The 57,671-nt window shown below is 65.6% G+C and carries 43 protein-coding genes and 1 pseudogene (1 of these 44 running past the window's edge); 15 read left to right on the forward strand and 29 right to left on the reverse strand.

What is annotated here, in order from left to right; translation table 11 throughout:
- Window positions 1-162: 162 nt before the first annotated feature.
- Together AB0K28_RS46270 and AB0K28_RS46275 are read right to left on the reverse strand one after the other, a co-directional pair.
- Complete coding sequence (locus tag AB0K28_RS46270) at window positions 163-528, reverse strand: hypothetical protein (protein ID WP_364383515.1); 366 nt, start codon at window positions 526-528, stop codon at window positions 163-165.
- A 201-nt stretch (window positions 529-729) separates the two neighbouring features.
- Window positions 730-1,388, reverse strand: a pseudogene (locus AB0K28_RS46275) (transposase).
- Window positions 1,389-1,955: 567 nt separating this feature from the next.
- Here AB0K28_RS46275 and AB0K28_RS46280 point away from each other — a divergent pair.
- Complete coding sequence (locus tag AB0K28_RS46280) at window positions 1,956-2,309, forward strand: hypothetical protein (protein ID WP_364383518.1); 354 nt, start codon at window positions 1,956-1,958, stop codon at window positions 2,307-2,309.
- A gap of 2 nt (window positions 2,310-2,311) precedes the next feature.
- On the opposite strand, the gene AB0K28_RS46285 is transcribed toward AB0K28_RS46280, so the two are convergent.
- On the reverse strand, window positions 2,312-2,605 hold the full coding sequence (locus tag AB0K28_RS46285; protein WP_364383521.1) for a hypothetical protein: 294 nt from the start codon (window positions 2,603-2,605) through the stop codon (window positions 2,312-2,314).
- A 2-nt stretch (window positions 2,606-2,607) separates the two neighbouring features.
- Window positions 2,608-4,371 carry a hypothetical protein gene (locus AB0K28_RS46290; protein WP_364383524.1) on the reverse strand — a complete coding sequence of 588 codons (1,764 nt, stop codon included), beginning with the start codon at window positions 4,369-4,371 and terminating at the stop codon, window positions 2,608-2,610.
- Between the two features lie 459 nt (window positions 4,372-4,830).
- Between AB0K28_RS46290 and AB0K28_RS46295 the strand changes: the two genes are divergently transcribed.
- Both AB0K28_RS46295 and AB0K28_RS46300 read left to right on the forward strand, forming a co-directional pair.
- The gene (locus AB0K28_RS46295; protein WP_364383527.1) at window positions 4,831-5,985 is read left to right on the forward strand and encodes an HNH endonuclease; all 1,155 of its coding nucleotides are present in this window, start codon (window positions 4,831-4,833) and stop codon (window positions 5,983-5,985) included.
- A 36-nt stretch (window positions 5,986-6,021) separates the two neighbouring features.
- A complete protein-coding gene (locus AB0K28_RS46300) occupies window positions 6,022-6,960 on the forward strand; it encodes a restriction endonuclease (RefSeq protein WP_364383530.1) in 939 nt (312 codons plus the stop codon).
- A 105-nt stretch (window positions 6,961-7,065) separates the two neighbouring features.
- On the opposite strand, the gene AB0K28_RS46305 is transcribed toward AB0K28_RS46300, so the two are convergent.
- From AB0K28_RS46305 to AB0K28_RS46330, 6 genes are all read right to left on the reverse strand, one after another.
- The gene (locus tag AB0K28_RS46305; protein WP_364383533.1) at window positions 7,066-8,430 is read right to left on the reverse strand and encodes a tyrosine-type recombinase/integrase; all 1,365 of its coding nucleotides are present in this window, start codon (window positions 8,428-8,430) and stop codon (window positions 7,066-7,068) included.
- A complete protein-coding gene (locus AB0K28_RS46310) occupies window positions 8,427-8,618 on the reverse strand; it encodes a helix-turn-helix domain-containing protein (RefSeq protein WP_364383536.1) in 192 nt (63 codons plus the stop codon). Before AB0K28_RS46310 ends, AB0K28_RS46305 begins: the two co-directional genes overlap by 4 nt.
- Window positions 8,619-9,258: 640 nt before the next feature.
- Window positions 9,259-10,101: a DNA methyltransferase gene (locus tag AB0K28_RS46315; protein ID WP_364383539.1), complete on the reverse strand. Its 843-nt coding sequence runs from the start codon at window positions 10,099-10,101 to the stop codon at window positions 9,259-9,261.
- Window positions 10,098-10,967 carry a DNA methyltransferase gene (locus AB0K28_RS46320; RefSeq protein WP_364383542.1) on the reverse strand — a complete coding sequence of 290 codons (870 nt, stop codon included), beginning with the start codon at window positions 10,965-10,967 and terminating at the stop codon, window positions 10,098-10,100. Before AB0K28_RS46320 ends, AB0K28_RS46315 begins: the two co-directional genes overlap by 4 nt.
- Window positions 10,968-11,381: 414 nt before the next feature.
- The gene (locus tag AB0K28_RS46325) at window positions 11,382-12,164 is read right to left on the reverse strand and encodes a transposase family protein (RefSeq protein WP_364383545.1); all 783 of its coding nucleotides are present in this window, start codon (window positions 12,162-12,164) and stop codon (window positions 11,382-11,384) included.
- A gap of 61 nt (window positions 12,165-12,225) precedes the next feature.
- Complete coding sequence (locus AB0K28_RS46330; RefSeq protein WP_364383548.1) at window positions 12,226-12,549, reverse strand: hypothetical protein; 324 nt, start codon at window positions 12,547-12,549, stop codon at window positions 12,226-12,228.
- Window positions 12,550-12,915: 366 nt separating this feature from the next.
- On the opposite strand from AB0K28_RS46330, the gene AB0K28_RS46335 reads away from it, so the two are divergent.
- The 8 genes from AB0K28_RS46335 (at window position 12,916) to AB0K28_RS46370 (ending at window position 22,653) form a co-directional block, all read left to right on the forward strand.
- Window positions 12,916-13,689, forward strand: a complete 774-nt coding sequence (locus tag AB0K28_RS46335) for a hypothetical protein (protein ID WP_364383551.1) — start codon at window positions 12,916-12,918, stop codon at window positions 13,687-13,689.
- 305 nt (window positions 13,690-13,994) lie between these two features.
- Window positions 13,995-14,264 (forward strand): pilin, encoded by a 270-nt coding sequence (locus AB0K28_RS46340; RefSeq protein ID WP_364383554.1) that lies wholly within the window; start codon window positions 13,995-13,997, stop codon window positions 14,262-14,264.
- A 34-nt stretch (window positions 14,265-14,298) separates the two neighbouring features.
- Window positions 14,299-15,789, forward strand: coding sequence for a hypothetical protein (locus tag AB0K28_RS46345; RefSeq protein WP_364383557.1), 1,491 nt, complete (start codon window positions 14,299-14,301; stop codon window positions 15,787-15,789).
- Window positions 15,773-16,753 carry a PrgI family mobile element protein gene (locus AB0K28_RS46350; RefSeq protein ID WP_364383560.1) on the forward strand — a complete coding sequence of 327 codons (981 nt, stop codon included), beginning with the start codon at window positions 15,773-15,775 and terminating at the stop codon, window positions 16,751-16,753. Before AB0K28_RS46345 ends, AB0K28_RS46350 begins: the two co-directional genes overlap by 17 nt.
- Window positions 16,750-18,471, forward strand: coding sequence for an ATP-binding protein (locus tag AB0K28_RS46355; RefSeq protein WP_364383563.1), 1,722 nt, complete (start codon window positions 16,750-16,752; stop codon window positions 18,469-18,471). The genes AB0K28_RS46350 and AB0K28_RS46355 overlap by 4 nt, the downstream gene beginning before the upstream one ends.
- On the forward strand, window positions 18,468-20,813 hold the full coding sequence (locus tag AB0K28_RS46360) for a DUF87 domain-containing protein (protein ID WP_364383566.1): 2,346 nt from the start codon (window positions 18,468-18,470) through the stop codon (window positions 20,811-20,813). Before AB0K28_RS46355 ends, AB0K28_RS46360 begins: the two co-directional genes overlap by 4 nt.
- Window positions 20,810-21,709, forward strand: a complete 900-nt coding sequence (locus tag AB0K28_RS46365; protein WP_364383569.1) for a replication-relaxation family protein — start codon at window positions 20,810-20,812, stop codon at window positions 21,707-21,709. Before AB0K28_RS46360 ends, AB0K28_RS46365 begins: the two co-directional genes overlap by 4 nt.
- The gene (locus tag AB0K28_RS46370; RefSeq protein ID WP_364383572.1) at window positions 21,709-22,653 is read left to right on the forward strand and encodes a bifunctional lytic transglycosylase/C40 family peptidase; all 945 of its coding nucleotides are present in this window, start codon (window positions 21,709-21,711) and stop codon (window positions 22,651-22,653) included. The genes AB0K28_RS46365 and AB0K28_RS46370 overlap by 1 nt, the downstream gene beginning before the upstream one ends.
- A gap of 152 nt (window positions 22,654-22,805) precedes the next feature.
- On the opposite strand, the gene AB0K28_RS46375 is transcribed toward AB0K28_RS46370, so the two are convergent.
- From AB0K28_RS46375 to AB0K28_RS46385, 3 genes are all read right to left on the reverse strand, one after another.
- Window positions 22,806-23,144 carry a hypothetical protein gene (locus AB0K28_RS46375; RefSeq protein ID WP_364383575.1) on the reverse strand — a complete coding sequence of 113 codons (339 nt, stop codon included), beginning with the start codon at window positions 23,142-23,144 and terminating at the stop codon, window positions 22,806-22,808.
- 29 nt (window positions 23,145-23,173) lie between these two features.
- Window positions 23,174-24,088, reverse strand: a complete 915-nt coding sequence (locus AB0K28_RS46380) for a hypothetical protein (RefSeq protein ID WP_364383578.1) — start codon at window positions 24,086-24,088, stop codon at window positions 23,174-23,176.
- An 839-nt stretch (window positions 24,089-24,927) separates the two neighbouring features.
- Window positions 24,928-25,902, reverse strand: coding sequence for a bacterial transcriptional activator domain-containing protein (locus tag AB0K28_RS46385; protein WP_364383581.1), 975 nt, complete (start codon window positions 25,900-25,902; stop codon window positions 24,928-24,930).
- Window positions 25,903-26,168: 266 nt separating this feature from the next.
- On the opposite strand from AB0K28_RS46385, the gene AB0K28_RS46390 reads away from it, so the two are divergent.
- Complete coding sequence (locus tag AB0K28_RS46390) at window positions 26,169-27,170, forward strand: helix-turn-helix transcriptional regulator (protein ID WP_364383585.1); 1,002 nt, start codon at window positions 26,169-26,171, stop codon at window positions 27,168-27,170.
- A gap of 16 nt (window positions 27,171-27,186) precedes the next feature.
- Entirely contained in the window at window positions 27,187-29,019 is a 1,833-nt protein-coding gene (locus AB0K28_RS46395; protein WP_364383588.1) for a prolyl oligopeptidase family serine peptidase, read from the forward strand.
- Window positions 29,020-29,117: 98 nt separating this feature from the next.
- Here AB0K28_RS46395 and AB0K28_RS46400 read toward each other — a convergent pair whose 3' ends face one another.
- The 12 genes from AB0K28_RS46400 to AB0K28_RS46455 all read right to left on the reverse strand — a co-directional run bounded on the left by AB0K28_RS46400 (window position 29,118) and on the right by AB0K28_RS46455 (window position 47,383).
- Window positions 29,118-29,753: a DUF4240 domain-containing protein gene (locus AB0K28_RS46400; protein ID WP_364383591.1), complete on the reverse strand. Its 636-nt coding sequence runs from the start codon at window positions 29,751-29,753 to the stop codon at window positions 29,118-29,120.
- Window positions 29,754-29,790: 37 nt separating this feature from the next.
- Window positions 29,791-37,470 carry an RHS repeat-associated core domain-containing protein gene (locus AB0K28_RS46405; RefSeq protein ID WP_364383594.1) on the reverse strand — a complete coding sequence of 2,560 codons (7,680 nt, stop codon included), beginning with the start codon at window positions 37,468-37,470 and terminating at the stop codon, window positions 29,791-29,793.
- A 482-nt stretch (window positions 37,471-37,952) separates the two neighbouring features.
- On the reverse strand, window positions 37,953-38,165 hold the full coding sequence (locus AB0K28_RS46410; protein ID WP_364383597.1) for a DUF397 domain-containing protein: 213 nt from the start codon (window positions 38,163-38,165) through the stop codon (window positions 37,953-37,955).
- Complete coding sequence (locus AB0K28_RS46415; RefSeq protein ID WP_364383654.1) at window positions 38,156-38,497, reverse strand: Scr1 family TA system antitoxin-like transcriptional regulator; 342 nt, start codon at window positions 38,495-38,497, stop codon at window positions 38,156-38,158. The genes AB0K28_RS46410 and AB0K28_RS46415 overlap by 10 nt, the downstream gene beginning before the upstream one ends.
- A gap of 197 nt (window positions 38,498-38,694) precedes the next feature.
- Window positions 38,695-39,180: an ATP-binding protein gene (locus AB0K28_RS46420; protein ID WP_364383600.1), complete on the reverse strand. Its 486-nt coding sequence runs from the start codon at window positions 39,178-39,180 to the stop codon at window positions 38,695-38,697.
- A 113-nt stretch (window positions 39,181-39,293) separates the two neighbouring features.
- Window positions 39,294-40,328, reverse strand: a complete 1,035-nt coding sequence (locus AB0K28_RS46425) for a hypothetical protein (RefSeq protein WP_364383603.1) — start codon at window positions 40,326-40,328, stop codon at window positions 39,294-39,296.
- 90 nt (window positions 40,329-40,418) lie between these two features.
- Window positions 40,419-41,375, reverse strand: coding sequence for a thiopeptide-type bacteriocin biosynthesis protein (locus tag AB0K28_RS46430; protein WP_364383606.1), 957 nt, complete (start codon window positions 41,373-41,375; stop codon window positions 40,419-40,421).
- Window positions 41,357-42,514 carry a lanthionine synthetase C family protein gene (locus AB0K28_RS46435; RefSeq protein WP_364383609.1) on the reverse strand — a complete coding sequence of 386 codons (1,158 nt, stop codon included), beginning with the start codon at window positions 42,512-42,514 and terminating at the stop codon, window positions 41,357-41,359. The genes AB0K28_RS46430 and AB0K28_RS46435 overlap by 19 nt, the downstream gene beginning before the upstream one ends.
- On the reverse strand, window positions 42,511-45,549 hold the full coding sequence (locus tag AB0K28_RS46440; RefSeq protein ID WP_364383612.1) for a lantibiotic dehydratase: 3,039 nt from the start codon (window positions 45,547-45,549) through the stop codon (window positions 42,511-42,513). Before AB0K28_RS46440 ends, AB0K28_RS46435 begins: the two co-directional genes overlap by 4 nt.
- 79 nt (window positions 45,550-45,628) lie before the next feature.
- Window positions 45,629-45,820 carry an FxLD family lanthipeptide gene (locus AB0K28_RS46445; protein WP_364383615.1) on the reverse strand — a complete coding sequence of 64 codons (192 nt, stop codon included), beginning with the start codon at window positions 45,818-45,820 and terminating at the stop codon, window positions 45,629-45,631.
- Window positions 45,821-45,873: 53 nt separating this feature from the next.
- The gene (gene fxlM / locus AB0K28_RS46450) at window positions 45,874-47,109 is read right to left on the reverse strand and encodes a methyltransferase, FxLD system (protein WP_364383618.1); all 1,236 of its coding nucleotides are present in this window, start codon (window positions 47,107-47,109) and stop codon (window positions 45,874-45,876) included.
- Between the two features lie 133 nt (window positions 47,110-47,242).
- Window positions 47,243-47,383 carry a hypothetical protein gene (locus AB0K28_RS46455; RefSeq protein ID WP_364383621.1) on the reverse strand — a complete coding sequence of 47 codons (141 nt, stop codon included), beginning with the start codon at window positions 47,381-47,383 and terminating at the stop codon, window positions 47,243-47,245.
- Between the two features lie 470 nt (window positions 47,384-47,853).
- Between AB0K28_RS46455 and AB0K28_RS46460 the strand changes: the two genes are divergently transcribed.
- Complete coding sequence (locus AB0K28_RS46460) at window positions 47,854-49,185, forward strand: XRE family transcriptional regulator (protein ID WP_364383624.1); 1,332 nt, start codon at window positions 47,854-47,856, stop codon at window positions 49,183-49,185.
- Window positions 49,186-49,196: 11 nt separating this feature from the next.
- Window positions 49,197-50,102 carry a phosphotransferase gene (locus AB0K28_RS46465; RefSeq protein ID WP_364383627.1) on the forward strand — a complete coding sequence of 302 codons (906 nt, stop codon included), beginning with the start codon at window positions 49,197-49,199 and terminating at the stop codon, window positions 50,100-50,102.
- 94 nt (window positions 50,103-50,196) lie between these two features.
- On the opposite strand, the gene AB0K28_RS46470 is transcribed toward AB0K28_RS46465, so the two are convergent.
- The 4 genes from AB0K28_RS46470 to AB0K28_RS46485 all read right to left on the reverse strand — a co-directional run.
- Window positions 50,197-53,328: a DEAD/DEAH box helicase family protein gene (locus AB0K28_RS46470; RefSeq protein ID WP_364383657.1), complete on the reverse strand. Its 3,132-nt coding sequence runs from the start codon at window positions 53,326-53,328 to the stop codon at window positions 50,197-50,199.
- Window positions 53,328-54,527 (reverse strand): hypothetical protein, encoded by a 1,200-nt coding sequence (locus AB0K28_RS46475; RefSeq protein WP_364383630.1) that lies wholly within the window; start codon window positions 54,525-54,527, stop codon window positions 53,328-53,330. The genes AB0K28_RS46470 and AB0K28_RS46475 overlap by 1 nt, the downstream gene beginning before the upstream one ends.
- Window positions 54,524-56,269, reverse strand: a complete 1,746-nt coding sequence (locus AB0K28_RS46480) for a class I SAM-dependent DNA methyltransferase (RefSeq protein ID WP_364383633.1) — start codon at window positions 56,267-56,269, stop codon at window positions 54,524-54,526. Before AB0K28_RS46480 ends, AB0K28_RS46475 begins: the two co-directional genes overlap by 4 nt.
- 370 nt (window positions 56,270-56,639) lie before the next feature.
- A protein-coding gene (locus tag AB0K28_RS46485) for an N-6 DNA methylase (protein ID WP_364383636.1) crosses the window boundary here: on the reverse strand, window positions 56,640-57,671 show its 3' portion. 1,797 nt of this gene lie beyond the right edge of the window; only the last 1,032 of its 2,829 coding nucleotides appear in the window; its start codon lies off the right edge, out of view — the gene reads right to left on this strand; the stop codon is at window positions 56,640-56,642.

A 57,671-nucleotide genomic window follows, 5' to 3' on the forward strand; every position in this document is an offset into this window, starting at 1 on the left:
GGACGATCGGTCCGGTGATGCGGTGGTGGGCGCTGACGTGCAGGGCGTAGCGGGAGTGGTCGTCGATCCAGGACAGGATCTCGGTGTCGGTGCCGCGCGACGCGCCTCGTCGGGCGCGAGCTCCTAGTACGGCAGTCTCCATTCGTGAGCTGAGCTGTGGGTTTATGCGATAGCCAGGCGGGCGCGTTTATGGAACCAGCGGGCTCGGGCCTGGTGTCGGCGTCGCCAGATCGACCAGTGGGCGGCGTGCAGCAGTGAGGGTGTCGATGTGGTCGTGGCGTTGAACAGGTGTTTGATCTCGGCGATGGTCAGGGGGATCATGCCGGTGTCGGCAGGGGGTTGCTGGTCGGGCCAGGTGGGTGGCGGGGCCTGGGTATCAGTGCGGTGCCGGGCGGCCGCGGCGCTGACCGCGCAGATGGCCAGGGCTGCCATGACGAGCACGAGGTGGCGCAGGAACGCCTCGTAGAGGCGGACCTGGGACTGGTCCAGGCCGAACAGGTCCTTGCTGAACTCGAAGCTTTCTTCCACGGGCCATCTCAGCCCGGCGGCGGCTATCAGTCGGGGCAGGGTGACCGGCTGGCCTTCGGGCACGAAGCAGTAGTGAAAGGCCAGTTCGCCGCTCTTGCGGTGTTTGCGGACGAGCAGGAAGTGGCGTGGGCTGGTGGTGGCGATCCAGGCCCAGGCGTAGGCGCGTTCGCCCTTGGAACCCTGGCCGGCCGAGCGGATGGTTCAGGCGCGTTTGGGTGTGCAGTGCCGGGCGACGGCCTGTTGGCAGGTCAGGCGGGTGCCGCCACCCAGGGTCAGGGTGAAGGAGGAGCGCACCCGCAGCACGTAGGCCTGCTCGTGCTCCTCTAGGAAAGTGCGCAGCTTGGTGCAGGCGCCGTAGACCTCGTCGCCGACGATGAAGTCGACGCCGATGCCGTCGCGCCAGGCGTCGGTGAGCAGGCCGACGGCCAGTTCGCCCTTGGTCGCGAAGGTCAGGTCCAGGGGCAGGCCGGTGGTGATCGCCGTGACCGGGTCGGTGATCTGCTCGGCGGGGATCCACTGGCGGGCGCCGATCAGCGTGTGCCCGGTCCCGGCGCGGATGAAGGCCAGGTAGACGGTGTTGACGCCGTTGTCGAGCCGCCCGCGCAGCCCATGTGCTGGCGCTTGACGCCGGCGGTGGCCTGCCCTTTCTTCTCCTGGCCGGACTCGTCCAGTGCGCCGACGGTCAGGCCGGTGGGGCCGGGGGCGGCGTTCAGTCGTTCGGTGGCGAAGCGGCGGACGACGCTCATCGCGCCGAGGGTGTCCCAGCGGGCGCGGTTCAGCAGGCGCTGGGTGGCGGCGGGAGAGCGATCCCCGGCATGCTCGGCGATCGTCCAGCCGTTGCGTTTGGGCAGGTCGGACATGACGGCGTGGATGTATTTAGCGGCTGTAGGCGAGGCTCGATCCGGGCGAACATCGGGCCCAGCGCGGTGAGCGGGTCGTCGGTGTTCCGTTGCACGCGGCGTGCCTCTAGGATGAGCGCAGCAGCCGCTCTCGATCTTGTACTCGTCACAAAGTCATGATCACGAGCGGCTGCTCTCGTTGTGCCTGCCTCCGGTCACAAGATCACAACGGGCTCTCGCCCATCCTCGCTGGTCAAACCGCGAATGGAGACTGCCGTACTAACGCCTGTCGACGCCGTCGGTACTTACTAAGCTTGTCGAGCCGCCGCCGCAAACCATGCTTGTCAGCGGAGAACGTCGGGCAACCTCCCGCAAACGGCATCGTTCATGACGGCTTGTTATAGCCGCACGGTTCGGATGTACGGGTAGCCGTGAGTCGGATATGGTCCGATCGTGCGCCTTGATCCGTTTTTGAGGGCAGCCGCTGCAATCCTTGCAGGTGCCGCAGCTCTTACAGCCTGCGCAAGCGAAGCAGGACCGTCAACTTTAGACGAGTCGGCTCGGCGGCTGGCGACTGATGGAGACGCGGTGCTCTCGTTGATCGAGTCAGATCTGACGGGGCTGACGAAGGAACGGGCTGAGCAGGACAAGTCGACCTCCTGCGGCACTGGAAAAGCACAGAGATACTTCTCGGCCAAGGGGAACTTCGCCGACCCGGCTCGGCAGGATGCGATCAGCCGCATCGGGCTCCTGAAAGGCAAGCTGGTAACGCTGGGATACAGGGAGCTCGTAGATGAGCTCGACCTGTCCGACGATGACCTTGGCGTCGCTGTGCTGGTCAATGACGAGACCAAACTGACCTTCACGCTCCTCGGCCGATCGTCGACGTCACCTCACATCGTGATCGTCGGGAAGACGGAATGCTTCGCCCGCAGCGGCTGAAGCTACATAGGATCTGGTACGCGCGCGGCCTCTTCCCGGAGTTGTCTTGCGCGACGGCGAAGCTTGTCAGCTGTGGCCATGCAGCCGCTTTCCAAATGGCCTAACTGGCGCTTGAGCTGGCCGGCGTTGGTCAGGTAGCGCTCAGCGGCCGGTCCCTTCCAGAAGGTCTCACCACCGCCTGCCCCTGATGGGATGCCGTCGAACACTTCGGCGAGAGTCTTCGCATAGCGGGTGAAGGTGAGGGCGAGCGCTTCCTTTTCCGCTGCTTCCCGGAGCAACTGATGTTTGACGGGCATGGTCAGCCACCCCGTACCTTCAGAGCCTGGGTCAGCGCGCTCAGGAGCCGGCCTTTGATGGCTTCTTTCATCGTGACCCTGTCCGGCGCACTGAGCGGTGGGAGTCCGTGTTCCTTGAGCGACTGGACGAGGAAGGACATCTGCTGTTCCACCAGCGCGTTGGCGACGGTTTCGGCGTCGTCGGGTGTCTTCTTGTCGAGGTAGTCCGTGATCATGTCCTTCATGACGTCTTTGACGCCGTCGAGCACTTTGCCATGGCCGGTGGCCACGACCGCGCTGTCTATAGGCAGGTACTTGTTGTTGAAGTAGTCGACCGGCATGAGAAGATACCCGGCTATCTTCTCGGCGTACTCGTCGTCGCTCCATTCGGCGTACGTCGAGCCGGCCAGCAGAAGATTCGCCAGCGCGCCGGTTCGTTCGGCGAGGTTCGTATGTGCTTCTCTGCTGTACAAGTCCGAGGCGAACGGATTGAAGCGTCCTGGATCCAGCTCTTTGGTGTACGCCTTGGCCGCTTGCATCAGCGTGTCGGCCGCTGCGGGGTCCTGCATCAACGCGCCCATGAAGCGGGCGCTGACCACGGGGTCGAGCTTGTTCCAAGGTGAGTCAGGGGCCACATAGGGCAGTCCGGGGGCGTTCCGCGCGGCCTGTCCTCGAGCGAGATCATCGAGATGTGGTCTGATGTCCTGCGCTAAGACTCGGCTGATAGGCGAGTTGGCGAACGTACCTAAGCCTCCGCCTATCCAGAAACTGTTGTCGGCCCCCATTCTGTTGATGACGGTGAGCCAGGCCCGGTCCTGCGTAGGGTCATCGCCGGCACCGGGCTTCAGTGCACCGTGCAGAGCCTGTGCCAGCATCTCTTCGTACTCGGCTACGCCGCTGGACCTGATCGTGTGAGCGTCGAGGAGGACGGATGCCTCGTTGGGGTGTTCGGCAAGGAACTTCTGGAAGGCCTCTGGATTCGCCTTGAACGCTTTGGCCAGGTCGTACAGGTTCCAGTTCGGGTCGGTGGGAAAGGCGTCGGAGTTGGGCGGCCGCTGCAGCAGGATGGTGGCCGCTTGATTGAGGAAGGCGCTCGACTGCGGAGCCAAAGCCACCAGGGCCGTCAGGATGTCCGACGGTATCTCCTGTATCGCCTTGGGCCACTCGTTGCCGAGGCGTCCGGAGCTCTCCGCGCTGGCGAACGCTCTGGACAGCAACCCCGGCACGGCGCCCTCAGCGTGCTTGAACGTGTCCGGGGTCATACCTCTGCGGTCGCCTTTGGCCTGGGTATTCAGCCAATCTCGAAACAGCTTTTGGAACGTCTTGGGGCCGAGCGTGGCCAGCAGTGATGCCGCATAGGCGGGATCGTCGACTCGGCTTTTGAGCGCCGCTGCGGCCTTCTCCACCTCGCTCCAGCTCTGTGCGGTGAGATATTCGTCGTGGTGCTTGAGGGCCTCAGTGATAGCGGCCGCGTCCTTGACAGCAGCCTGTGCCGCCTCTGTCTGGCTGGCGAAGGGCATGGTGGCGGTCAGCATGCCCTTTTCTTGCGTCGGCACCATCCGTTTGAGGGTGTCGACGCGCCATCTGAGGTCCTGCTGTGACTCGTGGAAGAACCACCAGGTCCGGTGCATCGCGGTGACACCCTCGTGCCCCACCCACTCTTCACCAGCCTCAGCGATCGCCGCTTCGAGCCCTGGCCGCGCCCTGCCGAGGACGTCCTTCCCTCTGTCCATCTGACGGATCAGCTTGTCCGCAGCGAGGGGATCGATCCCGACGAACTCCCCCATGAACTCTCCTAGAGAGTGTGGCTACATGGTGGAAGTCAAGCACGACGGGCATGTCGGGTAAACGTGGTATGCGTTTTCATTAGGGCATCGAACCAACGCGACACATATAGCCGTATCAGGACACAGCGCGCTTCGCGGCAGCACATACCAGCTCGCCAACGACACGACCCTGGTGGCTGTCCTGCACGTACCCGATCCGATGCGCGGCGATTGATGAATCTATTGAGTCGGTTAACGAGATGTTGTAACCGGACTTCAGTATGGCAACCGAGAAGGCCGCAACGAAATTTTCCGGACCATGGCCGCACTTCCGTTAGCGAGCTAGATTTCCAGAGCGCTACGTATCTCCTACTTCGCACACAACACGTGCGTATCACGGCGGCGCTGGGGTGGATGCAAGGTACGCAACCGCCAGCGCCTGCGCTGACATACCGCCGGATTCCGACATATTGTTAGCGGATGGCCTTATCTGATCTCAACCGTGTCATGGTACTTGCGGCGATCAAGGAGTATGACCAACTGGGTCGTGATGCCTTCCTCGACCGGTACGGCTTCCGCGAGGCGCGCCACTACTTCATCCTCCACAACGGGCACCGCTATGACTCCAAGGCGATCGCCGGTGTGGCCCACCGCGGTGTCGACGGGCGCGTGCTTCGACCGTCCGAGTTCTCCGGCGGGGCTGCAACGGTCGGCAGAGTCCTCGGTCACCTCGGATTCCTCCTCGATACGCGCCAGGACACCTCACCTGCCGCCGCGTTCCTGGAGAAGATCAGAGGTCTCGAAACCGCCGTCTCGAACGGCCGCCCCAAGCGCCATCAGCCCCTTACCCTCCTATGGGCACTCGGCAGAGCCGCACACCGAGCAGAACGCCTTGTGCCCTGGAGCGTCGCACGGGCCGAGATCAGTGCCCTCATCACTGAGTTCGGATTACCGGACGACCGACCCACCCCTGAATATCCGGTCCTCAAGCTCGTGCACTTCGGGTTATGGTCGATGCCCGATCACCCGGAGCCACCACGCCCCAGCGGCAGTCCTCCCCTCGCATGGATGAACCGGAACCAGCCACTCTCCGGCCTACGCGAGTGGGTGTTCGACCTTGTAACGGAAGATCGGGCGGTACGAGCTCAGGCCAGTGCGTACCTCTTGCAGAAGTACTTCCCAAATGATGATCAGAACGCCTTGCTCATGCGCGTCGGGTTGGTCGACATCGACGAGCAGCCGCCCACATCCCCCGACGAACTTCGTACGCCCGGACGCCGCTCGACCACGGTCAGCCGAATCATCAGGGACAACGCACTTTCACAGCTGATCAAAAGCTTGCACGACCACACCTGCCAGATCTGCGGAGTCCGACTGCTCCTCCCAGACGGCCCGTACGCCGAAGGGGCGCACATCCGCCCGCTCGGCGCCCCGAACAACGGCTACGACGTGGCCGGCAACCTCCTGTGCTTGTGCCCCAACGACCATGTCCTCTTCGACCAGGGCGCTATCGTCATCAAGGACGACCTCACCCTGATCAATCGGCTCACGGGCGAGAAGCAAGGTGTCTTGCGGACGATCCCTGGTCACCACGTCGATCCGAAATACTTGGCGTACCACCGCAATCTGTACTGATCTGTAGCGCGGCAGAATATGAGTGCTCCGCCGACGATGGAACCTGTCGGATCTCTCTGCCATCATCCCTTTGTGACGGACCCTGTAGTGCCCACGTATAAGGACCTTTTATGGCCTACCCTCACGGCCATCCGCGATCTCGGAGGCTCTGGTTCGATCGCGGAGATCAGCTCCAAGGTCATTGAGAATGGGCGAATCCCAGAAGAGCAGCAGGCGGTTCTCAATAAGAAGGGGACGAGGAGTCTCCTGGAGGAGCGGATTGGCTGGGCGAGGAGCTACCTTAAAGGTATGGGGCTTCTCGCCAACAGCAAGCGAATCTGGTCCCTCACGGAGTATGGACGCGCGGTACGGCTCGACGAGATTGACGAGCTGCACAAGAACTATCAGCTGTCCGTACGAAAGAAGGATCAGCAGAGGGACTCTTCGCCGGGCGAGCCAACGCAGGAGATGAGCACCCCTCAGGAGGATCAGCTGCCGCTGACAGACGGCAGCGCTGTGCCGGCTGAGCAGGAATCTTGGCGGGAGGTTCTCCGTGAGGCCCTGCACGCGATGTCCGCGGACGCCTTCGAGCGACTGTCGCAGCGGCTCCTTCGTGAGGCCGGCTTCTCAAACACCCACGTCACCAAGCTCTCCGGTGATGGCGGGATCGACGGCTGGGGCAAGTATCGAATCTCGCTGGTCAGCTTTCCAGTTTTCTTCCAGTGCAAGCGCTATCGCGGCGCTGTGGGGGCACCTGAGGTGCAGGCGTTCCGCGGCGCCTTGAGCGGACGTGGCGACCGCGGGTTGATGATCACGACCGGGACGTTCACCGAACCTGCCAAAAAGGAAGCCACTCGCGATGGGGCCACACCCATCGATCTGATCGACGGTGATCAGCTCTGTGACCTGCTCAAGGAGTACGGAATCGGAGTCACCACCACAATCCGCCAGGTGGAGGATGTGACAGTCGACACGGTTTTCCTGCGACGGATATAACGGACGGCCAGGACATCCCGTACAACGGAGCACCGTCCACGTCGGCCATGCACAAAGCGCGACTGCGGCCCCAGCTTGGTTGGGGCCGCAGTCGCTTTCAGCGAGTCAGTCGGTCAGGACATTGGCGATCTTGGAATTGATGTGCTCTTGCTGGCCGTCCATGCACTTGGCGTACACCCGCAGCAGGACCTCCACGCTGTGGCCGGCGCGCTTTGCGACCTCGACAGCGGGTACCCCTGCGTTCAGCCACAGAGAGACGGCCGCGTGACGGAGGTCGTAGGGCCGACCTGCCAGGGAGGAGCTGATCTGCTCAGGAGTGAGGACGAGTTTTCGGGCCTCCTGCCAGACGTAGCTGTGCGCCGAGCTGGAGTAGGTGCCGCCCTTGCCCGTGTGGAAGATCCTGCCGTCCTTTACCGTGCCGTACTCGGCGATGTGCTCGCGGAGGATGGCGACCAGGACGGGCGGGATTGGGATTTCCCGTGTCTCCTTGTCTGCTCGATGCTTGAGGTTTCGGGATTCGTGGGTCTCGCCGGAGTTGGTCCAGCGTTTCGTGCCTTGGGGGCGTGCCTTCTCCAGGACGATTAGGCCCCAGCCGGATTCGGGCAAGGTGCAGTTCCTTTGCCGCAGGTCTGCCGCTTCCTCGGGGCGGAGTGCGGCGTAGTAGATGCAGGCGAAGAGCGCCTTGAGGCGGGAGCCTCGGTTGCGTCCGACCTTCGGGATGGCATCGAGGAGTTGTCTGGCCTGGGCGGGGTTGACCACCGTTCGTGGGTCGATGACTGTGACGGCTTTGGGTGCGGTCCATTTGATGCCGTCCAGCGGGTTGCTGTCGAACACCTTCTGCTCCACCGCGTGCTCAAGCAGATGGTGGAGAACGGCTCGCTTGCGGCGCACCGTGTTCGCCCCGGCCGGGGATCCGGTGAAGGTGACTGAGATGGCCTCCAAGGCTGTGCGCAGGATGTGCGGCTCTCCAAGAGCTGCCAGAGGCAAGGAGGCGCGTTCTAGCCATGTCAGGGTCGCGGCTTGGGACGGGGTCAGTTCCTGCCGCCGGTTCGGCGGGAGGAGTGCGTGATTTCGGAGCACCTCCCGTAGCGCCTCGGGCGTGGGACGGCGAGGGCTCTCCGTCACCAGAGCGGGGAGCAGCGATAGCAGCGCGTACGCGTCCGTTTCTCGTGTCCGGGCCGCCGATGTGTTCCAGCGCCGAAGCACATAGGACTGGGCGAACTCCAGGAACGAGGGACCGGTGGACTCGGGCTGCAGCATCGATAGCGGCAGGCCGGTCGCGACGTCGAACTCCTCCCCTACCTTGACCGCTTGTCGCATGTCGGACATGAAGGCGGTGGCCAGCCCCTTGCTGCGGAAGCTTTTGGATTTCTCCTTGCCGGCGATGCGCCACCGGGCCACGTAGGCGGGCGTGTCCCGGTCGGTACGGTGTTGGATGCCGCCGAGTTTCACGTCGTAGGTCGTTCTCATGCCGCTTCCCGCCGTGACTCGATCCAGGCGTTGAGGTCGCTTCGCCAGACGCGGAGCTCGAGGTTGGGAAGCTGGATGCACACTGGTGCCCTGCCGAGCTGGCGCCAGCGGTAGAAGGTGCGGCGGGAGACGCCTCCCAGTTCCTCCAGGACCTGCGTGACCGTCAGCAGTTCGTCTTTCCTACTCATCGGCTACCGCCCCTGGTCGTAGGGGACGTATGAGCGCGATCAACCTGGCGAAGGCCACTGGGCCACGCGGCCGTGCTGCCGCCGAAGACGGTCTCCCTGGCAGAAGGCGGTGTCGTCGCCGGCTCAGCCCCCGAGGGGTGATGGATGCTGACGGAAGCCGCGCAGATGCTCTGTGCAGAGCAAAGGCCGGTTTCCGGATTGCCGAAGTGATCGGCTGCCGTGAGTACGGCACGCGACCGGGCAAGGTGGTGCAAGATGAAATCATCCTCTCCAGTGAGCTGGGGTGGGATGGCCTCGGCCTGGCGAACGTCTTGGCGGATGTGTGGCCAGGCTGGGGCCTTTAGTACGTCGGTTCCGCATTGCTTGCTGCCGTCGACTATGGGTCGGGGGCTGGTGGCTTTATTGGGCAGTGAACGTCACCCCCTCTGTTCAGTGCTGGGCACGCCCAACGTTTGACGGTGTTTGCGGGGCCGCTAGGAATAGCGGGTGTCTCGGGCTATTGAGCACGTGACATGCACCCTCACCTTTAGGCCTCGCGTCAAGTCGGTTGAATCGGCGGCCGGCTGGTCATCGCGCCGGAAATCAACTCTCGGAATGGCTGCCAGGGCGTTAGTCGCCTATGACTTCAGCGAGCACGAGCTCATGACGCGCGGAAGATTAGTAGGTCCTCGTGAGCCGCAGCACATACTGGCCGCCCTTTTTCCTGGCTCTTCCACGCTTCCAGCATTTGGAAGAACGACGCCCGGTTGATCAGCTGGCCCTCACGCACTCCGCACAGCAATGCGGCCAGGCGGTGCGTCAGCACCAGGCCGACTGCCTCTGCCGTCTCGATGACCTGACCGGGGAGGTCCACGAGTTGCCCGTCGACCCGGATGGGTCGGATCGTGACCGCGATGACTCCACCGGGTAGCAGTAGTTCCATACAGCCGGCGAGGATCTGTCCGAAGCCCTCCATCAGCTGGGGCAGCCGTTGGTGGGCGAGGTTGCCCTTGTCAGTGGAGTACCGGTGGTTCGACTTCTGCACCGGCCCACCGCCTTCCCGGCTTCCGCAGCGGACGTGGCCGTGGGTCCTCATGCCGTACGGCGGAGACGTCAGCACCAGGGCTGCAATGCCCCGTAGATCCCCGAACACCGTTGCGATGTTCCGCGCATCTCCGCAAGCCACCCGAGCGAATCCCTCAGCGCCGTGAGAACGTGCATGCTGAACGTTGGCCGCGGTGAGACCGGCGAAGTCCGCCTCATACTCCATCCCCGCGGCGTGCCGTCCCAGGTGCACCGCCTCCACCAGCGTGGTCCCGATCCCGCACATCGGATCGAGGACCAGCTCCCCCGGCTCGGTGAACGCTGAGATGACTTGCGAAGCGATCGCCGGGAGCATCTTGCCCGGATGCCTCATCGACTCCGGAACGTACCGGCCGCGCCGCTGCATCTTCGCCTGCAACTGCCCCGTGGCCAACACCGACGGCAGAACATGCTCGTTCATCGCGCGCCTCCGCCGGTACGGGTGAACAGACACACATCCGCATGCACCGACACCAGCGGCGGCAGCTCCGCTGACTGGACCTGGCGAAGCTGCGCCAGCTCCGCCGGGTCAGGCTGAACGACGAGCGCATCGCCTTTGATCGGAACCCGCAATGCGATGACGTGCTGAAGGTAGGTGAGTCCGGCCCGTGCCGCCCGCTGGATGATGCCCGGTGCCTGGTCCACCAGCCTGCCGTGCTCATACCGAGCAGTCGTGATCACCGCCAAGTGGCCGTCCGGCGCTAGAACATGCCGCGCATCCGCCAGGAAACGATCCAGGTGCGTCACCCCGGGCACTGGCTGCTCCGCCCGGCACGTAGGACAAGAGCGCTCCATCGAGCCGATCACCCGTCCGACTTCCGGGTATGGGGGAAGAGCCGCAATCAGCAGCTCAACTTGGCCTTCGAGGCCGAGCAGCGCCTCTCGGAGCGCATGCGGCCCATGCGGGCGCAGCCTCACCGCGGCCCGCTGATCCGCCGCGAGATCCTGCCGCAACCGGCTGACAAGGTGCTGTGCGACCGGCATCCGCGGAGCGAGCCCGATGCCCAGCCGCCCCATCTCCGCCGCCGCGACGAGGACCGTCTCACTCGTCGTGAAAACATCCGCGACGACTGAGCCTGGACGAGTGCAGGCACCGATCAGATGCCGCGCCAACTCCCGCCCGACGGCCCGGCGATGCCGCTCGCATACCGCCTCGGCAACGGGCGGCTGGTCCTTCGCCCTGGGCGCCCCGACTCCAGCGTCAGAACACAACCACACTGAGAGCGGCACCAGCCGCCTCTCGGTCGCCCGTGACCGCTTCGACTGCGGTCTGTCGTTCTTACTCATCTACGGTGACCCTTAACGGCCACCCGTTCCCATGCACTGAAACACCGGTTGATCAGTGGTTATTGGAACTGGACTTGCCCAGGCTGGCGAGTACCGCTTCGGCAGGTTATCCACGGCGATGCTGGTCCCACATCGGTTTTAACGTCTAGACGCCATCGAGTCGCCCCTGACCATTGACAACCTCAGGGGTAGCTACCTTCTCCGGCGGCGGTCTCGCTGTCCATCCGCTGATCTATCCGTTTGCCATGGAGCCGTCTGCGCACCACATGGGCAGGCCAGGTGCTCTTTGCGTGAGGTTCGATGTTCTCGGCGACCATGGCCAGCGCATATCCGAGACGGACACGGTCACCAGGCGGAGGCACGGTGCTGTACCGGCTGTAGCCAGTAGCGGGAACGTCCCACACTGAGCGCTTTTCATCCTGAGTGGCGGCCTTCTTCGATGAGCTGCAGGACGAGGATGGCCTGCACGATCGTGGTGGCGCGGTGCGGGCAGCAGCGCAGGCGGGACAAGACCTTCCAGGTCTTCAAGGTGGCCACGGCGCGTTCTCCGCAGGAGCGGATGCGGGCGTGTGCGCGGTTGACCGAGCGCTGGTGGCGCGACAGTGGCGGCCGCAGCCGATGTCCTTTGAACGGCGTACGGATGCTGCCGCCCGCGCCCTGGTAGCCCTTGTCGGCGAAGGTCTTCACCCCTGCGGCGGTGAGCGCGTCAATCAGGCCGGTGGCGCGTGCCGCGGTCAGGTCATGCGTGGCACCGGGCAGCGCGGGTGAGGCCCACACCAGGCGGCCGGATGGGTCGGCCAGGAGCTGCACGTTCACGCCGTGGCGCCGATGCTTACCGGAGTAGTAGGGCCGTTCGTCGGCCAGCCGGTCGATGGGGATCAAGGTGCCGTCCAGGATGGCGTAGGCCAGCCTGCCTGCGCGTAAGACGGCGGCGTGAACGTCGTCGGCGAGCATGGCGAGCAGGTCGACCGCCTCACGGACGTAGCGCCAGGCGGTGCTGGTGCCGATGGCGAAGCCGGCGGCAAGACGCGCGTAGGTGTCACCGTTGCGCAGGTGGGCGAGCACGAGCAGGGCTTGCCGGGATGCATCCAGGCGCCGCCATCGGCAGCGGCGCTCGGCACGCCGGATACGGATGAGCTCGGCCAGGCGGATCAGGGTGTGATTGGACAGCGGAATCGAGGCACGATAAGACAGCAACGAGGCTCTCCGGTAGAGGCATCGGATCTTGGTCGACTGCTGTCTTACCGGGAGCCTCTTCTCATGCCAACCCGTCTCGGCGCCACCCCTGCTGGCCAGCGCGATCAGGTTGGAAAAGCCTCACTAGAATGCGCCACTCAGTGTCGTACTCATCGTCATAAAGGTAGTAGTCGACGGCTTCTGGTGCGGTGGCGATCAGGCGATCCAAGTATGCGTCGAAGGTCGCTCGACCGAAACTGTGCGGGCTTTCTTCAGCGTCATCAACCACCCCACGCCCTACCACCCGGTCGTCGGCGGGCCCATGGTCCATGACCCATGACCAGACCTTGCCGTGCTTGTCTCTCGTCTGGATCACGAAGGCGTACTGGTTGCCAGTCGACTCCATACCTCGAGTGTCGCCGAAGCCGACCACCATCCGAAGGTAACCGTGCGTCTGGTGACAACATCATGGCGCTGGAGTAGAGGTGCGGACGTTCGATGAGAAGCGCAGCAGGTCACCACAGTTGCTTGCTGGAGCTTTGCCAGCCCGCCCGCGGAAGGACATCTTCGCAGGTTAGAAGCCGTTTAGGTGGCTTGGCGAACCTCTGGAGTCGGAGTTCAGGCCCTCCTCTTCCTCCTGGTCAGCAAGCCGATGGCAGCGGCTGCGGCGGTTCGCGGTGTTCGCGCAGTTGCCATCAGCGCCCCTGGTTTCTCCCATCCGATGGCCGAGACCTGGATCGACCAATCCAGCTCGGCCTCACGGGGAGACACCATGGCCATCGATTTGCAGGACACCACGACGAGCTTCAGCGAGAACGCGCTGAGCGCGGCGGACAGATCGTTCAAGCTCCTGATCACTGGTCCGAGTCCGCTCTCAGTAGAAGGCCACTCCATCGGGCATGGAGTGCCTCAACGTCCGATCGATCTCGGCGAGCTGAAGACGCTGCTGCTGGCGCCGCATGCCACCGATGAACTCAAGGACACCGTGTGGGCGCATCTCGTGCGGCGTTCACGGTGTGATGGCCCCGCGTGGGTGATCGGGTGCGTCGGGGTGGCGATGCCGGGGCTGAAGAATCTGGCCGCGCGGACCACACACGGCTGCCCAGCGCACGTGGCTGAGGACATCGTCTCGGAGATGGTGACGTACTTCGTCGCGCAGCTTCGTCGGATCGATATCGATCGGCCGAACATTCTGCCTCGGCTGCTGCTGTGGGCGAAGAAGGGGGCGCTTCGAGTCCGGGCGCGGGAGTGCTCGTCCGTCGAGATCTGCGCCGATGTGCCGGAGCCTGTGGCTCTCGACGGCGAGCCGTTCATGGTGCTCGCGGAAGCCGTGCGGTGCCAAGTCATCAGCTCGGATGAAGCGAAGCTGATCAACGCGACGCGTCTGGAGGGGCAGGCGTTGCGGGCGTACGCGGGGCGGCTCGGGGTGCCGGCTGATCGGCTGTACAAGCGGCGGCGGGCGGCCGAGGCACGCCTGGCGCGGGCGATCGAGGAGGGTCAAGTCTCGGTCAGCTGCGACGGGCCGGCGTCCAATCTCGCCTGCTGAATCGGTGGTTCATCCATGTCAGCCGTGATCACGGCTCGGGGCGGAGCACTGGGGGGCGGTTGCCCGTTCCCATCGAGCCCATCGTCCCTCGTCCTTGAAGGAGGACACCCGTCCCGGCCCGTCTCGGGCCCGTGATCGCGGCTGGCGGCCCAGCTCACAATCCTCACGTCTCGGGGAGCCATGTCATGAAGCCGTTTCGGCCTTGTCCATTGTTCGTTGTCCGGGTTCCAGCAGGTACGAGCTGGGCCCGGCGTGCCGCCGCTTCAGCGCTCTGGACCGCCGGTTGCCTGGTAGCCGCGCTGACCGTGCCCGGTGTCGCCGAGGCGATGACCAGGCTGGCCTCGGCCTCGCTCGATCAGGTCATCACCAACCTGCGCAACGTGGTGATCGGGCTGCTGGTCGGCCTGGCCACGCTGTTCTTCACCATCGGCGGCGTCCGGTACATCCTGGCCGGCGGTGATCCTGGGGAGGTCGAGGCCGCCAAGAAGACGCTGCGGTACGGGGCGCTCGGGTTCGGGGTGGCGATGCTCGCTCCGGTCCTCGTGGGGATTCTGCAGCGGATCGTGGGGGCCTGAGGTGGCGGCCCTGGCCCGCCTCAGAGCGTTCGGGTTGTTCGCTCTGCTGGCGGTCGGTGCGGCGGCGCTCGTCTCGGTACTGCTCAGCGGGGTCGCCGGTGCAGCGCCTGCGACGCCCGTACCGACTCCTACGCCTTCTGCCACGCCCAACTCGTCTCCGGCAGAGCCGGAACTGGACTGCGGGTTCATCGATGTGGCGTGCAAGACGCGACTGGCGATGGACGAGTGGTTCACGCATCTTGTGGAGTCGGCGACCAAGCCGGTGTTCGAGTCTCTCGGCTCGACCGTGCTGGCGACGCCGGAGCTGGACTCTCCCGAGATGGCGCGGGCCAAGCAGTTGTGGGAGCTGTCGCGGACGATCGCGAACACCTGCTTCGTGCTGCTGGTGACGCTCGCGGGCGTGATGCTCATGGTCGGGCAAGCGCTGCCGGGCGGGACCTCGGCGCGGGAACTGCTGCCTCGGCTCGTGTGGGCGTTCCTGGCCGCGAACCTCAGCCTGATCGCCATCAAGTACGCGATCACTTTGGCGAACGGGCTGAGCCAGGCGTTCCTGGTCGATGGGGCCGAACGGATCGATCCGAAGCTGGTGTTCGACGCGATCAAGAAGGCGGTTCTCGCGGGCATCGTGCTCAAGGGCGTGTTCTTCGCCTTCGTAGCGCTCGTGGTGATCGTCCTGGCGGTTGGTGTGCTGTTCACCTACATCGTTCGGATCGCGCTCACCATGGTTGTGATCGTGGCGGCCCCGCTCGCGTTGGTCCTTCATGCGTTGCCCGTCACCGAGGGGATCGCGCGGTTGTGGTGGCGGGCGTTCGCCGGGCTGCTCGCGATTCAGATGTGCCAGTCGCTCGTGCTCGTCACGGCGCTGCAACTGCTGTTCTCCGCCAATCCGGCCGACGACGAGTCGTTCTGGATTCCGAGTACGGCGGACATGACCGACCTGCTCATGGCCATATGCCTGCTGTTCGTCCTGCTCAAGATCCCGGGTTGGGTCGCTCGGACCATCTGGCAGGCGAGCAAGCCTCGGGCCCTGCCACGGCTGGTGAAGTCGCTGATCGTCTATCGCGGGCTGAACATGCTCCTCGGCAAGGGGCTCAATGCCGCCCGCGCTGCGCGCCGGCCCAAGCCGCCGAAGCCGCCCACCTCGCCGAGCGGCAAGGGCGGGCCCAGCGGCCCTCCTGGCGGAGGTCCGAGCGGTGGTTCGGGGCCGAAAGCGGGCGGGCCGCGTCCGGGCATGCCGCGCCATCCGCGTCGTCCACCGGGGACGACCGCCGACAACCGCCGTCCGGGCGGTGGGGACGCGCACGTTCACCGTTCATCCCCACCAGCGCCCACCGATAGAGGGCAGCCCGTCGGCCGTCCGCAGCCCACGCCGCGTCCTCGGCCCGTTGTCCGGCGCGACCGGCCGCCCAATGGGGCCGTGCCGTCTGAGCCTCGTCGTTCGCCGCCGCGCCCGTCACAGGTCGCGTTGCGGCTCCAGATGCCTCGTCTTCCCAGAAGGGTGGCACGTCGTGCGCCACGCAAGTAAAGAACGGCTGGTCGCGAAGATCCCAGCCGATGTCGAGATGCCGGACAAGCTCTTCGCGAACCTGACGGTCCGGCAGGTCGCGATCCTGGGCGGAACCGGGGTGCTGGCTGCCTGGGTGTACCTCATAGCCGGCGACCGGCTGCCTCTCCCGGTGCTCGTCGCGATCCTCCTGCCGTTGATCGCCTGCGGATGCGCGCTGGCGCTCGGCAGGCGGGATGGGCTCAGCCTTGACCGGCTCGTCCTTCACGCCTTCGGCCATCTGCGGCGGGACCGCAAGCTGGTCACCACCGAGGAAGGAGTCCTTGCGCCGCCGGCCTGGTGCCGGGTCCGGGGCCGTCTACCAGGTGCGTTGCGGCTCCCGGTCCGGGCGATCCGTGAGGACGGCGTTATGGAGCTCGCGGAAGGCGGGACTGTTGCTGTCGTCCGTGCCGGGACCGTGGCGTTCGGGTTGCGGACGGGCGAGGAGCAGGCGGCGCTGGTCGGGGTGTTCGCCGGGTGGTTGAACTCGCTGGACGCGCCCGTGCAGATCCTTCTACAGGCGCGGCCGGTTGATCTGTCTGACCTCGCCGACGTGATCGAGGGTGCGGCGGGGCGGCTGGCCGATCCCGCGCTTGAGCAGGCGGCCCGCCAGCATGCCGAGTTCCTCGGCGAGCTGGGCGCCACTCGGGATCTGCTGACCCGAGATGTTCTGGTCGTCGTTCGGCATCAGGACACCGAGCAGCCGCCCGGGTTCGCACGGAGGTCCCGGCATGCAGCTCGGCGGCGGGACAGCTCGGCGGCCATCGTGATGCGTCGCGCCGAGGAGACCGTACGTTCCCTGCTCAGTCTCGGGGTTCAGGCCAGCGTCGTGGGCGCTGAGGAGGCTCGCGATCTGCTCGTACGGTCGCTGTCGCCGCGCCGTCCCGAACCGGTCGGTGTCGCCCGTCCTGATGAGCCGATCACGCTTGGAGAGGGGGCTCGATGAGATTCACCCGGCCTGCCGGCGGCGACGAGGAGCTGGCCCGTACCGCCGCTGCCCTGCCCGGCCCGCCGTCCTTGAAGGTCAACGCTCGTTCGGTCGAGTTCCCGGATGGCGTGTGCGCGTCGTTCGCGATCGCCGGGTATCCACGGGAGGTCGGCGCGGGCTGGCTCGAACCACTGACCGGTTATCCAGGGCACCTCGACGTGTCTCTGCACATCGAGCCGATTCCGCCGTTGATCGCCGCCCAGCGCCTGCGACGCCAGCTCGCCCGGTTGGAGTCCGCCTCCACGGGCGCCCGGATGCCGGACTTCGCCGCCGAGGCCGCCGCCGATGACGCCGCTGAGCTTGCCGCGTCCCTTGCCAGAGGGCATGGCCGGCTGTTCCGGGTCGGCCTCTATCTCACGGTGCATGCCGCGGATGCCGAGGAGCTGGAGGCGGAGGTGCAGCACGTCAAGGCACTGGCGGCGTCACTGCTGCTCGACGCGCAGCCGACGACGTTCCGGGGGATGCAGGGATGGACGGCCACACTTCCACTCGGCACGGACACGCTGAAGACCCGCCGGACCTTCGACACCTCGGCGCTCGCGGCGGCGTTCCCGTTCGCCTCGCCGGATCTGCGGCCTCGGCTCGGCGAGACGCCGGTGTTGTTCGGGCTGAACGCGTACTCCTCCGGAGTCGTGTTGTGGGATCGGTTCGCTCATGACAACTACAACTCCGTGACGATCGCCAGGTCGGGGGCGGGCAAGTCGTACTTCACCAAGCTGGAGGTGCTGCGGCTGCTGTTCCACCAGGTCGAGGTGTGCGTGGTCGATCCCGAGGACGAGTACCGCCGCCTCTCGGACGCCGTCGGAGGGACCGTCCTCGGGCTCGGCACGCCAGGGGTGTGCTTCAACCCCTTCGACCTGCCCGCCTCCGCCGACGAAGATGCGCTCGACCGCCGCGCGATGTTCTTCCAGACGCTGGTCGCGACCATGCTCGGCGAACCGCTCACCGCCGCGACGAAGGCCGTCCTGGACAAGGCGGTGATCGCCACTTACGCGGCTCAGGGCATCACCTCCGATCGGCGCACGTGGAAGCGTCCCGCGCCGCTGCTCGCCGACCTGGTGACGATGCTGGACGCCACCGACGCGCCGGAGGCGTCCGAGTTGGCCGCGCGGCTCGCGCCGTACGTGTCCGGGTCCTACCGGAGCCTGTTCGCCGGTCCGACCACCACGCGGCCGGACGGTCACCTGATCGTGTTCTCGCTGCGAGACCTGCCTGAGGAGACCCGGCCGGTCGGGATGCTCCTGGCGCTCGACGCGATCTGGCGGCGCGTGTCCAACCCCGCAGACCGGCGCCGCCGCCTGGTCGTAGTCGATGAGGCGTGGACGCTGATGCGCGAGAACGAGGGCGCGAGGTTCCTCTACCGGCTCGCCAAATCCGCCCGCAAGCACTGGGCCGGGCTCGCCGTCGTCACCCAGGACGCCGCCGATCTGCTCGGCTCCGACCTCGGCAAGGCGGTCGTCTCCAACGCCAGTACGCAGGTCCTGCTGCGGCAGGCACCTCAAGCCATCGACGAGATCGCCGAAGCCTTCGACCTCACCGAAGGAGAACGGCTCTTCCTGCTGTCGGCCGGCCAGGGCGAGGGACTGGTGTGTGGGGGCGTCGGAGATCGCGCCGCTTTCGTCGCCGTCGCCAGTACGTCCGAGCACGCGCTCGCCACCACGGACCCGGCCGAATGATCTCCGATCCAGGGCTCTGGGGAGCCGTCATCGGTGGTGCCGCCGGTCTCAGCGCGGCTGAGGCCGTCCTCTGGCGGTGGCGCAACGCGCGCTTCGGCCGTAGCGCTCGGCTGGTCGAGATCGCGGTTCCGCCGCAGGTCGAGGCCGGGAGTGCGGCTGCCTGGTGGTCCCAGGTGATGGGGCTGACCGCGCCGCGCTGGAAGCGGGTCCTGTTCGGTCAGCCTCATCTGGCCTGGGAGTACGTGGCTGATGCGGCCGGGGTCCGGGTGCAGGTGTGGGTGCCGGGGGTCGTACCGCCTGGGCTGGTCGAGAAGGCGATCCGGTCGGCCTGGCCGGGCGCGGCCGTGACCACTCGTCCGGCTGAAGCTCTCCCGTCGCGCGGTGCCGTCGTTTCCCGAGGGCGGATGGTTCTGGCTCGGCCCGACCACTACCCGCTCACGACCGCGCACCGCAACGATCCGCTGCGCGCGCTCCTCGGTGCGCTCTCGGGGTTGCGCCAGGGCGAGCACGCCGCCGTCCAGGTTCTCGTCCGCCCGGTGACCGGGCGGCGGCTGTCAGCCGCGCACCGCGCTGCCTCGGCGCTGCGGAACGGCAGGTCCAGCAGCATTCGGGCCGACCTGTTCGACGTCATCACTCCGGGCGGGCTGCATCACAGCCGGCCCGGTGAGCTGTCGCGGTTGTTCCCTGAGCGTGCTGAGGAGATCCGGGCCATCCTCGCCAAGGCGAATCAGCCGCGCTTCTCCGTCCAGATCTCATACGTGGTGACGAGTGACCGGCCTGACGCCTCGGACCGGCTCCGTGGTCGTGCCCACGAGATCGCCGCTACCTTCGCGCTCTTCGCCTCCGGTCATCAGTACTTGCGCCGCCTGCGCGGCCTTGATCTACCCGGGCGCATGTCGAAGCGCCGCATGAACTGCGGCTACCTCTTGGCCGTCGATGAGCTGGCCGCGCTGGCCCACCTGCCTTACGACCAGGCTGCTCCCGGCGTCACACGAGCCGGAGCCCGACCCATCCCGCCCGCGCCTGATGTCCCCATGTACGGACAGGACATCCGTGTCCTGGGTGACGCGGAGACCGGCCACCCGCGCCCGGTGGGGGTCACGGTGGCTTCGGCCCGCCAGCACCTTCACGTCCTCGGACAGACCGGTGTCGGCAAGTCCACCTTCCTGGCCAACCTCATCCTCTCTGACGCCCATGCCGGCCGAGGCGCCCTGGTCATCGACCCCAAGGGCGACCTGATCGACGACGTACTCGACCGCCTGCCCGAACGCGCCATCAACCGGACGGTCCTCTTCGACCCGGCCGAACCCGGCAATCCGCCCTGCTTCAACGTCCTCGCCGGACCGGACCCGGCGTTCGCGGTCGACTCGATCGTCAGCATCTTCCACCGCTGCTTCGCCTCTTCCTGGGGCCCGCGGCTGGACGACCTCATGCGCTCGGCCTGCCTCACCCTCGTACGAACTCAGCGCAACCGCGCAACCCTCGCCGACGTGCCGAAGCTCCTCACCGACACCCCGTTCCGTGCCCGGATCGTCGGCAAGCTCGATGATGAGCTGCTGCGCGGCTTCTGGTCCGCGTACGACGAGCTGTCACCCGCCGCCCGCGCCTCAGTAATCAGCCCCGTCATGAACAAGCTCCGCGCCGTCCTCCTGCGCCCCTTCGTCCGGGACGCCCTGTCCGGCGGGGCCTCGACGTTCGACCTGGCCCGCACCCTGGACACCGGTGGCCTCGTCCTCGCCCGGCTGCCTAAGGGCGTCCTCGGCGAGGACGCCGCGCGCCTCTTCGGCTCGCTCCTCCTCGCCCACACCTGGCAGGCCATCACTCCTCGCGTACGCCTGCCCGAACACGAACGCCAAGATGCCGCCGCCTACATCGACGAGGCCCAGAACTTCCTCAACATGCCCATCTCCGTGAGTGACCTGCTGGCCGAGGCACGCGCCTACCGCTTCTCGCTGACGCTCGCCCACCAGCACCTGTCCCAGCTTCCCAAGGACCTCCGCGAAGCCGTCTCCGCCGACGCACGCAACAAGGTCTACTTCACCGCCTCACCGGAAGACGCTCACGACCTTGCCCGCCACGTCGGCCCCGTACTCACCGCACACGACCTGTCCCACCTGGGCGCGTACCAGGCAGCCGGACGAATCATGACCGGCGCAGGAGGCCCGTCACCGGCGTTCACCTTCCGCACCCGGCCTCTCCCCGATCCGATCCCCGGCCGCCAAGAAGCCGTCCGGACCGCCTCCCGTGCGACGTTCGCACGCCCCGAGACCACCACAGCGAGCAAGCCGAAACTCCGCCTCCCGACCGATCCACGCCGAGCCCACGAGGAGGGCGCTATATGACCCGGCCGAATTCACCCCGTCGCCTGCTCCCCTCCCGGCACCCACGCGCCCGTGCCAGCCAAGCCCTCCTCACCGGTCTGGCCGCGCGCCTCACCCCACGAGACGCCGAGATCCTCGACGCCGTCTGGGAACACCGCGTCCTCACCACCGACCAGCTGACCGCCATCTTCTTCCCGAGCATCCACCGCGCCCGCCACCGCCTCCTGGACCTGTACGAACCACGCGCCCTGGACCGCTTCCGCCCCTGGGCCCCTACCGGCAGCCGCCCCTGGCACTGGATCCTCGGCCCCACTGGTGCCCACCACCTGGCCGCCCAGCGCGGCATCACCCCCGCCGAACTCCGCTACCGCCCTGACACGGCCGGCGCGATCGCCTTCTCCTCCCGGCTGACCCACCAGGTGGGAGTGAACGAGTTCTTCGCTCAGCTCCACGCCACGGCCCGCCGCCGAGCCGACGGGTGTGAAGTCGCCGAATGGTGGCCCGAACGCCGATGCACCGCGCTCTGGGGCGACCTCGCTCGGCCGGACGCCTTCGGACGCTGGACCGAGCTCTCCCCCACCGGCCAGCCGGACACCATCGACTTCTTCCTGGAACACGACACCGGCACCGAGCCGCTGTCCCGTGTCCTGGCCAAGCTCGACGGGTACGCCGCCCTGGCCGAAGCGACCGGCATCAGCACGCACGTACTCTTCTGGCTCCCGAACCCCACGCGCGAGGCCAACTTCCGCAAGTTCCTGATGGCCCCTGACGTCCCCGTGGCCACCGCCGTCCACACGCCCGCCACGGCCCCCGACGGGCCCGCCGGGCCGGTATGGCTACCAGCCGGATCAACCGGCCCCCGCCGCCGCCTGATCGCCCTACGGGACGCGTGGGGGCGCATGGACGTTCCCTCGTAATGCCGGTCATCATCGGCACGGCGATCGGGGCGCTCGCCCTGATCGCCGTCCTCGTCAGCGTCATCGCCGCTGTGCTGCCAGGTAGCGACGTTCCGAGCGCCTCCTGCGGTACGTCCGCACCTGCCGACATCCCGCTCCAGTACCTCGACCTCTACCAGCAGGCCGCCGCCCGCAACGGCATCCCTTGGACCGTCCTAGCAGCGGTCGGCAAGGTTGAGTCCGACCACGGCCGAGGCACCGGGCCCGGCGTCACCACCGGCACCAACCCAGCCGGAGCAGCAGGCCCCATGCAATTCATCCCGGGCACTTGGCAAGCCTTCGGCGTAGACGGCAACGCGGACGGCACGGCAGATATCTACGACCCCGCTGATGCCATCCCCGCCGCAGCCGCCTACCTCCGGCACAGCGGCGCACCGACCCACCTCGAACAGGCGCTCCTGCGCTACAACCACGACCCCGCGTACGTTGCCAAGGTCCTACGCATCGCCGACTCCTACGCCGTAGCCTGCCCGCCCCTCCTGATCAGCGGATCTGAACGCGGCACGGCTGCGGTGGCGGCGGCGTCCCGCTGGCTGGGCACCCCTTACTCGTATGGAGGCGGCGACCTCGAAGGCCCGACGACGGGGATAGGGCTGGGCACGAGGGTGATGGGCTTCGACTGCTCTGCCCTCGTCCGTTACGCGTGGCACCAAGCCGGAGTCGCCCTGCCGCGTACCGCTGAGGATCAGTGGCTGGCCATCCCCCATGTCCCGCCCGACCACCGCGCTCCCGGCGATCTCGTGTTCTTCCAGGGCTCGGGCGGAGCCCCGGGCCGCCCCGGGCATGTTGGCCTCGTTATCGACGGAGATCGCATGATTGAAGCCCCGCGTACCGGCCTACGTGTTCGTATCAGCCACTACACATCCCGACGAGACCTTGTCGGTTACGCCCGTCCGGGTGGCTGAGGCAAGCGCTCACGCTGGTAGCTCTCGGCACCGCTGACGAGCACGTTCGTCCTTGTCTCGTTCCTGGATCCATCGCTGAGAGCCGACGAGAGATGCCACATAGCGCGTAGGCGGGGATCGGTCACAGCCGATCCCCGCCTATGCGCACCGTGTCAGATGTCGCCGCCCCGTAGGCGGCAGGTGCGTTCGTCGGCCGGGTCCAGGAGGATCGCGGGTAGCTTCTCCATTCCCAGCTCGAGGGCGCGGTGTATGCGGTGCCAGCCGTCGATCACCAGGCGGTTGCCGGGTGGCAGGGCGCACGGGAGCGGAACGACCAGGATGGGCTTGGTCACGTCGACTGTCGCGGCGTGCTTGGGGTCGATGCGGATGAGGTCCTTGACGCCGGTCAACGTCCGGATAGCAGCCGGGCGTACTGGGTGGCGTCGGGCCAGGCGGGTGGCCAGGTCTACATCCCATGCCCACCCCAGGAGGGTGAACATCTCGTCGGCCATGGTTTCTCCTCTCGTGTCAGGACCGCTGGCTAGGCGTCCTGCGGCTTGGCGGCGCGGAAGCGGTTGGGGTGCTCGCTGACGAGTTCGGCCTCGCCGTTGCGGGCGAGGGTGTCCAAGGCGTTGGCGACCGCTCCGGAGGAACGGCCGAGCACCTTGGCGATCTCGTTGGCGGTGAACGCCAGGTCCGGGTACTTCGTCAGGTGGGCGACCACGTCCGGGCGCAGGGGCCTGGGTGTGCTGCGGTCACCGCGCCGCGCGGAGCCCCACCCGGCGGTGGTCTTGGGCTGGGTGGCGCGGGTCGCCTTACGTACTTCTGTGGTGCCGCTGTAGATGGCTTCCAGGCCCGTGGTGAACGCCGTGTCATCGTCGGACAGGAGGGCCGCGTAAGTGGTGGTGACGGCGTTGAGCAGGTCGGTCAGGGCGCGGCGCGTGTCCTCGATCCTGCGGGCCTTCGCCAGGGCCTCGGCGGCCTGCTGGCGGCGGGCCTCCTCCTCGGCCTGGGCGCGGGCCAGTTCGGCCTCAGCCTCCGTGCGGCGGGCTTCCTCTTGTTCGAGGAGGCGCATGGCGTCTGCGAGGGATATGGCGGTGCTCTGCTGCTCCGTCTCGGGCGTGGTCGGGTCCTCGATGCTGGCGTCAGCGGCTGTGTCCGGCGGGACGTCGTCGTCCTCCTTCGGTGTGGTGTCGACGAGGATCGCGGACCATTGGTCAGGTAGGGGGCGGCCTTCCTCAGAACGTCCGCCGGGGGTGCGGCTGGCGTGGCCCGCCTCGGCGAACGCCGTCAGTGCCTTCGTCGCGGTCGGACGCGATACCCCGGCTGCCTCGGCGATCATCGTGACGGATGCGGCCGGGGTGGCGATCAATGCCTCCCATACCTTGGCCGCAGTGCCTTCAGGGCGAAACTCGGCCGAGGTTTCAGCCTTCTCGGCCACCGTGTTCGCTGTCATTTGTTTCTCCTTGAACTGGTGTCGTGCTCCGGAATTTTCCGGGACTATTTCCTTCGTACAAGACGACTATTTCTCGACATCGAATGCGAAGCAAGCCGATTCGGCGGCGCGTTGGTAAAAAAGATTGACCTGCGAGCGCCTGACCAGGCAGGAAATCGCCGACCAATTCAGAGCCCGGCCGATCAGCTTTTTTATCAAGAAAGGAGGTAGGGGCTTAGGAATTGCGAATGAAGACGCAGGAGCGACAGGCCGCTGGCATAAAGCACCAAGGGCCGCTTCATGGCGAGTATTCGACTCGTAGAGCGAGTCGGGCGGGCCATCGGCACCCCGCATGGCCCCGCCTACCTGCGCACGCGCGCCCACGCGGGGGTACTGGTCAAGGCGGTAGCCCGAACGGTAGGGCGATCGGCACACCGACCTGCGGGCCGGAGCAGCAGAGCGCAAAGATCGCGCAACGAGGGCTTCTCACCTCTGGAAGTCAGCCTTCCCACGGCGGGCATGCCCGTAGTCTGAGGGGTGGGACCAGCCGGATAGCAGCCGGCTGGTCCCTCTCTATGTGGCAGCCAGCGTGACCTGGCGACAGCTCAGGCAAGCCGTGCCGAGGGTCGGCCTCGCAGCCGGGTACTGCGGCATGCACGCGGCTGCGAGGCCACCTGCTCAGGTCTTGAGGACGCTGGGCAGTGAGGGCATCAGAATCGCCGCTACTTAGCTCGGCGACCCTGCCGGATCAGTGCGTAATAAACGCATGGGCCACACCCCCCTTTCAGTTGTACGTGCGCGTATACGCACCGGTTATATAAGCGCTCACCTCCGCGACCACCGTCAAGTCGAGCAATCACTCAGCCGAAGTCGGTAAGCCTTCGATAGAGCTGCTCTGTTTGCGGGGACGGCCTTCTCGCCCGAGTGCGCAGCCGTTCCAGGACTTCGTCATAGCAGTAATGGATCGCCTGCGGCCTGCCGAGGTGGCCGTAAACCTCCATTCGCCTGCGGTACAGATGCTCGGCGACACCGTCGAGTTCGGTGGCGCGTTCGAGATAGGCGACCTCGGCTTCGGGCTGCTCCTCCAGGTCGGCGAGTTGGGCGAGGGCTTGGACGACGGCACGGTTCAGGGAGTCCGCCGCGCCCCGCGCCCAGCCGAGTTCTACGCCGGGGAGGAAAGGGCCGGTGTAGAGGTCAGCGGCGGCGATCAGCGCGGCTGCCTTCTCCGGCCCCTTGGCCCGGGCCGCGGCGGCGAGAAGGTCGCGGATCTGCCAGACGTCGCAGGTGTAGAGATCAGGGTTGATCCGGTATCCGGTGCTGCCCATGAACTGAATGACGATCCGTCCGTAGTTGCCTGGCATCCCGAGCGCTTCGCACATCTTGGCGCGCGTCGCCTTGAGCAGGCCGGCGAACCGGTCATGCGGCGTCTCGGCCTCCGGCCAGAGCTTGTCGCAGGCCGCTCCCTTAGTGAGCAGGGAGGAGCGGTGCTCGGCGAGCAGGCCGAGGAGAGCCCAGGTGTCAGTTCCCCAGCCGCCCGCCGTACGGTTTCGCCCCTCGATGCTGCACTGGCCGACGAGGCGAATCAGGCCGCGCCGGTCGGCCGCCGGCGTGGGTGCCGGCTCTGGTTGTGGAGCGGGCACCACCGGGGCCTCATGGGCCGTTCTTGCGGGCACGCTGACTGTCTCCGCCTCAGGGCGGACATCGGTGGGTCGCTGCACCCGTCGGCGTCGCGAGCCGTACGAACCGAACGTCACCAGGAGTCCGACCAGGCTCCGTATCGCCGACGATCGTCCGGCCAGTGCCCTCGCCGTCTCCCCAACGAACTGCCGCCGCATGTTGCCTCCCTCTCCGCTCTTGAGCGTTCGCACTGATCAGATCTCGCGCGGTGCGGAATCGGAGAGCCTGAAACTCCCCACGGCGCCTACTGACCAGGGGCAGTGCCATCCAAGGACGCGAAATCGCCTTGTACAGCGGGGATCTGGAGCCCCGTACCCGGTGGTGAAAACCCACCATCGCGCGGAATCACTCACCCTCGACACGGCCCACAAAGGAGCATCACAGCGAGCATCGAAGCCACTACCCTCTGTCTCTGGGGGTGTCAGTGGACGGGCAGAATCAGATCAACGCACAGCGCCTGCTGGCGGGTGTCGTACCGGACGAGATCTTCGCGTCATACTCCAAGTTGCTCGCTGAGGACGGCTGCCAGGAGGGCGAGGCGGCGTCCCTGCTGGGGAGCGCTGAGCAGGTCGCGGAGCTGACCGCTCGCGGGATGGCGCACCTTCGGCCGGACGGTCCGTTGCTACCGCCACGTCTCGTGCCCGCACCGCCCGAGCTCGCGCTTCAAGGCGTGCTGTCGGAGCTTTCGCGCCGCCTCGTCAGCGATCAGGAGCGGCTGCTGGCCGGGCACAAGCGGCTGAGCGAGTTCCACCAGACGTCGGCGGCGTCGTCTTCCAGCTCCGGCATGGACAGGCTCGTACAGATCGTCACCGACCGAGACGAGATCAGCCGCCTGTCGTACGCACTCATCAACGCGGCCCGGCACGACTGGCTCACCCTCGATAACTACGTCCTGGAAGCGCCCGTTGAGGACGCCACAGGGTACGCGCCGCTGCCGGTGTTCGAGGGGCAGGTGCAGTGCCGTGCCATCTACGAGACCCGTTGCGCGGAGCACCCGATCGGCGCGAAGACGATCGAGGCCGCGGTGGCCGCCGGAGAGCAGGCGCGGCTGCTGCCGCGCATCGGGATGAAGATGAAGCTCGCCGACGAGGCCGTCGCGCTCCTTCCGCTCACGCCCACGGGGATGGGCGGAGCGCTGCTCGTACGCTCACCGGTCATCGTCGGCGCCCTGCGGGAGTACTTCGAGCTGCTGTGGGAGAAGGCGATCCCGTTCGGCAGCACGAAGGCCTCCGGCCCCCTCACGCCGGCGCAGGCGCAGGTGCTGCAGCTGCTCACCCAGGGACTGTCCGACGAGGCGATCGCCCGCCGAATGGACATCAGCGTCAACACCGTACGCAGGCACTGGACCGCCATTCGCGATGAGCTGGGTGTGGAGACCCGCTTCGCCGCAGGAGCCGCAGCGGTGCGCCGCGGCTGGATCGACTGACTCGAGAGGCTGCCACATGCTCGGATACCTGGACTTCGTCCCGCAGCAGCGGTTCCAGCGCACCCTTGCGCTCTCGCCCAACGGCAAGCTGGTCGCCTACTCCAGCCACGCCTCCGGCCACTACGACCTGTGGGTGGTCCCCGTGACCGGTGGTGAGCCACGTCGGCTGGCGGGGTTCGACAACCGGACCGTACGGCAGTTCGCCTGGACGCCCAGCGGCGATCAGCTGGTCTTCACCGCTGATGAGAACGGCGACGAGCAGTTCCGGATCTACATGGTTTCTCTGCAGGGCGGCGAACCGAGCGAGGTCAGCTCGGGCCCGGACTGCCAGCGCATCCTGGCCGAGTCGCCATTCGACCCGACCGGTCGTTTCCTGGCCTATACCGCCAACGACCGCGACCCGGCCGCCCAGGACCTCATCGTTCATGACCTGACGACCGGCGAGCTCCGTCGCTTCACGCCGCCCGAAGGTGTCGCGTTCGAAGCCGTCAGCCTCTCCCCCGACGGCCGCTGGCTACTGGCGACCGGCTTCCGTTCCAACACCGACATCGCGGTCTACCTCACGGACCTGAACGAACCCGACGCCGAGCCCGCCTGCGTGACGTCCGCGCTCGGCGAAGGTGTCTTCGAGCCCGGTGCCTGGGCTCCGGACTCCAGTGGGTTCCACCTGCTCACCGATCACTGGAGCGACTTCACCGCCGCAGCCTTCTACGACCTCGAAGCCAAATCCCTGCACGCCATCGCCGCCCCGTCCTGGGACGTCGAAACCCTGGACGTCGCTGCGGGCGTACGCATCTGGTCCGTCAACGAGGGCGGCCGCTCCCGCCTGCACGCCGAACGCAACGGCTCCCCGCTCCTGCTCCCCGACATCCCGCCTGGCGTCATCTCGGCGCTGTCCCTGGCACCGGATGCCTCGTTCGCCGTCCTCCTGATCGACTCGGCGGCACGGCCGGCGGAACTCGCGGTCCTGGACCTCGCCAATCACGACTTCCGCTACCTCACCGACACCCGTCCTGCCGCCCTGCGCGTCATCAGCTCCATCGTCCCGGAGCTCATCACTTATCCGGCGAGCGGCAGCCGCGACGTCCACGCCCTCCTCTACCGTCCGGACGGCCCAGGCCCCCACCCGGTCCTGCTGTCCGTGCATGGCGGACCGGAGGCCCAGGAACGTCCCATCTACGCCCGCTCGGGCCTCTACCAGCACCTTCTCCACCAAGGGATCGCCATCCTGGCCCCCAACGCCGCCGGCTCCACCGGCTACGGCACCGCCCACCAGAAGCTCATCTACCGCGACTGGGGCGGCATCGACCTCGACGACCTCGACCACGGCATCCGCCACCTGCAAACGCTCGACTGGGCCGACACCAGCCGCCTCGCCGTCATGGGAGCGTCGTACGGCGGATTCGCCGCCCTGTCCTGCCTCGCGCGCCTGCCCTACTCGTGGGTCGCGGGCGTCTCCATATGCGGCCCCAGCAACCTCGTCACCCTCGCCAAGGCCTCACCTCCCACCTGGAAGACCTTCGTCGCGACCGTCCTCGGCGACCCGGACACCTGCGCCGAACATCTCCTGGCACGCAGCCCCGTCAGCCACGCAGACGGCATCACCGCTCCCTTGTTCGTTATCCAGGGCGCCCACGACCCGCGCGTTCCCCAGACCGAGTCCGACCAGATCGTCGCCCGGCTGCGTGAGCGTGGTGTCGAGGTTCGCTACGACATCTATCCCGACGAAGGCCATGGCTTCACCAACCGCGCCAACGAACTGAAGGCGTATGAGGCGATCAGCGCTTTCCTCTACTCGCACCTGATCACGATCGATACCGAGAAGCCAGATGTGCTCAACGTAGGGTGACGGCGGAGGCGCCAAGCTTCTACTACGACAACAGTCCAGCGTAAGAAGCCGAGAACGCCAGTGTTCACTCACACCAGGACCTCGTCCTATTACGTAGTCTAAGCTTCCGTAGGTCTGTACCGCTGGCGCAAACGAGTCATGTATTCATATGTTCGCGGGAGCCTTCTCCTGACTTCGTCGATATCCGAGATGTCCCACTCTTCACCTACAGGCTGCACGGCAGAGTAGGCCACCTCTGCGACCGCATATAAATCATCCAGAGCGTCCTCCTTGCCGCCAGATCTAATGTATGCATGATATACAAGAGAGTCCAGTTCCGAAAAATCTGGCTCTCTCAACTCAAACAACGTCACGCCGCGAGGGTCGCGCGCCTCAGTAGCCGTTCGCGCCTCAAGAATGCCTCGAATTTCGGACAGTTCGGTGACATTGTCCGCCCCAGCCGCAAGCGATTCATACTTGGACCTTCCCAGCCCGACCAGCCACGATTGGAATGCGCTGAAGCTGTCCATGGATCCTACTTGAAACAGGTACCAGAAGGCTCCATACATATCCCAAGTATTCAGACGCTCCTTGTGGTCGTCAAGACACACCATGATGGCGGCGATGTTTTCGGTCGATTCCTGCGCCAGTCGCGCCTTGAGGAAGGCAACTCGCTCATCTTTTGCAGTCGACACCTGCAATGACTGCTCGATAAGTGCCCAAAAATGGTTGCTACACACATCCGCAGTCCACACGCCACTTACCTCCATCACTTCTCGTTGTTGGTCTACCTTATCGCCTTTTGATATCTCCCCCTATACGTCCGGCGAGGGCCTTTGGATGCCTCCATGGGTTGCCCTCCGCCGCCCCCCATCGCCCATACAGACCATCGCCGGCGCCACCTAATCTCACCTGGTAAGCGGTCTGACCCTTTGCTACGGGAATCTCTGGAGGCCGACGTATACCTACCCCAAGGGTCCTCAGTCTTAACAAGCCATCAGAAACCCTCTCCACGCGCTCGCTATGGTTCAGCTCGATAGGTCTCTGCTTGTTGAATTCATCACCTAAGCGCCAGTATCCGAGCTGAGAACCAATATCAAAGAAGACATCTTCTATGCCCCACCTCTCGTCTGCCGAACCCAGCGAGAACACTACCTGGACTTTGCAGCCGCCAAGCTTCTTACATCTTTCTTCTTGATTGTACTGGCGCTGCCGCGTAGCGAAGTCCTTGGTCTGGCCCACTTTCAGTGGCGTGCCATGTCGATCGACCAAAATATAGACCCCTCCTTCTTTCCCAGTGTAACCCACCCCCGTATCGCCATTCCATAGCATGACCGAGTATCCGCTGAACCCGAAATGCAAAAGCAAACCTCGAACGCCTACTTCCTGCTTCCACCTGGCCTCGTCATCCACGCACGAGGCAGCCATTCCCTTACTGCCACATGCACCGCCTTGAAGTATCTTCTCAGTCTTCCTTATCCACATTCCGAACTCGTCGATGCAGCGCGGATCGAAGCAGACATCTACCTCCTTGTCCGCTTCCATCTTATTCAGATAAGCAAGCGCTCTACCCACGGACGAAAAAGTTATTCGCTTACCATTCCACCACACCGTATAAGAGCGATCTTTATCGGGATCGAGGGACTTCGAAGCAGCGCTCTTCCCCGCGGCGTTCCTGAACGCGCCATTCAAAAGGCCCCAAGCAAAAAGTATATCATCATCGGAAAGATTGGGGCGACTAGCGAAGTCTATAAGTGCGGCTCTGGACTTCTTATCGGCCTCCCAGAAAAGAGGGGGTATGACACCTCCATTCGGAAGATGCCCTCTCCTTCTTATGTCGGCTTCAGTCATGACCAGGATGGCGGGCTCGACCTGGTTGGTACAGGCAATGCACCCACCGATTCCGAGCCGGTTGCCTGTGGGGCCGTTGCGGTTGTAGAGGTCTTCAAGTTCGCCGGGCCAGGCACTGGCGGCGCCAGGTGCGATAGTGGCATGGCCGGTGGGATCGATGCCGGTGAGGGGGGAGGCGTTGGCGTAGGTGTACCGGTTGGCTTGGATGGAGGGGCTTGGCTCCAGCGTCATGGTGTCGCGGCTGGTGAAGGTGCCGGTGCCGGGTTGATACCAGCGGGCGTGCATGTTGACCTTGCCGGTGTCGGGGTCGGTGTATGCGCCCTGGTAGCCGAGGTTGCTTTCGCTGCCGGCGTGGGCCGTGGTCTCACCGAAGGGACCGTAGGTGGTGGAGCTGGTCAGGGCGTTTCCGTTGTGGGTTGCGACGAGGTCGCCGTGCAGGTCGCTCATCGCGGCGACAGCTGGCGCGGTGCCTTCTTGGAGGCCGAGGAGGGTACCGAACGCGTCACGGGAGTATTTGGCTTGGATGCTGCCGCTGACGCTGATGGCGGCCAGGTCGTTACTGAGTCCGGCGTACAGGTAGGTTTGTCTGGTGGTGCCGCTGATGCGGGAGGTAACGCGGTCGAAGGCGTCATAGGCGTAGAGGCTGTCGCCGTCGGCTATGAGCCGGTCGAAGGCGTCGAAGGTGAGTGGGGTGGTGGTGCCGTCCTTGGTCTGGGAGGCGAGGGTGCCGCGTGAGGTGTAGGTGTAGTCGGTGCCGTCACCCCTGGTGAGGCGATTGCGTTCGTCGTAGGTGAAGGTTTTGTCTCCGGCCTTGGTGCGGTTACCGGCGGCGTCCCACTCGTAGTCGATGGCTGCGCCTCCGGAGGCGGTCCAGGACGTGAGCCGGCCAGCGTGGTCGTAGCCGTAGGTGTTGGTGCCAGCTCCGGCGGTGCCGGCGGTGGTCTTGCTGGTCAAGTTGTCGTCGTTGTCCCACCCGTAGGTGATCTTTGCCAACTGCGTGCCGGAACCGCTCCGCAACGTTTGACCGGTGACCCGGTCCAGGTCGTCGTAGTCGATTGTCTGGGTGCTGCCCGTACCACTGGTGGCGGTAATGGTCTTCAACCGGCTGGCCGGGTCGTAGCCGTAGGTGAGGGTTCGGCTGGTGACCGGGTCGGTGGCGGTCTTCAGCCGGTTGGCATCATCGTAGGTGAAGGTTGTGGCCCCGGCGGCGTCAATGCGTCGGGTGAGATTCCCGAGCGCATCGTAGGTGTAGGCGGTTTCCTGGATGGTGTCGCGCTTGATGCTGAGCGGCAGGCCTCGGTCGTTGTAATCGACCATCAGGTCGCCCGCGCTGATAAGACGGCCGGCCAGGTCGTAGCCGAGGCTACGCTCGGCGGTGGCGGCGTCGCCGCCCCCTCCAGTCTCGCGGGTGACGCGACCGAGGTGATCAAAGGTGCGGTCGATGCGCACGCCGCCCGGCTGGATGGTGGCGGTCGGGTTGCCTGCCGCGTCGTAGAGAGTTGTCCACGTGCGGTCGGCGACGTTGGGGTGTGCGGCTGTGGCCGGTTCGGTCACCGTTTCGGCCAGGCCGAGGCTGTTGTAGCTGGTCCAGGTGGCGTTGCCACGGCCGTCGGTGATCCGGGTGCGGGCGCCGGTGGCGTCGTAACCGAAGCTGGTGGTGATCTGCTTGGAGTCCGAGACGGGCTCGATCAGGGAGGTGAGGCGGTTCAGCGCGTCGTAGGTCTGCCGGGTGACATGACCTTCGGGAGAGGTGGCGCTGGTCGGGTTGCCTGCGGCGTCATAATCAGTACTGCTAGTGCGCAGTACCTCGGCGACGGTGACGCCGTCCGTCTGCAAACGCACGTCACTGACCTTGATTTTGCGCCCGGCAAGGTCGTATTCGACGACGCTGCCGTTGCGGTTGGCGTCCGCGGTCATTACCGGACGCCCGGCCAGGTCGTACGTCGTGGTGGTCGTACCGGCGGGGTCGATGACCTTTGTGGTCTCACCGGCCGCGTTGACCTCGAAGCTGGTGACTACGGTGCCCGTGCCCGGCCCAGGGACAGTCTGCTTGACCAGTCGGCCAGCGACGTCGTACTCCAGCTCGGCGGTGTATACGGCGCTTGAGGGCTTGCGCTCGATCTGGGTGGTGGTGATCTGCCGACCCAGGCCGTCGTAGGTGGCCTGGGCGCGGGCCCCGGTCGGGTCCACAATGGTGGTTTGTTCTCCAGCGAGGTTGTACTCGGCTATCCATCTGCCTGGGGGCTGCCCCTCGGGGGCGGGATCGGTGACGCGGACCTGTCGCCCGAGCTGGTCGTATTCGTAACTGGTGACGTTGTCGCGCGGGTCGGTGGTGCGGATGAGTTGTCCGGCCGCATCGTAGGCGTGCTCGACGGTCGGAGTGATGGGGCTGCCGCCTGGCGGTGTGTAGGCGGGCGCGGTGCTGTTGGTCAGCCGTCCGACCTTGTCGAAGGATGCAATGGTGGTGCGGCCTTCGGCATCACGCTTGTGTGTTGCGTTGCCCACGGTGTCGTAGCCGGTCAGGGTCGTCGGGTGGGTGGACGTGGTGGTGCCGTTCCTGTCCACCTGCACCTGCGGTGCCTTTATCTCGACCAGCCGGCCGAGGGCGTCGTAGCGGTTGGTGACGGTGTAATCGGCGGCGGCGGCCCCATCGGCGTTGCCGCGCGGGTCGGTGACGGCGGTGACCAGCCCGCGGTCGTCGACCGTCCAGGTGGTGATCAGGTCCTGGTCGCCGTTCTCAATCGTCTGACGGGTCTTGATGCCGACGGCGTTGTAGGTGTAGCTGGTGCTTTCCTGGCGGCTGCCGTTCGCTGCGGAGCGTGTTTCGTTCGTGGTCAGGTTGTTTGCGTCGTAGGTGTAGGAGGTTTTGCGCTTGAGCTCGGCGGGGTCCAAGGTGGTCGAGGTGAGCCGACCGGCGGCGTCGTAGACGTAGTCGGTGGTGACGGCACCGTCGCCGGTGCTTTTACGGGTCAGATGGCCGGCCGCGTCGTAGACGTTCTCCTCCAGCACTACGTTGGTGACCGTATCGGACCCGTTGAGGCGTACGGACTCAGCGGTCGTCCGGTATGGCAGGCCGTGATCGTAGTAGCTGTAGGTGGTCCTGCGGCCCATCGCATCCACCCCCGCGCTCAGCCGCCCGGCAGGGTCGTAGACCAGCTCCTCCAGGTCGATCGCCGTGGCGGGTTGCGGGTCCACCGGACTGCCGGTCCAGTTCTGCAACGTCGTCTTTTTCAGCTGACCGCGCTCGCTATAGGACAGGCTGTAGGTCGCGCCGAGCTGGTCGGTGACCGTGGACTGTTGGCCGAGAGTGTTCCAGGTGACGCGCACTACGCCGCCCTCGGCGTCGGTGGTGGTCTCCTTGCGGCCGTGGGCGTCGTAAGTGTTCGTGGTGGTGCGGGCGGGATCGCCGCCGGTCAGATCGGTGACGGTTTCGGAGAGCGTGTGGCCGTCCGGATCGTAGGTGTACGTCGTTCGCGCGGTGTGCGTGACGTTGGTGACCTCGTTCTTCACGCCGGGCGCGGTCTGGGTGGCCAGCCAGCCGGCGGCGTCGTAGGTGTAGCTCGTCTTCACCCCGTCGGGATGGGCGTCGGAGATCGCGGTTTGTGTGACCACACGCCCGAGCGCATCGCGTTCGGAGGTGGTCACCAGGCCGGTCGGGTCGGTCTGCTCGGCCAGATCACCTGCCGCGGTGTAGCGGTAGCTGGTGGTGCTGCCCTTGAAGTCGGTGCTGGTCTCGACTAAACCGGCCGGAGTTGTGCCTCCGCCGACCGCGGGTTCGCTGCCATCGGTGTAGGTGGTGGTGGCCGAGCGGCCGCTGGGGAAGTCCGGGGTGGCCGGGGTGGTCTGCTTGGTCTGCTCGCCGTAGGCGTTGTACTCGTAGGTGATGGCGTAGGTGTTGTCGGTACTGGAGGAGGAACGGCCATCGCGGACGGCGGTCACCCGGTCATTACGCGGATCGAACTCGTCGTCCTCGTTGACGTCGTAGCTGTACCAGCGGTGGTTGATCGGCTGCGGGTCGCCTGAGGAGAAGCCCAGACAGGTCAGCGGCAACTTGGTCGCAGTGCCGGCGCGGCATTGCGCGGAGTGCAATAGGTTGCCGCGCTCGTCGTAGTTGGTGATGGTGGCAATGCCGTTGGGGTCTTTGACCGCCAGAGGGTAACCCTCGTCGTCGTATTCGTAGCTGGTCTTGTATCCGCTCTGGTCTTTGGCGGAGACCAGGCGGTAACCGCGCCAGGAATCGTGCTCCTGTGTGATGTTCTTTCCAGCTGGGTCGGTCACCGTGACTGTCTTAAAGCCGGACGCGGTGTTGTCCGCGAGGGCGGAGATCTTCCACTGGCCGCCGTGCTCGTCGGTGTGGGTGAGCAGCCGGTCCTTATCGGTGTCGTAGACGTTCTGCGCCCACACCCGCCCCGACGGCAGCTTGACCTCGGCCAGCAGGTGAGGGGCAGCGAGCCGGGCCGCGTAATGGTCGCTCACCTCCGCCGCGCCGAGACCACGGTCGTAAAAGGCAACCTCGTCGACGTGACCGTCAAGCCCCCACGCGGTGTAGAACCAGTCTTCCGGGTCCAGGGGTTTGCTGGCCGGCCAGCCGTCATGAGTGAGCCCGTAGCCGATCGAGGTGTAGGCCATCCCGTTGTGATCGATCCGGCCGGTGAGCGAACCGACGGACGTCCCGTCCAGATAGAGCGTCTGGGTGTTGCCCGAACCCGCCAGCACCGCGTGGTGCCATTGACCGTTGTTCACCCGCGCCGAACTGGTGATGGGCGACCCGATCTCCACGCCGCGGCTGTTGAACGTGCGGAACTGGCCGCGCAGCTTGCCGTCGGTGCCGACATACAGCAGCGGGATCCCGGCGTCCACGGCAATGTCCGGGTCGGGCTCCTCTGCTGCGGTGTAGGCCAAGATGCCGGAGGAAGTGGTCTTGAACCACAGCTCCACCGACAACTGATTGTGCAACTGCGCGGTGAGATGGCCCGGTAGCACCAACTCCGAGTCACCGAAGAAGCGGGCCGCCTTGTCGGTCGTGCCGGCCAGCGCACCCGTCTGCTGCAGCGCCACATCCCGGTACTCGCCCGCACCGGCGCCCCAGCCCAAGCTTTCGGCCCAAAAGTCTTCGGTGGCCGGCTCGCCCAACCGCCAGTATCCGACCGGCTCACCGTCCTCTACCAGGCTGCGGTACTGCGAACCGCTGCTGTAGGCGTGGGTGGTGCAGTTCGGTGCCGCCCCCGGCCGACACGCGCTGACCAGCTTGTCCCCGTCATAGCTGTAGGTCCACGTCAGCGGTGCGCCATCGACCGCGTCGGTGGACACACTGCCGACATGCGCGCCGCTCCAGGTGAATGTCAGCGACCGGCCGCCTACCCCGGTCACCTTGGTCAGCTTGCCGTCAGCGCCGTAAATGAGCTCCTGCGCCCGCCCTCGGGCATCTGCCACCTGGGTCAGCCGACCGGCCGCGTTGAAGTGATAGACGGTGGAGCTCTTGTCCATCAGCTTCCACCCGCCGCCGGACACCACGCCGAGCGTGGCGTGCATGCCGGAAGGCGGCTGGAAGGTGCCATCCCCCTTGGCCGCGAACCGCAACCGGCGGCCGTCCGGATAGGTCACCAGCAGGCTGCCACCCGGCTCAGTGACGATGCGCATGTCGAACCGTGTCGACCAGCCGGCCCCGAACAGGCCGTCGCGCCGCGCGTCCATGCTGTTGTAGGTACGCACCACCGACAATGGCGGGCCGACTCCGGCCACTGAGGCGTCCACCACCGTGCTGGTGTAGTTGCCCGACACCGCCTGGAACTCCTGGCCGCCCTGGTCACGGTTAGCCAGCTGCGAACCGATCCTCGGCTGCCGCGCCCCGGTCACGAACGTGTGGTAAGCCGAGGTGACCCGCCTGCCGATGTCGTCGGTGACCGTCACTCTCCAGGCATAGGTGGCACCTGGCCTCAGCACCCCGCTCCACAACGTCCAAGCATGCGCTCCCGAGCGGAGCCGACCGGAATACAACGGCTCGTACGCAGAGCCATCCGGGTTGTCCCGGAAACACCACAGATCGTAATCAGACTCGAAGAGCACCTCTAGGTCGTCAGGCGCCTCACACAACATGTACTCAAACTCAAGCGGCTCGCTCCCGCCCTCGGCGTGCGCGAGCAGCGTCGGCACCGTCCCCGCCATCGCTCCGTTCAGCGGCCACATGCTCGTCACCTCCAGAGCGGCCGCCACCGTCGCCGCGTCCTTCGCCTCGGCCCGCGCCACCCCCGACGGCAGCCTCTGAGCAGCAGGCGCCGTACTCATCGTGCTCTGTGAACGCGAAGCCGTATCCGGCCCATTAACCTGCTTGGGCAGCCTGACCTTGCCCGGAGCCAGCATCTCCTGCGCCTTACCCGGCGCCATCGTCAACTCCGCCGGCATCACCGCAGGCAAACCCTTGAGCCCAATGCCCATCCGCTGCCGCGGCGTCTCCGGAATGCCCTGCGCCGTCGCTGCAGCGCCAGACGTGGCCGAAAAGGCAGCCGCCACCGCAGGAAGTGCAGCAGTTTGCAACAAGCCCGGCAATAGCACCAGAAGAAGCGCGACCCGCGCGCATAACCAGCGACGGCCCGAACGATTCCATGCCAAATACCGGCGCATACGCCGTCACGCTCCATCACCACAACGAGGGACACCCGCACGCGGGCATCGGACGTCACTCCACCCCACCCGGCAGGCAGGACCCGACCCGTGCAGCCCTGGAGCCTTGATCAAACGGACAGAGCGTAACTTTTGTAAGATCAACAGACAAGAGCGACTTCAGTGATCAAAAGTACACGGAACGCGACGTTCCTGAAAGGAGGATGCTACGGTGACGTGCTCCACATGCCGTGTCCTCAACAGCGCGGCCCCGGCTGCAAGTTAAGAAATTATGGGCTAGCAGCTCGACCTAGACGTCAGATCGGTCGGCGGAGCAGATGTACGCGGCCAGCACTCGCACTGCAGAAGCCCTCAGCAAGATAGTCACAGCAGCCTATGTGTTGAAAATGCGTTCGACGCACCAGAGAACGCGATGGAAAGACGGCGATCTGAGGAGCCCGAGACTATTTCAGGACTCCTCGTCGCTTTCGCCAAACAAGCGGTTAGAAGTCGAATTCGCCATTCCTCGCGCCGTCGATGAAAGCGGCCCATACCTCGGGTCGCACAACAAAGGGGAGCTGGTCAGGCGCTTCGGTGTCACGGATGCCGACACGACCGCCGGATAGGGGTGCTACCTCGATGCAGTTTCCGCCGTTGCCGGTCGAGCTTGTCGCCTTGCGCCAGGCCGCCGACTCCAGCTCGGCCGTCAGGTCCATTTCCCCACCATCTTCCTGATGAATTCGACCGACACCCTCTGGGGGAGAGCATCCGCCCGGATGGCGTCCAATTTCATGGTAACCACCTCAACCACCTCGGCATGGCTCGTAACGAGCGGTTCCGCGGCGGTCTCCAGGTACACCGTGCTACGGGTGCCATTGGGAGCTTTCGCGATGACGATACCTCCGCTCAAGCCGGGGTTGGCGCCCAGCGGGCAAATCTGGACGGTGATGTGTGGGGCACGCGTAGTTTCCAGCAGACGCTCCAACTGCTTCCGCATGACGTCAGGCCCGCCGATGGGCCGACTGAGTACTCCTTCGTCCAGCACCACCAAGTACAGTAGCGAAGCAGGCTACCGGGCCGACGCGCGACTCCGCCGCCTCTGGATGCTTGCTCGCCCTCTGCATCACAGGGGCCATCGATACTTGCACGGAGAGAGTGCATGGCAGCGCGGCGCGTGCAGACTCCGGTGCAACGCGCCAAGCGGCAGTCGGAACGGGTCGGCCTGATAGCAGCAGGCCGACCCATCTATTCCGCTACGGCCGCAGTTCGCTTGGCGTTCTGGACATCGATGTCGAGGTGGACCCACACCGTGTGTCCGGTTGCCGGGCTGCCGATCTGAGACAGCTTCACGACGAGCTCCCTGACGATCGCGAGTCCGAAGCCGCCCACCGTCAGCTTCCCGTCTGTCGGGCGGCGGTCCAGCAGCGGCCTGCCTGCTCCCCCGAGGTCACAGACCCCGAGGTAGGCCGGGCCCTTCTCTGGGAGATGCATCTCCACCCCGAACCAGCCTCCGGCTCGGCCGGAGCGGGTGTGCAGCAGGGCGTTCGTGGTGAGTTCCGAGACGATGAGTCCGGCGTCACCCTCGCGGCCCGTTCCCTCGAACAGTGCCTCGACCATGCGGCGTACGCGGCGTACCTGATCGCGTTCGCCGGGGAACACGCCTCGCCAGTCCATCCGGTCGGACGAGCGCATCCATTCCCATCGTTCGGGCGTATGCATGGTTTCGATCATTCGCGGTGTTCCTCCTGGTTGTCGGTGGCGATCCGCACCCGCGCGGACGCGATGGCCCAATGGGCGCTCGACTTCATGGCAGGGGTCAAGTTGTCCCGCGGTTGCGGGACTGCTCAGGAAGCTGTGCGCCGCTTCGTCGATAGCGCGGCGGCCAGCGCTTCTTGGGCGAGCTTGACCGAGGCGGTGATCGAGTCGAGCAGCGGAGCGCCAAGGCTGCCGCTGCCAAGGCCGGCCGAGGTAACTAACTTGGTGAGTCCACGACGGTGGGCACTGGCCAGCTGCGTCATGGGGTGGTGGCGCAAAACGTCGCGAGCGGCGTACCCGTCTCCCGAGGTGAGTGCCTCGGTCGCTACCTGGGCCAGGACGTGATCTGCAGTATGCGGGTCGAAGGCGCTGGCCAGGGTGGCCACGGTCAGCCCGTAGTGGGCGCGGTAGACCGCGTAACCCGGCATCGGCTCGCTGCCGAGGAAACGCTCCACCATCGCCTGGCCGTCCCGGTTGGGCGTGCTGCCTGCGGACATCACGTTCAGGCAGGTTGCGACCTGTCGTTCCCAGGGCTCGGTCAGGTTGCACTCCTCCAGGACGTGCCGGGCAGCTCTGGGTGCACTGTGCAGGCAGTGCGCGATGATCTCGGCTTGCCGTCCCTCCATCAGATGGACCCCGATGCCGTTGTGGGCCTTGGCATGTGTGACCGCCTCGTCCCAACGCCCGGCCATGGCCAGCACGCGGATTCCTTCCGCCAGGTATTGGAGCCACGCCCACTCGCGGAGCTTGTGACGCTCGTGTCGCGTCCCTTCCAGGGCGGCTGTGGGGAGGGGCTGCCCCTCAACGACGAGGTCGGTGCATGTGGTCGCCGCCTGGTAGACGGCAGCGAGGAGCCGCAGGGCCTTGTCGCCGTTCTCCGCGCGGATTTGCAGCCGTGCGAGGTTGAGTACTGGTTCGAGCATGTACCGGGTTTGCAGCACGGTGAGGGGTTCGCCTGCCTGCCGGTAGACGTTGATGTGCTGCCAGCAGAGCTCATGGGCAAGGTCGCTCAGGCCGCAATCGCTGGCGATCAGGGCGGCCTTGTTCAGGGCGTGGGCCGCCTCGTGCAGACCGTTGTCGCCCTGGTGCCACGCGGTCTCGGCGATTCCCGCTACCTCCCGCACCCTCTCCTGGAGTGAGGGACAGGCCGGGCGCGGGCGGCCGACGAGGGGGAAGCGGCGCATGGCGTTGTGCAGTGTCGTGAGGTCCAATGCTCAGCTCCGAGGCAGGAAGGCGGCCTTCGCCGCGTGGGCGAGGACGCCCTGGGTGGTGGCCGACAGGCCGAAGCGGTTCCAGTGGAAGATCAGTACGTGGGTGAGTACGGCTCGGAGCCCGCGATCAAGGCGTCCCCGGGCGGCAGCGTCACCGAGCCGCTGGCCGGCTGTCTCGTATGCGGCGAGCCAGGGTTCGACGAACGCCAGGGTGTCCGCGAGCAACCTGCGGTCGGCTTGCCTGGGCACCAGCAGAAGAGTGCGTACGTTGGGCGCCAGCTTCTCCACCGCTGAGGTCTGGTTGCCAGGCGGCGCCGGACGGATCGCGGCCACCCGGCCGAAGACGTCGCCGCGCTCGAACCAGTCCAGTCCCGCTTCTCGAAGCAGGGCATTGATCAGCAGGAGCGAGAGTTCTCGTCGTCCTTGGTCGGCGGCCTTTTGGCGGGCGTAGGCCAGCACGCCGTGGCTGTCGGCGCAGAACAGTTCGTGAGCGATGTCGGTCCCGTCTGGACCTCCGAAGGCGAAGGTCTCTGGCTCGTAGATGGTGGACCACCAACGAGCGATGACGCGCTCCTCAACAAGCTCGCGGAGTGCTCTATCGACAGCCGGGCGGTCCGTTGTGTGCACCCGGAGCCGCCAGCCCGGCGGCTTGCGCAGGAACCACCAACCCTGCACGACGCCCTGGTCCTGTAGACGGTCCAACCGGAGTCCCAGGTACATCGCTCCAGCCGATTCGGCCGTACGTTCCTCTGCGAACTCGATCGCGAGCTGGTACCACTCGCTCCGCTGTTCCAAGGCGGTGAGACCGGCCGCTTGGAACAGCTGAACGGCATCAGCCAGCTCGACAGGGGACATCCTCGTCTCCGTCGCGGTGCTTTCCAGGTCCGCCCCGGAGAGTACGACGAGGACGGCGGCGGCGATCTTCGCCGGCGAAGCAGTGGTCAGGTGATCAGCAGGCATGAGTCCCATCCCGATCGGGGAGGCGTGTGTGTGGTCTCCATCGCCAGCCGAACGCCTGCCTCGCCCGTCAGCAGACCGGCGCCCTCGACATGGAGGGCCGCGGCCTGCTTCCTGAGGAGCGATGCCAGCTCGGGGAGGCACGCTGTGACGGCTTCACTGTCAGCGTCCTGGGCGGCTCTGGAGGCCGTCTGGTACACGCCGGCCAGGCCGTGGCACAGCCCCGCCTCACTCAGCCGAGCGAGCTGTCCAGCGGTCAGGCACGCTGCCATGTCCTCCTCGGCTGTGCGCTGTCGCTCTTGGCCGCCGAGGGCTATGGCGCCGAGCTGAAGGGCTCGGGTGATGCCGGGCGTGCCGTAGCACCACGACGGGCGGCCTGGACCGGACTGGGCGGGCCGTCCGCTCCGCAGATCCTCTTGTGTTAGCCACTGCGGCCACCAGGGGCCATCCCCCGAGAACTGCCGCCAGCGGTCGAACCACAGCATCAGGAAGGTGATCGCCTCGCGCTGGCCGAGCACGACGCATCCACGGCGGGCGGCCAGGGCCAGTACGGCGAGCAGCCCGGCGGCACCGTGCGCCATCCCCAGGTTGGCGTGCCCGCCGGGAGTAGGCAGGAGCGGGTCCGGGTCGTGCGGCACCCACCAGCCGGGAATCTCCAGCCCATCCTCGACGCGGGGACGGGTCAACCGGACCAAGTACCGAAGGATCTGGGCCAGGACGTCACTGCGCGGCATGCGGTTCAGCAGCAGTGCCGCGATGCCGATCAGTCCGGAGAAGAGGTCGTACTCGTGGAACGTCGCCGGCGCTCCCCCATCCATTCGCGCTGTGGCGGTGGCCAGGCGACGGCGGGCGATGCCGAGCACGAGTTCGTCCAGCTTGGCCGCTGTCGAGGGGTAACGATGTTCCCCGTCAGCGCTTGCGGCGTGCAGGACGAACGCGATGGCGGGTGCGCCGTAGTAGAGGCTGGCGTGCTCAGCGGCGACGACCCTTCCGGCAGCGGCCTGGCGGATGTGGGCGTAGATGTTCCGCCACTCCTCCGTTCCGGACAGCGCTCGCTCGATGTGCAGCAGCGCGATCCCGGCTGCTCCTCGCGAGAGCGACTGGGCGGTCATCTCATCCGCGGTCAACATCTCCGAACTCACAGGGCACCTGCCAGGGCCAGACGGCGCAGCGCGACCGCGCGAGCCAGGCGCCCGGTCACCTTCTCGAAGGTTGGGTCGACGCCCAGTGCTCGTACGTGGTGCTCGTGCAGGAGGGTGCGCAGCACTGTCTCCGGGTCACGTTGCTCGGTGAGTATGCGGTGGTACGTGCCGAGGGCGTCAGCGCGTGCGCGCCACGCGGAGACGACGGCATCCCCCGCTGGCAGGGCACCGACCTGGGCGAGATCGCCGCAGCGGAGTGCGTGATCCCGTAGAACGCGGTCGAGCTGGCCCGTTGTCCGTTCCAGGCACCTGACCAGCCATCGGCATCCGGTGAGAGGGTCTGGTGCGAACGCCGCCGCGAGGTGAGTCGTCGATGCTGCGGCCAGCGCTTGACCGGGCAGATGCGAACGCTCGACTGCCGTTATCTGCGCGATCGCGGCCAAGGTGTCCGCGGCCGAGACCTGCTCGGCGACCTGCAGCGCCGCGCCTTCCCCGTACCTGCCAGGCTGCTCGTAGTGAGTGGTCAAGGTGAGGTGCGCGAGCAGGCCCCGTGCTTGAAGCCTCTCGGCGAACGCCGCCAGGCACTCGGCGACCTTCCCGAACTGGCGGCGGTCGGTCAGGCGTATGAAGAGTGCGAGGTGCTGGTCGGTGTCGAGACGGATCATGTCGCGGTGCCGGCTCACCCACCAGCGGAGAACGAGGTCGCCGAGTTCGTCAATGAAGGCCGGTAGGTGTCGGGTCAGGATGGCGTCGAACCGTGCAGGGTTGCCGATCAGATGGGCACGTACGACCTCGGAGGCACCCGGCCGATGCACAGCTCCTGCTGAAGCGGTAACAGGAAGCTTCGATGGGGGCGGCTGGATGGCCGTCATGGGGATCAACAGTTCGGCCGGACGCCCTATCCAGTTCTGGCTCTTGGGCGGGCCGTCCTCACACAGCTCAATCTGTTCCGCGCGGCGCAGGTGAACATGGAGCACGGCGCGATCCAGCCGCTGATCGAGATCGAGAGGCAGGCGCAGCTCTCCGTGACACAGCACTACTCGCGCCGGTACTTGCCACCGTGCTCGCCATGCGCGAAGTCCCTCCTCCCATTGACCAGGTAGGTCTGCGGCAGTGAGAAGCCAGCGCGCCGGGGACAGGACGGTACGCCGGTAACGGATGCGCGGGACGTACGGCAAGGTCCGAGCGGCGCCCAGGGTGAATGGCGTGAAGACCGCGCTGCGGGCTTCGGCGACCTCGGCGAGGAATCGGGCCAGCGGCGGACTTTGAACGACGGTGTCCAGCGCGTGCGGCACCTGGGTGAACACGCGCCGGCGGGTGGAGCGCTGCACCAGGTACATCTGCGCGGCATCGGCGGTGACCGCCAGGTCGTCGAGATCGATCGTTCCGCTCGTAGTGTGCTCACCCAGGTGGAGGGTGTCTTGAAGAAGCTGTGGAACGCGTACGACGTTCTCGTTGTGCGGGCGGCGAGGTGGGAAGGACAGCTGGACCACCACCGCGTCGTCCTCAGCGTGCTGGTACCCGGCGACGAGCCGGGCGCGATCGTCGTCATCGAGCAGGTAGGCGAAGCGCCCCGCCATGCTCGTGTGAGCGCGGGGTGCGGCCGTGATCCAGAGCTCGAAGTCGCCGCGATCGATCATCTCGGCGGACTCGGCGTGCAGGGTCACGCCCAGCTCCACCCTCCGCGGCGGTGCGACGGTGGTGTGGTCACCCACGGTCAACGCCTCAAGCTGCGCCTCCGTCAGCGTGATCTCCTCACATCGGGAAAGCGTCGTTTCCTGAATGAGCGAGAGGAGGGCAGCGTCTCGTTCGGTCAGGGTGCGCCATGTGGGCCTTGCGCGGGGCGCGCCGAGGTAGCCAGTGGGATAGCCGAGACCGGAGTAGTCCACCAGCTCTCGTACGGGTACGAGGGCGCCGCGGCCGTATCTTGCGAGGAACCGGGCGTGGTAGTCCATCCATGCCGTCCGGCCGAAGGGCTCGGTGCACAGGCGTAGCAGTGCGGTGGCGGCGAGCTCTGCCTCCTTGAGTACGACTTCGGGAATGGCGATCGTCGCGTCGAGCCGTACGTCAGTGGCCAGGTTGGCTTGCGGGCTGAGGGCGCTCATCCGCCTGCAGGCTTCGACTCGGACGAGGGCAGCTTCGATCGGGTCTGTGAGAGCGTCATGGCGGGTCAACAGTTGCCCGATGCCTTCGAGAAGGCGTAGCAGCTCCGCGATGTCCGGCAGGTCTGAACAGCTCGCAGCGCGCAGGGCCTCGATCAGGTGCTGCAAGGGATCGGCTGCGGTCGTCGGCGGGCGCAAGCTGGTGATGAGAACCTGCTGATCGACCAGAGCGTTCAGCAAGGCTTGGATCTTGTCTGGCGATGTCGCGGGAAAGAGCCGGATCAGGTCACCGGCCAGTTCGTCGAAGCGCTTTGGGTGAGCGGCTGCCACCAGCGCCCGCTGTACAGGCCGGGTCAGGCGTACGGACACCTCACGAAGAGGCCCGGGAGTCCTCGCTCCGACCTCCGCCCGAGCAGCGACAATGAAGCGGCCGTCGCGAACAATGCCGCAGTTGTCGGTGACCACCTTCAGACGAGGCCGCAGGCCGGGATGCTGTTCGAGCTGGTCAATCAGCGTTATGAGCCACTCGGCGTCCACTCGGGCTCGCGTTAGATGGCACGTTCCAAGGCTCGCCTTGGCAGGACCGATCGTGGCCGTAGCAACCCCGGCGAACAGCCCGAACGGGGTTGCGCGTCGCTGCCAGCGCAGCAGGTATGAGGCGGTGGCGAGGATGGCTCTGCGCAGGTCCGTAGTGGCCGGGCGTTCGGGGCCGAGCAGCAGGTCGATACGGCCCGCAAGGGCAGGACTCGCCACTCCGACGGCCTCGCGTACGTCGCCACGCGCCCAGATCTTCGCCAGCCAAGGTCGGCCCTCGTGCTGAATCGCTGACTTACTCGACAGGTCGAGGTCTGTCGGCAGGTCAAGGTCGCCTGGATCGGTGCTCGCGCGCACCATCACCAGACCGGTGTGTTCGTACCGCGGGAGGACGGTCACCGTACTTCTCTCTTCGTCGGCTACGAGCCGCGCCGCCGGCACCCACAAGCGTCTTGAGCGCCGGCGACCGCGAGCGGAGTCAGGATGGGTCGTTGGAGCTGGTGCTGCACGCGCTGGTGCTGCAGGTGTTGCCGCACCCGTCGCTGGTGTCGCACATCATGATGACCAGCGACGTCGTCGCCTCGACGACGCGCATGTCCAGCTCGAACTCCTCGTCAGCCACGACATCTGTGGGAGCGTCGGCCGCGTCAAGGGCCAGCAGTGGTGACATGGGATACGTACTCCTTCGGTTGGGTTCGGTGTGGACGGCCTGGCCGGACGCGGTCACTCAGCCGCAGGCCAGGAGATCGTGAGGAGGCCGTGGGCCTTGCGCAGGACGGCCACGTTCTCGGGGATATGGGTGGGTGAGGTGCCGGTCGGCCAGTAGGCGAACGTGGGCTCAGACCGGTCCCTGGCTCGCGCGTCCCACGCCCGAATCTGGTCGACCAGCGCGTTCGCCGGCTGGGCACCGTGCGGGCCGTAGGCACGAGCTCCGAACTCGACCCCCTTCCCCTGCGGCAGCGGCCTCACCGACAGGTAGGCGAAGGAGTCACCGTGCACCACGGCGAACGGGAACCAGGTCTTGCGCTCCTGACCGAGCTCCGTCCCCTCATCGGCGGCCATCCGGCAGAAGCCGGGCAGGAATCCCGCGAGCCAGAGGTGCAGGTCGGCGAAGGACACCCCGTTTCCGATCGTCACGCCGGACCACACCTCAGCGCGGTCGCCGGCGAGGACACCGTCCAACACACTCGGGTCGTCAGGCGCTCCGGCGTCGAACCGAAGCGTGATCACGTCCCCCTGCGCATCCGGCAGCCGAAACTCTCGGTCGGCATGCTTCCCCGTCCCCTGCATCGGAACGAACCCGCACACCACTGCAGAGGTGCTGACCAGATGGTCTCCCTCGCGCCGGAAGGCGATGGAGCGGCTGACGCCGTTCATGCGCAACGGCACCACGAGCCTGCCGTTCGCTGCCAGCTGGCGCAGCCAGGCCGGAGCGACGTCCCACGCGCCGACGGTCACGAGGATCGCGTCGAACGGCCCATACCCCGATAGCTCGTTGTGCGCGTCAGCCGTAATCACGGTGACCCGATCGGCGTACCCCGCGGCTGTCAGGAGTTCGGTCGCGCGATCGGTGACCTCCGGGTCGATGTCCACGCTGACCACTTGGCCGCCTGCTCCAACGACTTCGGCCAGCAAGGCCGCGTTGTAGCCGCCGGAGCCGATCTCCAGCACGCTCATCCCCGGGCTCACCTCGGCCTGTTCGATCATCGCCACCTGGACGTAGGTCGCGCTCACCGACGAGATGGCGACGCCGCGCTCGTCCCTCTTGGTCACCACGGCGCTGTCGACGGCATAGGTGACCTCCAGCGGCGTATCGGCCGGAACGAACGCGTGCCGCGGCACCGTACGGAACGCCGCCTCCACCGACGCGGACTTGATGTATCCCGCCGCGATCAGCTCATCTGCGAGCTTGTCCCTGAACTCGGCGGCCCGAGCCTGGTCAGTGATTCCGTTGGTCACGAATCGTTCCTCTTTTCGGATCTTGCAGGACGGATGTAGCAGGTGAGAGGCGTAGCCAGCACGCCTCAACAGGTGCGTTCACGCTGGACAAGCTGGCGGCAGGAATCCACCGGCCACGCCGCGAAGGCGCTGATCAGGCAGCTCGGGCGGTCATGCATTGCTGCGGCTCATCAGCCGCCACCTGGTGATCGTCAGTGGCGACGGCCGCCCCCAAGGGCTCCGTGTCCAGGCGCGCGTACATCAGGCGCAGACCGGCGAGTATGACGAAGTTCATGGAGCTGACCTCCGGGTCTGAAAGGGGAACGGAATCCACCGTGGGTTTCAGTCACGTCGGGGGTGGAAGCAGGCCAGAGGCAACAACCTGGCTTGGGCCCAGCCGACTGCCACGCCACAATCGGCTCTCAGGTCAGAGCCTGCGCGGGTGGCCAGCGGGGAATCGAGATGGTCATGAGAGCCCTTTGATCGGTGACGTGGGCAGTGCGCCCGTGGGCCTCTGAGGATCGCTCCCGATGTGGGACGCGGCAATGGTGACGCTCGCTTTACGTTGCCGCTGTCGCCCCCACCGTCACTAATTCAGACACTAGAACGGGATTGACGTCGCCAATCGCTTAGCGAAGCGTGATGGACTGCTTACGCTGGATCAGCCCGGCATGCAGACGGAGGCTCGACATGGCGCACAAACGGTCGTGTGCTGCACGGTGGCGGCAGAGAGCCCAGCGCTTCGGATGGGATCTCTGCCGAACCGTGAACGAGATAGTCGCATGCTGCCAGGTAAGCCGCTTGCGCGCCCATCGCCTGGCTCGCGGCTGGACCCTCGGAGAGGCGGTTCTCCACCTGCAGTCGCTCTGCGAGGAGTTGGAGGTCGACCCGCCGAAGACAGACATCCAGCAATGGGGACAGTGGGAGACACGGGAAGGCCGCGTACCCCTACCGAGAACCGTCGACCTCCTCTGCCGGCTCTACGCCACGGACGTCGCCAATCTCGGTTATGCCGTCGGCGATAACGTCCCTGCCCACCCTGAGCGAACGAGGTCGGCCCCGTCCTCGACGTCAGAATTGGACATGCCTCCCGGTTTGCTGGCAACGAGCAACACTCATGGCGAGATTCCGGGAGAACTGCTCGTCTCCACCCGGCGACTGATCGACCGGACTCTCGCCTCGGGCAGCGTGACCAAGGCCCAGCTCGATCTCCTCAACGAGCGGTTGATGTGGCTCCGGGAGCAGTACATCACCACACCGCCACAGACGATGATCCCTCGCTTGCTGAACGAGCTACGCGAAGTACAGGCCATAGCGCGCGACAGGCAGCCTGCCACCACGCAAGCCCGGCTGTCGGAGATGACGGCGATGCTGGCCACGCTCATCGCGGACTCCCTGATGAAGCTTGGCGAGATTCCGGAGGCACACGCGTGGTACGGCACCGCCCGCGCCGCCGCCGACGACAGCGGTAACCGCCTGCTGCGTTCCCGCGTACGAACCCAAGCAGCGATGCTGCCCTACTACTACGGCCCCATCGAGGCCGCCGTCGATCTGGCGAAGGAGGCAAGCGAGCTCAGCGCCGGCCGAGCACCGACCATCACGGCGGCCTTCGCCGCGATGGCCGAGGCCAGGGCACAGGCCCGCATCGGCAACACGGCCGCAGCCCTGCATGCTCTTCACAAAGCGCAGGACGTCTACAGCCGGACGGGACCAGGAAATCAGGACGACTACGACGCCTTCGGTTTCCCCGAGCGTCGCCTGCTCCTTTACATGAGCGGCGTGTTCACAAACCTGGGGCAGCGCGCCAAGGCTCGGGCCGCCCAGCAACGCGCGCTCGAGCTTTACGGCGACGACGCGTGCATCGACCCTGCTCTGCTCCGCATCGAAGAAGCAATCTGCTTCGCCCAAGGGCATTCACTCGATGAAGCCTGCCAGCTGGCCATCACCGCCTATCTCAGCGTCCCTGCCGGACACCGAACCCGCATCCTGGACGTCCGCGCCCGTGACGTCATCGTCGCCATCCCCGCACGCCTTCGCACCGCTCGACCGGCACGCGAGTTGAATGAAGTACTGGCGCTGCCCCCGGCCGAGGTGTGAGCCTGACAAGCATGAATGGTGCCCCCATCCACGGCGGCTTCACCGAAGCCGAGCTGTCCCACCTGCTCCACCGCGCTTGCGAGACAGCCGGGTTCCGCGCCGACGGCGCTGTGATCGTTCGAGGGCAGACCAACGCCGTCATCCGGCTGCAAGCTCCACCGGTCATCATGAAAATTGCCCGGGCGGGGACCGACCCAGCGGAGGTCGAGCGGACTGTCCGCTTCGTCAGCTGGCTCATGGACCTGGGCTTCCCCACCGTTCCTCTCTACAAGCGCGACATCCAACCCCTGATCATCGACGGCCACGCCATCACCCTTTGGGACTACCTCCCCCAGCCACCCGAGCCTGTCCCCACTGAGGCCCTGGCAAAGCCCCTCAGCCGTCTCCACAGCCTCAACCAGCCCCCGGTGGCGCTGCCACGATCCGACGCCATCGAAGCCATCCGCCGATCTCTCCGCGCAACCAGCCTCCTACCCGAAGCGGACCTCCGCTTCCTGCAAGAGCGCGCCGATCTGCTGGAGTCGAAACTGGCTAACGTCCAGTACGCCCTCAACCCCGACGCCATCACTCAGGGCGACCCGCACCATCGGAACGCCCTGCACAGCTCGGAAGGGGTTGTCCTGTGCGACTGGGACAGCCTCGCCATCAGCCAGCCCGAATGGGACCTGATCACGATCGAGGTACATTGCCGGCGCTTCGGCTACGGCCAGGCCGCGTACGGCAAATTTGCTCAGGCGTACGGCTTCGATGTCACCGCATGGAGCGGCTACCGCATTCTGCGCGACCTGCGCGAACTTCGAATGATCTCCACGAACGCGCGAAAGTCGACCCACGCCCCGGAGAAGGCCGCCGAAGTCCTCAGGCGCGTCAACGGCCTCCGCCATGGAGATCACACGATGACCTGGAACATCCTTTGAGGAGGCAACCATGCGGTGATGCCGCTTCAGCCGTACCGTCCGTCAAGCTTGATCGTGCCGAGAGGCGTCAGGCCCTCGCAGATCCACAGCAAGATCAACCTGCCCCTTGGTCGATAGCGGCCTCGTAGAACGCGTCGGCGAGCGCCGTGATGATCCCCTTGATCGCAGGCCCGTCGCTGAAGAAGTAGTCAGCCATGGTGTTATGCGCCTCCTGGTTGTCGGCGACGACCTCGGTAACAGCGGATTGAAAGTCCTGTGACTCCATGAACTGCTTCTTCGAGTTCACACGGGTTTGCTGGACCAGGTCCGGGTTGTCGAGCAGTCGCTGCACGAGCCCCTGCACGAACTCCCGGATCTGGGACTCGGCGAACGACTCAGCGCCGAAGAGGTCGTTCATCTTGTCGATGACGACCTGGAGCGCGACATACTTCGGCTCCTTCTTGGCGCCGGTGCCTGCTGCGCTGATCCCCTTCAACTGCCCGTCTCCGGTCAGCGAGATGTCGACCGCGATCTTCTTGGTGTGCTTGACTCCGACCAGGACCACGTCTGAAAGATCGACCTCGGCGCTCCACGAGGACTCGGCGATGACCTTCTCCAGAAGCCGGAGGAAGATCGAGAGCATCTCCAGGTACGGATCGCCGTAGTCGACGATCTGGCTCATGAAGTCATAGAGCCGCACGTAGGTGGAGACGTCCTTGCGGAAGAGGTCGAGGGTGTTGAGCGTGACCTTGTCCCCGGCCTCGATCGCCGCCGCGTAGCGACGCCGGAAGTCATGCTGGGCCGGGCTGATCGCCGCAGAGAGCGCGTTGTTGCCCTTGCGGGTGACCCATAGCTCGGCGACCTGGCGGACCTGCTCCTCGGTGTAGATCCCCGGCTGAGCGAGCTTATCGGCCAGGTGGATGACGACGTACGGGTTGGTCTCGGTCTCCAGCGTGGCGTTGGTGAAGTACGGCTCGAAGGCGGCCCTGATGTCATCAGGCTTGTTGGCGAAGTCGATGACGAACGTCTTGGCCTTCTGCTCCCCGCCGGCGGTGCGATGGGTGCGGTTGAGCCGGGAGAGCGTCTGCACGGCGGTGACCCCAGAGAGCTTCCTGTCGACGTACATCGCCGAGAGCAGCGGCTGATCAAAGCCGGTCTGGAACTTATTGGCAACCACCATGATCTTGTACGCTTCGCCCTTGAACGCCGCAGCCAGGTCGGAACCCGCTCCGGGGTTCATCTTGGCCTCGGTGAACTCGTCGTCCTTCGACGGCGCCGGCCCCCAATCCTGGCTCCACTCGTCGTTCTCGGCCATCGACACCGATCCGGAGAAGGCGACTAAAGCCCGGTAGTTGTAGGACGCGTCCACGGCGGCCCGCTTGGCCATGTAGGCGTCGATCGCTTTCCTGTACTTCACCGCGGCCTTGCGCGAGTCGGTGACGACCATCGCCTTCGCCTTGCCCTCCAGCAGGTGGGCGACGTTGGCGTGGAAGTGCTCGACGATGATCTGCACCTTCTGGCTGATGTTGGTCGGGTGCAGCTGAACCCAGCGCATCAGCCCCTTGCGCGCCGCCGACTCCTCGACCTCGCCACCGTCGCCACTCTCGGCCTTGCCGGCGATTTTCAACGCGGTGTCGTAGGACTGGTAGCCCTTGAGCACGTCGAGGATGTAGCCCTCCTCGATCGCCTGCTTCATCGAGTACAGGTGGAACTCGTGCGGCTTGCCGTCCGGCCCCTTGCGGCCGAACAGCTCCAGAGTCTTGTTCTTCGGTGTCGCCGTGAAGGCGAAGTAGGAGATGTTCTCCGACTCGGCCCGCTCGGCCATCTCAGAGGCGAGAACCGCCTCGACGTCAACCGAGCCGCCCTCCTCGATCTCCTTGATCTCCTCAGCGGTCAGAACCTTCTTCAGCTTCGAGGAAATCTGCCCCGACTGCGAGGAATGCGCCTCGTCGGCGATGACGGCGAACCGCTTGCCTTTCAGGCCTGAGTCGGCCCTGATCTCATCGAGTGCGAAGGGGAAGGTCTGCACCGTCACCGCGATGATCAGCTCACCATTCTTCAGCGCCTGGGCCAGCAGTCCGGATTTCGACTTCGCACCAGCTTTGCGCACGTCCTCGGGGCTGATCGTCGCGACGATCTTCCCGCTGCCGTCGATCTGTCGGATCGCGTCCTGCAGCTGCCCGTCGAGCACCGTGCGGTCGACGACCACGATGACCGAGTCGAAGACCTTCTCGTCGTTGACGTGCAGGCGGGCGAGACGGTGCGCCGTCCAGGCGATCGTGTTCGTCTTCCCCGACCCGGCGGAGTGCTCGATCAGGTACCGGTGGCCGACACCCTCCTCGGCCACAGCGGCCACGATCTCCGTGACCGCCTCCCACTGGTGGAACCGGGGAAACAGCATGTTCGTACGGCGCACCGAAGTGCCGGTCGCGACGTCCCACTCCTCCTTGGTCTCCACGATCATCAGCCGGCCGATGATGTTGAGCCAGGCGTGCTTCTCCCAGACCCGCTCCCACAGATACGCCGTCGCTGACTTCCCATCCGCACCGGGCGGGTTCCCAGCGCCGTCTTCGAAGCCGGTGTCGAACGGCAGGAAGTGCGTCTTCTCACCCTCCAGCCGGGTGGTCATCGCGGCCCGGTCATTGGAGACCGCGAAATGCACTAGCGCCCGGTGCCCGAACGACAGCAGCGGCTCACGCCGGCCGTTGGTCATCGGGTTGCGGCGCTTCTGGTACTGCTGGATCGCCTCGCTCAGCGACTGGGTGAAGTCCGTCTTCAGCTCCACCGTCGCGACCGGGAGCCCGTTGATGAAGAACACCAGGTCGATGCTGCGCTGGTCGGCGGTCGAGAAGTGCACCTGCCGCATCACCCGCACGCGCATCGCCGCGTACTCGGCGTTCGTCGTCGCGTTCAGCGACGTCTCGGGCCGGAACTGCGCCATCTTCAACCGGCCGCCACCGATGTACTGCACCCCGGTACGCAGGATGTTCAGCATCCCACCACCGTGCTCCAGCGGCTTATCCAGCGCCGTCGCCAGCACATCGAGGAAGTTCGCCTGCGACCCCGCCGCCTTCAACGCCTTCTCGTACGCTGGCCTCTGCGTCGCCTCCAGCCACGCGAACAGATCCTCAGGGAACAGCGCCCGCTCACGGTCATAGCCGGTGTCATTGGCCGAGTACAGCCACCCATGGGCCGCGAGATGTTCACAGATCTCGGTCTCGAAGACGACCTCATTATGGTCGGCCATCACGCCACCTCACGTACGTCGATCTGACCTGTGACGGCGGCAGTGATCAGGGCCGCTCGGCGCTCGCGAGCGAGCTCGATGAACCGCTCGGTCTCTTCGATGAGCTGAGAGATCTTCGCAGTCTGCTCGTCCAATTGATTGGCGAGACGGCGCTGTTCGTCTATAACCGGAAGCTGCACGACCAGTTCGCGGATGTCTCGCTGGGAGATCTTCTGCATCGAGTGGCTCATGCCTTTCGATGCCGCGCTGATCTGTACTCGCACGCTTGGCGAGGCGAGCGCATAGGCGACGAACGACGGATCCGCATCAGTTGTCAGGGAGATTCCGTAGGTGAGGTCGGAGAGAAGGAGCCGTGGGTAGTCGCCATCGACCACGGCAGCGGCTCCTACCAGGTCCTTAGTGTTCGAACGAGACATAACAAGTTCGCCGCGCCGAACCGCGAACTCTGGCCGCGGAGTCTCGTCGTCAGGGAGCCTTTTGTTCTCTGCAGGATCGAAGCGTCCAGTGTTGGCACACCCGACTTTCAGGACTCCCCACTCCGAGACGCCATCCGCTGGCCAACTCTCGCAGTTGGGACTCCAGCCCTGACGAAGTGCCTGAATGACCCTTCGCAGTTCTACTTGCGCACCGTTCGAGGTCGCATGCGCGATGACGGCAGTTCGTCGCTCACGAAGAAGCTTAATGAGGCACTGCTGCTCCTCGATTAGCATGTCGATGCGGGCGATCTCACGGTCGAGGTAGTCGACAATGGCGCGCTGCTCCCGAAAAGGCGGAATAAAGGCGTCGATCGTCTTCAACACGGAGAATGGAACCTCAGTGGTTCGAACGTTCGCCTGGTCGCCAGCCCCGATCCCACGCTCGCGCTTGATGAGCTCCTCAGTGAACCAGGATGACTTCATCAGGTAGCAAATGAAGTGGGAGTCAGTTCCTGGACGTGGTCGCATAACCTCGTAGTGGTAGGTCACCAAACCGTCCTCGGCCGCCACGCCCATTGCGCCTGCTCGAATACTCATCTTGTTGAACACGATGTCGTTCCGACGGCAGACCTTGTACGCGTCGAGAGATTCCGCCCGTTGGGGCGCATCCGTCAGTTCGCTCCGCCGGATCACCCCGCGAGTTTGGGAAACCGACATCAGCGGAAGATCGATCCCGGGGATGCGCTCATCAATCTTCTGCATTGCGTGCCCGAACCGCGTCACCTCTCCACCTCCCTTAGCAGGTCGAGGATCTTGGTGACCTGCTTCTCCAGGTCGGCGTCGATCTCGGCGAGGGGGCGGGGTGGCGCGTACTTGTAGAAATGGCGGGTGAAGGGGATCTCGTAGCCGACCTTGACCTTGGTCCAGTCGATCCAAGCATCAGGCACGTGCGGCTTCACCTCCGTGTCGAAGTATGCCTGGATGACCTCGATCTTGCCAGCAGGACCGGCGGCCGAGCCACCGTAGGTGAACGGCACGTTCTCGGTATCGCGCTTCTTGGAGTCGGGCTTGGGGTTGCCCTTGCGGTCCACGACGGGCTTGCCGTCCTCGTTCAGCAGCGGCCGCTCGACGGTGATGGTCCAGTAACCGAACTCATCAATGCGGAGAACCTTCGAGAAGTCCAGGTCGGCGTCAGCGAAGTCGGCGTACAGCCGGACGATCTTGGCGCGGTCGGCGTTGCTAATCTCACGGCCCTTGTTGCCGAGGTTCTTGCGCATCTTGGTCCAGAACGAGGTGCCGTCGATGAGCTGGACCAGGCCCTTGCGGTCGGGGTGCTTGGTGTTGTCGAGGATCCAGATGTACGTGGCGATGCCGGTGTTGAAGAACATGTTGGTCGGCAGCGCGACGATCGCGTCGACCAGGTCGTTCTCCAGCAGCCACTTGCGGATGTTGGACGGGCCGGACTCGGCGGCGCCGTTGAAGAGCGGCGAGCCGTTCATGACGATCCCGGCCCGTCCTCCGCCGTCCTCCGGGGCGCGCATCTTGTGGGCCAGGTGCAGCAGGAACAGCATCTGGCCGTCTGAGGTGGCGGGCAGGCCCGGCGCGAACCGGCCGTACGGGCCGGCCTCGTCGCGCTCCTTGGTGACGGCCTTGGCGTACTGCTTCCAGTCGACGCCGTACGGTGGATTGGACATGCAGAAGTCGAACTTGCGGTCCTTGAAGGCGTCGTCGGTGAGCGTGTTGCCGAAGGCGATGTTGGATGCGTCGTGGCCCTTGGCGAGTAGGTCGGACTTGCAGATCGCGTACGACTGCGGGTTGTACTCCTGACCGTACAGGCTCAGCCGGGCATCCGGGTTCTGCTTGAGCAGGTGCTCTTCAGCCAGGGCGAGCATGCCGCCGGTGCCGGCGGTGGGGTCGTAGAGCGATCGGACGATGCCCTCCTCGCCCAGCGCAGCGTTCTTCTCGGCGAAGAGCAGGTCGACCAGCAGCCGGATGGCGTCACGCGGCGTGTAGTGGTCGCCGGAGGTCTCGTTCGCGGCCTCGTTGAACTTGCGGATGATGTACTCGAACGCGTCTCCCATGTCGGCGTTGGACACGACATCGGGGTGCAGGTCGACGGCAGCGAAGGACTTCACGACCTCGCGCAGGAGGCCGGCCTTCTCCAGGGCGATGATCTCCTTCTTGAAGTCGAAGTACTCGAACACATCGACATCAGCGGAGAACCGGTCTATGTAGTCGACCAGGTTGTCCTCAAGCCCGTCCGCATCCTGCAACAGGTTGGCGAAGCTGTACTTCGAGGTGTTGTAGAACGGCCGGCCGGTGGCCTTCTTGACCTCGATCCGGAGCCGGTTCGGGTTCTCGTATTTCGCGGCCAGGTCCCGGACGGTCTCGCGGTCCGGTTCTAGGATGCAGTCGAGGCGCCGAAGGATCGTGAACGGGAGGATCACGTTCCCGTACTGATTGGGGCGGTAGGGACCCCGAAGCTGGTCGGCGATCGACCAGATGAAACTACCAAGCGTGCTCACAAGGCTCCTCACCGGAATAACTAAACGCACATTGCTGTGCTGGCCCACTAAGGTAGTCGCGCCCACGCAAGTCAGCGCACGTCCGCTGACGAGGCGTCATGAAGCCATCTTCGCGCACCTCGACCTCCTGCGACGCGGGGAATCGAGAGGATTTTCAGGCCCGCCAGCAGGCTAGCGGAGGGGGCCGACACAAGCGCGAGCAACGAGAGGTCAGGCAGCGTCGGCGAACTTCCCCTCGCACAGGCCGCACCGCCCCACGCGGGTCCCGCGGCCCCGTGGAACCTCGCATACTCGGTGCGACAGCCGGGCAAACGCGCTGATCACACGCACTGCATCTCTCAGCCGACCCCCTCGGCCGAGCACGCCCTGATCACGAAAAATCGGAGTTCTGACTTAAAGTCATCGCATCGATTAGATCTTTGATCGATCGCGACTCTTCCACCAGTTGCGGCTTGAGTGTGCTGTGGTATGAGACGAGGCGGACCCCATCCCGTTGTACACGATTGTAGAAATAGCATGTACTGCTTGAGCCGAATTCGCCTGGATGGAATTGGACTAGCGGAACTATGGGCAGCGCTCGGCTCCCATCTCGCGACAGTAGGTAGAGACCGCTTTCCTCCATCGGAGTTGTTACTTGAACTTCTTCATGACGGAAGGGCGCGTTAGGCCCCATCGCGACTTCGACATCATGGTAGAAAACTCCGTGCTTGAAACGAGTGCTGCCTGCACGGACAAGTGGGTAGTCGAGCCAGCCGTCGCCGATCGCATTCCTCAGCGCATGGAGGTGGCCTATAAGGACGTCCAGCTGTTCATTGAGAGTGCCATCGCTGGCAGCTCCTGCATGGCCACTCCAAGAATTCCGCAAACTGATCACTTCAACAAAGATCCGCACTATCTCAGTGCTCAGCAAGTTTTCGAGAAAATCCTGCGGCGGATCGGCGAAGGCTGTTCTAACCCGCGCCTGTTCGTCCGTATCGGCCCCGGCGAGGTGTTGCCGGTAGACCTTGGCCAGTCGTTGCAGAACGATCTGCCAGACTCCCAGAGTGGCGCGCTCGGGACTCAGCCCCACCTCAGCGAACTTCTGCGCGAGGTTCAAGCACTCTTCAGCCATTCGCGATTTGTCTTGAGCGAGGGCAGACATCAGCACTGCGGCATGAAACTCAATTGCCGCCTCCCAGAAAAGGAAGATCTGCTTATGCCGTGCATGCACGTTGTTGCCTTGAGATTCGAACGCCCATAGCGCGCTCGCGATTGGAAAGGGGAGGCTACTCGCCCACTCAACAAGGTCACCAGATCGGATCAGGCGACTCGCCTCACGATAAATATCCGACCGCTTCTTTGGGTCATTCCAGAGCTCCTTGCGAGCTTCAGAGATTCTCCGGCTGGCAGCGTCTAGGACGGT

This window comes from Nonomuraea sp. NPDC049504 (genome assembly GCF_040676845.1).
GTDB lineage: Bacteria > Actinomycetota > Actinomycetes > Streptosporangiales > Streptosporangiaceae > Nonomuraea > Nonomuraea salmonea.

Coding starts and splice junctions, on each gene's coding strand:
- AB0K28_RS46285 (WP_364383521.1), bottom strand. CDS start 2,605: ATGCCCGTCAAACATCAGTTGCTCCGGGAAGCAGCGGAAAAGGAAGCG.
- AB0K28_RS46290 (WP_364383524.1), bottom strand. CDS start 4,371: ATGGGGGAGTTCGTCGGGATCGATCCCCTCGCTGCGGACAAGCTGATC.
- AB0K28_RS46295 (WP_364383527.1), top strand. CDS start 4,831: ATGGCCTTATCTGATCTCAACCGTGTCATGGTACTTGCGGCGATCAAG.
- AB0K28_RS46300 (WP_364383530.1), top strand. CDS start 6,022: ATGGAACCTGTCGGATCTCTCTGCCATCATCCCTTTGTGACGGACCCT.
- AB0K28_RS46305 (WP_364383533.1), bottom strand. CDS start 8,430: ATGAGAACGACCTACGACGTGAAACTCGGCGGCATCCAACACCGTACC.
- AB0K28_RS46310 (WP_364383536.1), bottom strand. CDS start 8,618: ATGAGTAGGAAAGACGAACTGCTGACGGTCACGCAGGTCCTGGAGGAA.
- AB0K28_RS46315 (WP_364383539.1), bottom strand. CDS start 10,101: ATGAACGAGCATGTTCTGCCGTCGGTGTTGGCCACGGGGCAGTTGCAG.
- AB0K28_RS46320 (WP_364383542.1), bottom strand. CDS start 10,967: ATGAGTAAGAACGACAGACCGCAGTCGAAGCGGTCACGGGCGACCGAG.
- AB0K28_RS46330 (WP_364383548.1), bottom strand. CDS start 12,549: ATGGAGTCGACTGGCAACCAGTACGCCTTCGTGATCCAGACGAGAGAC.
- AB0K28_RS46335 (WP_364383551.1), top strand. CDS start 12,916: ATGGCCATCGATTTGCAGGACACCACGACGAGCTTCAGCGAGAACGCG.
- AB0K28_RS46355 (WP_364383563.1), top strand. CDS start 16,750: ATGAGATTCACCCGGCCTGCCGGCGGCGACGAGGAGCTGGCCCGTACC.
- AB0K28_RS46360 (WP_364383566.1), top strand. CDS start 18,468: ATGATCTCCGATCCAGGGCTCTGGGGAGCCGTCATCGGTGGTGCCGCC.
- AB0K28_RS46365 (WP_364383569.1), top strand. CDS start 20,810: ATGACCCGGCCGAATTCACCCCGTCGCCTGCTCCCCTCCCGGCACCCA.
- AB0K28_RS46370 (WP_364383572.1), top strand. CDS start 21,709: ATGCCGGTCATCATCGGCACGGCGATCGGGGCGCTCGCCCTGATCGCC.
- AB0K28_RS46375 (WP_364383575.1), bottom strand. CDS start 23,144: ATGGCCGACGAGATGTTCACCCTCCTGGGGTGGGCATGGGATGTAGAC.
- AB0K28_RS46380 (WP_364383578.1), bottom strand. CDS start 24,088: ATGACAGCGAACACGGTGGCCGAGAAGGCTGAAACCTCGGCCGAGTTT.
- AB0K28_RS46385 (WP_364383581.1), bottom strand. CDS start 25,902: ATGCGGCGGCAGTTCGTTGGGGAGACGGCGAGGGCACTGGCCGGACGA.
- AB0K28_RS46395 (WP_364383588.1), top strand. CDS start 27,187: ATGCTCGGATACCTGGACTTCGTCCCGCAGCAGCGGTTCCAGCGCACC.
- AB0K28_RS46405 (WP_364383594.1), bottom strand. CDS start 37,470: ATGCGCCGGTATTTGGCATGGAATCGTTCGGGCCGTCGCTGGTTATGC.
- AB0K28_RS46410 (WP_364383597.1), bottom strand. CDS start 38,165: ATGGACCTGACGGCCGAGCTGGAGTCGGCGGCCTGGCGCAAGGCGACA.
- AB0K28_RS46420 (WP_364383600.1), bottom strand. CDS start 39,180: ATGATCGAAACCATGCATACGCCCGAACGATGGGAATGGATGCGCTCG.
- AB0K28_RS46430 (WP_364383606.1), bottom strand. CDS start 41,375: ATGCCTGCTGATCACCTGACCACTGCTTCGCCGGCGAAGATCGCCGCC.
- AB0K28_RS46445 (WP_364383615.1), bottom strand. CDS start 45,820: ATGTCACCACTGCTGGCCCTTGACGCGGCCGACGCTCCCACAGATGTC.
- AB0K28_RS46455 (WP_364383621.1), bottom strand. CDS start 47,383: ATGAACTTCGTCATACTCGCCGGTCTGCGCCTGATGTACGCGCGCCTG.
- AB0K28_RS46465 (WP_364383627.1), top strand. CDS start 49,197: ATGAATGGTGCCCCCATCCACGGCGGCTTCACCGAAGCCGAGCTGTCC.
- AB0K28_RS46470 (WP_364383657.1), bottom strand. CDS start 53,328: ATGGCCGACCATAATGAGGTCGTCTTCGAGACCGAGATCTGTGAACAT.